General features: G+C 72.7%; 33 protein-coding genes and 1 rRNA gene (1 of these 34 cut by a window edge). 10 read left to right on the forward strand and 24 right to left on the reverse strand.

Features of this window, described 5'->3' with window-relative positions; genetic code table 11:
* The 4 genes from ACWD4A_RS10405 to ACWD4A_RS10420 all read right to left on the reverse strand — a co-directional run.
* Positions 1-233 carry the beginning of a hypothetical protein gene (locus ACWD4A_RS10405; RefSeq protein WP_451191972.1) on the reverse strand. It extends 832 nt beyond the left edge of the window, so the window shows 233 of its 1,065 coding nt (coding positions 1-233); its start codon is at positions 231-233; its stop codon lies off the left edge, out of view.
* Between the two features lie 224 nt (positions 234-457).
* A complete protein-coding gene (gene prfB, locus ACWD4A_RS10410; RefSeq protein ID WP_451191974.1) occupies positions 458-1,564 on the reverse strand; it encodes a peptide chain release factor 2 in 1,107 nt (368 codons plus the stop codon).
* Between the two features lie 91 nt (positions 1,565-1,655).
* The gene (locus ACWD4A_RS10415; RefSeq protein WP_451191977.1) at positions 1,656-3,002 is read right to left on the reverse strand and encodes a serine/threonine-protein kinase; all 1,347 of its coding nucleotides are present in this window, start codon (positions 3,000-3,002) and stop codon (positions 1,656-1,658) included.
* A 195-nt stretch (positions 3,003-3,197) separates the two neighbouring features.
* Complete coding sequence (locus ACWD4A_RS10420) at positions 3,198-4,961, reverse strand: serine/threonine-protein kinase (RefSeq protein WP_451191979.1); 1,764 nt, start codon at positions 4,959-4,961, stop codon at positions 3,198-3,200.
* Between the two features lie 573 nt (positions 4,962-5,534).
* On the opposite strand from ACWD4A_RS10420, the gene ACWD4A_RS10425 reads away from it, so the two are divergent.
* The 4 genes from ACWD4A_RS10425 to ACWD4A_RS10440 all read left to right on the forward strand — a co-directional run bounded on the left by ACWD4A_RS10425 (position 5,535) and on the right by ACWD4A_RS10440 (position 12,635).
* Positions 5,535-8,840 carry an FtsK/SpoIIIE domain-containing protein gene (locus ACWD4A_RS10425; RefSeq protein WP_451191981.1) on the forward strand — a complete coding sequence of 1,102 codons (3,306 nt, stop codon included), beginning with the start codon at positions 5,535-5,537 and terminating at the stop codon, positions 8,838-8,840.
* Between the two features lie 168 nt (positions 8,841-9,008).
* The gene (locus tag ACWD4A_RS10430) at positions 9,009-10,391 is read left to right on the forward strand and encodes an ABC transporter substrate-binding protein (protein WP_451191983.1); all 1,383 of its coding nucleotides are present in this window, start codon (positions 9,009-9,011) and stop codon (positions 10,389-10,391) included.
* Positions 10,392-10,401: 10 nt separating this feature from the next.
* Positions 10,402-11,757: an ABC transporter permease subunit gene (locus tag ACWD4A_RS10435; RefSeq protein WP_451191985.1), complete on the forward strand. Its 1,356-nt coding sequence runs from the start codon at positions 10,402-10,404 to the stop codon at positions 11,755-11,757.
* Positions 11,754-12,635, forward strand: coding sequence for a carbohydrate ABC transporter permease (locus tag ACWD4A_RS10440; protein WP_451191986.1), 882 nt, complete (start codon positions 11,754-11,756; stop codon positions 12,633-12,635). Before ACWD4A_RS10435 ends, ACWD4A_RS10440 begins: the two co-directional genes overlap by 4 nt.
* A gap of 409 nt (positions 12,636-13,044) precedes the next feature.
* Here ACWD4A_RS10440 and ACWD4A_RS10445 read toward each other — a convergent pair whose 3' ends face one another.
* Positions 13,045-14,583 (reverse strand): glycosyltransferase family 39 protein, encoded by a 1,539-nt coding sequence (locus ACWD4A_RS10445; RefSeq protein WP_451191988.1) that lies wholly within the window; start codon positions 14,581-14,583, stop codon positions 13,045-13,047.
* Between the two features lie 131 nt (positions 14,584-14,714).
* On the opposite strand from ACWD4A_RS10445, the gene ACWD4A_RS10450 reads away from it, so the two are divergent.
* Entirely contained in the window at positions 14,715-16,352 is a 1,638-nt protein-coding gene (locus ACWD4A_RS10450) for a glycosyltransferase (RefSeq protein ID WP_451191989.1), read from the forward strand.
* A 13-nt stretch (positions 16,353-16,365) separates the two neighbouring features.
* Here ACWD4A_RS10450 and ACWD4A_RS10455 read toward each other — a convergent pair whose 3' ends face one another.
* The 6 genes from ACWD4A_RS10455 to ACWD4A_RS10480 form a co-directional block, all read right to left on the reverse strand.
* Complete coding sequence (locus tag ACWD4A_RS10455; protein WP_451191991.1) at positions 16,366-17,508, reverse strand: glycosyltransferase; 1,143 nt, start codon at positions 17,506-17,508, stop codon at positions 16,366-16,368.
* The gene (locus ACWD4A_RS10460) at positions 17,505-20,321 is read right to left on the reverse strand and encodes a bifunctional glycosyltransferase/CDP-glycerol:glycerophosphate glycerophosphotransferase (protein ID WP_451191992.1); all 2,817 of its coding nucleotides are present in this window, start codon (positions 20,319-20,321) and stop codon (positions 17,505-17,507) included. The genes ACWD4A_RS10455 and ACWD4A_RS10460 overlap by 4 nt, the downstream gene beginning before the upstream one ends.
* 3 nt (positions 20,322-20,324) lie before the next feature.
* Positions 20,325-21,668: a glycosyltransferase 87 family protein gene (locus tag ACWD4A_RS10465; protein WP_451191993.1), complete on the reverse strand. Its 1,344-nt coding sequence runs from the start codon at positions 21,666-21,668 to the stop codon at positions 20,325-20,327.
* Complete coding sequence (locus ACWD4A_RS10470; RefSeq protein WP_451191994.1) at positions 21,665-23,218, reverse strand: hypothetical protein; 1,554 nt, start codon at positions 23,216-23,218, stop codon at positions 21,665-21,667. The genes ACWD4A_RS10465 and ACWD4A_RS10470 overlap by 4 nt, the downstream gene beginning before the upstream one ends.
* Positions 23,193-24,005: a polyprenol monophosphomannose synthase gene (locus ACWD4A_RS10475; RefSeq protein ID WP_451191995.1), complete on the reverse strand. Its 813-nt coding sequence runs from the start codon at positions 24,003-24,005 to the stop codon at positions 23,193-23,195. The genes ACWD4A_RS10470 and ACWD4A_RS10475 overlap by 26 nt, the downstream gene beginning before the upstream one ends.
* 79 nt (positions 24,006-24,084) lie before the next feature.
* Entirely contained in the window at positions 24,085-25,164 is a 1,080-nt protein-coding gene (locus ACWD4A_RS10480; protein ID WP_451191996.1) for a sugar phosphate nucleotidyltransferase, read from the reverse strand.
* Positions 25,165-25,327: 163 nt separating this feature from the next.
* On the opposite strand from ACWD4A_RS10480, the gene ACWD4A_RS10485 reads away from it, so the two are divergent.
* Entirely contained in the window at positions 25,328-25,849 is a 522-nt protein-coding gene (locus tag ACWD4A_RS10485; RefSeq protein WP_451192032.1) for a GtrA family protein, read from the forward strand.
* Here the strand turns inward: ACWD4A_RS10485 and ACWD4A_RS10490 are convergent.
* The 4 genes from ACWD4A_RS10490 to ACWD4A_RS10505 all read right to left on the reverse strand — a co-directional run bounded on the left by ACWD4A_RS10490 (position 25,777) and on the right by ACWD4A_RS10505 (position 33,758).
* The gene (locus tag ACWD4A_RS10490) at positions 25,777-26,961 is read right to left on the reverse strand and encodes a hypothetical protein (protein ID WP_451191998.1); all 1,185 of its coding nucleotides are present in this window, start codon (positions 26,959-26,961) and stop codon (positions 25,777-25,779) included. The two genes, ACWD4A_RS10485 and ACWD4A_RS10490, sit on opposite strands and share 73 nt — an antisense overlap.
* A gap of 93 nt (positions 26,962-27,054) precedes the next feature.
* Positions 27,055-32,067 (reverse strand): NAD-glutamate dehydrogenase, encoded by a 5,013-nt coding sequence (locus ACWD4A_RS10495; RefSeq protein ID WP_451191999.1) that lies wholly within the window; start codon positions 32,065-32,067, stop codon positions 27,055-27,057.
* 454 nt (positions 32,068-32,521) lie between these two features.
* Positions 32,522-33,184: an HAD family hydrolase gene (locus ACWD4A_RS10500; RefSeq protein WP_451192001.1), complete on the reverse strand. Its 663-nt coding sequence runs from the start codon at positions 33,182-33,184 to the stop codon at positions 32,522-32,524.
* Positions 33,185-33,254: 70 nt separating this feature from the next.
* Complete coding sequence (locus ACWD4A_RS10505) at positions 33,255-33,758, reverse strand: DUF6912 family protein (RefSeq protein ID WP_451192003.1); 504 nt, start codon at positions 33,756-33,758, stop codon at positions 33,255-33,257.
* Between the two features lie 341 nt (positions 33,759-34,099).
* Between ACWD4A_RS10505 and ACWD4A_RS10510 the strand changes: the two genes are divergently transcribed.
* Positions 34,100-34,555: an Rv3235 family protein gene (locus ACWD4A_RS10510; protein WP_451192005.1), complete on the forward strand. Its 456-nt coding sequence runs from the start codon at positions 34,100-34,102 to the stop codon at positions 34,553-34,555.
* An 86-nt stretch (positions 34,556-34,641) separates the two neighbouring features.
* Here the strand turns inward: ACWD4A_RS10510 and secA are convergent, their stop codons facing one another.
* On the reverse strand, positions 34,642-37,458 hold the full coding sequence (gene secA, locus ACWD4A_RS10515) for a preprotein translocase subunit SecA (RefSeq protein ID WP_451192007.1): 2,817 nt from the start codon (positions 37,456-37,458) through the stop codon (positions 34,642-34,644).
* Between the two features lie 281 nt (positions 37,459-37,739).
* On the opposite strand from secA, the gene ACWD4A_RS10520 reads away from it, so the two are divergent.
* Both ACWD4A_RS10520 and ACWD4A_RS10525 read left to right on the forward strand, forming a co-directional pair.
* A complete protein-coding gene (locus tag ACWD4A_RS10520; RefSeq protein WP_451192009.1) occupies positions 37,740-38,333 on the forward strand; it encodes a GNAT family N-acetyltransferase in 594 nt (197 codons plus the stop codon).
* Positions 38,334-38,442: 109 nt separating this feature from the next.
* Positions 38,443-39,645, forward strand: a complete 1,203-nt coding sequence (locus tag ACWD4A_RS10525; RefSeq protein WP_451192012.1) for a winged helix-turn-helix domain-containing protein — start codon at positions 38,443-38,445, stop codon at positions 39,643-39,645.
* A 44-nt stretch (positions 39,646-39,689) separates the two neighbouring features.
* Here the strand turns inward: ACWD4A_RS10525 and ACWD4A_RS10530 are convergent, their stop codons facing one another.
* The 7 genes from ACWD4A_RS10530 to mtnA all read right to left on the reverse strand — a co-directional run bounded on the left by ACWD4A_RS10530 (position 39,690) and on the right by mtnA (position 48,363).
* Positions 39,690-40,433 (reverse strand): response regulator, encoded by a 744-nt coding sequence (locus ACWD4A_RS10530; RefSeq protein ID WP_451192015.1) that lies wholly within the window; start codon positions 40,431-40,433, stop codon positions 39,690-39,692.
* A 235-nt stretch (positions 40,434-40,668) separates the two neighbouring features.
* On the reverse strand, positions 40,669-41,358 hold the full coding sequence (gene hpf / locus ACWD4A_RS10535; protein WP_451192016.1) for a ribosome hibernation-promoting factor, HPF/YfiA family: 690 nt from the start codon (positions 41,356-41,358) through the stop codon (positions 40,669-40,671).
* A gap of 316 nt (positions 41,359-41,674) precedes the next feature.
* Complete coding sequence (locus ACWD4A_RS10540; RefSeq protein ID WP_451192018.1) at positions 41,675-42,406, reverse strand: ComF family protein; 732 nt, start codon at positions 42,404-42,406, stop codon at positions 41,675-41,677.
* Positions 42,407-42,526: 120 nt separating this feature from the next.
* On the reverse strand, positions 42,527-44,371 hold the full coding sequence (locus ACWD4A_RS10545) for an LpqB family beta-propeller domain-containing protein (protein WP_451192021.1): 1,845 nt from the start codon (positions 44,369-44,371) through the stop codon (positions 42,527-42,529).
* A complete protein-coding gene (gene mtrB, locus ACWD4A_RS10550) occupies positions 44,361-46,385 on the reverse strand; it encodes an MtrAB system histidine kinase MtrB (RefSeq protein ID WP_451192023.1) in 2,025 nt (674 codons plus the stop codon). Before mtrB ends, ACWD4A_RS10545 begins: the two co-directional genes overlap by 11 nt.
* 1 nt (position 46,386) lies before the next feature.
* Positions 46,387-47,064, reverse strand: coding sequence for a two-component system response regulator MtrA (gene mtrA / locus ACWD4A_RS10555; RefSeq protein WP_003968748.1), 678 nt, complete (start codon positions 47,062-47,064; stop codon positions 46,387-46,389).
* A 156-nt stretch (positions 47,065-47,220) separates the two neighbouring features.
* Entirely contained in the window at positions 47,221-48,363 is a 1,143-nt protein-coding gene (mtnA, locus tag ACWD4A_RS10560) for an S-methyl-5-thioribose-1-phosphate isomerase (protein ID WP_451192025.1), read from the reverse strand.
* Positions 48,364-48,839: 476 nt separating this feature from the next.
* On the opposite strand from mtnA, the gene ACWD4A_RS10565 reads away from it, so the two are divergent.
* Positions 48,840-49,766, forward strand: a complete 927-nt coding sequence (locus ACWD4A_RS10565) for a DUF7544 domain-containing protein (protein WP_451192027.1) — start codon at positions 48,840-48,842, stop codon at positions 49,764-49,766.
* A 126-nt stretch (positions 49,767-49,892) separates the two neighbouring features.
* Here the strand turns inward: ACWD4A_RS10565 and rrf are convergent.
* Positions 49,893-49,985 (reverse strand): 5S ribosomal RNA (gene rrf / locus ACWD4A_RS10570); the annotation flags it as partial.

The raw sequence follows: 49,985 nt of genomic DNA on the forward strand, positions 1-49,985 counted from the left end.
CCCGTGGAAGTGGAACCGGTGGCGCCCGTGGTGTCACCGCCGGGCTGCGGGATGTGGTCGGGGTCGCCGTCCGGGGCCGTGACGCCGTGCACCGAGGCCGTCTTCGCGACACCGACCCCGGCGACGTGGACGCCCGCGGCGGAGGCCGCGCCGGCGGCCGTCAGCGAAGCACCCGCGGCGACAACCGCGCCGGCGGCTATGCGCGCGACGCGCAGTCGCGTCTTCTTGGTCATATACCTGCTACCCCCAGTAGCTGATCGTCATTGGAGCAGCCATGCACGGGGCGGTGGCGCTTCCGGGGGCTGTGAGCGGCTGCACCGGCCGGATCCGCCGGGCCGCTCGCCCCCTCGCCACACGCGCCCCAGTCATACGCATGCCGCGCGTCAGCCTGTCCAGTTTTTGAGGCAGCGTCAAGGAAGTTACAAGCAGGTATGTCCGGCTATGCAGCCGGTTGAGGCTACTTCTCCCGCTGCTTGCGCCAGCGGATACCGGCCTCCAGGAAGCCGTCGATGTCGCCGTCGAGGACGGCGGTGGGGTTGCCGACCTCGAACTCCGTACGGAGGTCCTTGACCATCTGGTACGGGTGCAGGACGTACGAACGCATCTGGTTGCCCCAGGAGCCGCCGCTGTCGCCCTTGAGCGCGTCCATCTTGGCCTGCTCCTCCTGACGGCGGCGCTCGAGGAGCTTGGCCTGGAGGACGTTCATCGCGGTCGCCTTGTTCTGGATCTGCGAGCGCTCGTTCTGGCAGGAGACGACGATGCCGGTCGGGATGTGCGTCAGGCGCACCGCGGAGTCGGTGGTGTTGACGCCCTGGCCGCCGGGGCCGGAGGAGCGGTAGACGTCGACCCGCAGCTCGGACTCGTCGATCTCGACGTGGTCGGTCGTCTCGACGACCGGCAGCACCTCGACGCCCGCGAAGGAGGTCTGGCGGCGCCCCTGGTTGTCGAAGGGCGAGATGCGGACGAGGCGGTGGGTGCCCTGCTCGACGGAGAGCGTGCCGTAGGCGTACGGCACCTGGACGGCGAAGGTGGTCGACTTGATGCCGGCCTCTTCGGCGTACGAGGTCTCGTAGACCTCCGTCTTGTAGCCGTGGCGCTCCGCCCAGCGGAGGTACATGCGCTGGAGGCGCTCGGCGAAGTCGGAGGCGTCGACGCCGCCGGCCTCGGCGCGGATGTTGACCAGCGCCTCGCGGGAGTCGTACTCACCGGAGAGGAGGGTGCGGACCTCCATCTCGGCGAGCGCCTTGCGGACATCGCCCAGCTCGGTCTCCGCCTCGGCGAGGGCATCGGCGTCGCCCTCCGCCTCGGCGAGCTCGAAGAGCACCCCGAGGTCGTCGATGCGGCCGCGCAGGGTCTCCGTCTTGCGGAGCTCCGCCTGGAGGTGCGACAGCTTGCTGGTGATCTTCTGCGCCGCCTCCGGGTCGTCCCAGAGGGAGGGGGCGGCCGCCTGCTCCTCGAGCACGGCGATGTCAGCCCTCATCTTGTCGAGGTCCAGGACGGCCTCGATCGACCCCATGGTCGAGGAGAGGGACTTCAGCTCTTCGGATACGTCAACGACTGCCACGCACCCAGCCTAACGGCTGCGCCGGGCTGCGGGTGTCCGATGGGTACCCCCACTCCTCCCTGAACCCCTGAGCCCCCTTCCCCCACGGGGGTCAGGGCAGGCGGTCCGGGTCCGGTGGGGGCTGGTCCTGGTGGTGGACGCCCGGGGCCGGGGACTTCTCGTCGTGGGACGCGACCGCGAACCAGCCGCCCACCCCCGCCGCCGCGGCCAGCGCCACCGCCGCCGCCCCCAGCTTGATCCGCCGACGGCGCTTCTCCTCCGGGGAGCGGTGCCGCGCCGACCCCGCCCGCCGCTGCCCGGCCGCCCGCGGCGCCCGCGCCGTACCGTGCGCGCCCCCCGCGAGCTCCGCGGGTGTGGGCACGCGCATGCTGGTGTGGGTCTCCCGGTTGGAGTCCGCGACGGCGCCCGGCACCAGCGGCACCGCGCCGCGCCGCCGGGGCGAGGCGGCCACGCCGGACGGCGCGGACCCGCCCTCGTACGCCCCGTCCCGGTCGCCGCCCGCGGCCGGCGCGGCCGCCGGCTCCGGCCCGTCCTCCGGCTCGTCGATGTCGAGCGGCGGGATCCCGGCGAGGCCGGGCAGCAGCTCGCGCAGCCGGACGCCGAGCTCGGAGGCGCGCAGCCGGGAGGCGGGCCCCTTGGCGAGGCACTGGACGATGAGCTGCCACAGCTCGTCCGGGATGCCCGGCAACGGCGCCACCGTCTCGGTGACGTGCCGGCGCAGCACCGCCCCGGGGTGGCCGCCGCCGAACGGGGTGAAGCCCGCGAGCAGTTCGTAGAGGACCGTCGCGAGGGCGTAGACGTCGACGGACGCGCGCGGCGGCAGGCCCTCGATGATCTCGGGGGCGAGGTAGTCGGGGGTGCCGATGACGCTGCGCGGGCTGGGCCCGCGGCCCGCGGCCCCGGCGGCGCCCGGGGCGGGCTGCCGCTCGCGGGCGGGGCGGGGCGCGTCCACGAGCCGGGCGATGCCGAAGTCGGTCAGCAGCGCGGGGTGCGCGCCGCCGGGCCCGAGCTCGCCCTGCATGTCGAGGAGAACGTTCTCGGGCTTGACGTCGCGGTGCACGATGCCGGCCGCGTGCGCGGCGGCGAGGCCGTCCGCGACGTCGGCGACGATGGCGACGGCCGCCTCGGGCGCGAGGCGGCGCTCGCGGTCGAGGCGGGTGCGCAGGTCGGTGCCCCGGATGAGGTCCATGACCAGGGCGAGGTCCGCGCCGTCGACGACGAGGTCGCGGACGCCGACGACATGGGGGTGGTCGAGTCCGAGGAGGGCCGCGCGTTCCTGCACGAACCGGCCGACGAGTTCCTGGTCCGAGGCGAGGTCCTCGCGCAGGAGCTTGATGGCGACCGGGCCCTCGGGGCCCTCGCCGAGCCACACCGTGCCGGCGCTGCCTCGGCCCAGGACCTGGTGGGCGGTGTACCGGCTGCCGATCTTCCGTGCCAAGGCTGTTCGGGTTCCTTTCCGGGTCCTCCGACGTCCGACAAGGGAGCGCTGGCGAACAAGCTACGCGGCCGCGGGGAGGTTGGGGGCACCGATCCCGCACCAACTGTCACTTCTGCGGCGTAAAACACCCTCTAGGTGTCGACTTATCGACGAGGTCGGATGCTTCTCCTCGCGCCGGGGCGCGTGCGCCGGGGATCAGTTGCCGCTGCCGGACGAGCCCAGGTTCGAGACCCAGTCCTTGACGCTCACGACCCAGCTCCACGCCGCGTCCCAGAAGCTCTTGCCGTCCGCGACCCAGTTCTTCAGCGGCGTGAACTCCCAGACCAGCCAGGAGCCGATGATCAGCACCACGATCATGAAGAGGCAGCCCTTGAGGCAGCCGAGACCGGGGATGCGCATCGGGTTCGCGCTGTGCTGCCGGGGCGGACGGGGCTCCCGGCGCTGGGCGGGCGGGGGCTCGGGGGCGTAGCGCTGCGGCTGGGGCTCCTGATAGCGCTGCTGCGGCTGGGGCTGGTACTGCGGTTGAGGCTGCGGCTGCGGGCGGGACCGCGGCTGCCGCCGGGGCGGCTGCGGCGCGTACTGCTGCGGCTGCTGCTGGTACGGCTGCGGCTGCTGCTGAGGTTGCTGCTGTTGATACGGCTGCTGGTACTGCTGCGGCTGGGGGGCCGCAGGGCGCCGGTGCGGGCGGCGGCGCAGCGGGTCGTCGCTCGGGTCGAGGTACTGGACCTGTGTCTGGTCGTTGCGGTCGCGGGCCGCGCGCATCTGGGTCTGCCACGGGTGCGGGCTGTCGTCGCCCTCGGGCGGCAGCGGCGGCACGGGCGGCATGGCGCGGGTCGGGTCGGCGCCGTTCGGGCCGGAGCCCGCCGGCATCACCCGGGTGGGGTCTCCGCCGGGGCCGGCCGGGCCCGCGGCGGTGTTCGGCAGCACGCTGGTCGCGGCGTTCGGGTCGTAGGAGCCCGCGCGGGAGGGCAGCACCTGGGTGGGGTCGGCGTCGCCCGCCCCGGGGCCGTGCGTGCCGCCGGGGCTGCCCGGGACCGTCGCGGGCGCGGGGTCGGGGGCGAGCAGCGCGCCCACGCCGAGCGCGGCCTCCGCCTGTGCCGGGGAGGCGTGCACGCCGACGCCCGAGGCGACGACGCGCAGGGCGCGGGCGAGGTTCTCGGCGCTCGGCCGCTCTTCGGGCCGCTTGCGCAGGCAGCGCTCGATGACCGTCCAGAGGGGCTCGGGGACGGTCGTGGGGCGGCGCGGTTCGGCGCTGAGGTGCTGGTGGAGGACTTCGAGCGCGGTGGCCCCGGCGAACGGGGGGCGGCCGGTGACCAGCTCGTACAGCAGGATGCCCGCGCCGTAGATGTCGACGGCGGAGGTCTGCGGGCGGCCCTCGGCGGACTCCGGCGCCACATAGGCGGGCGTGCCGACGAACTCGTGGGTACGGGTGAGGCCCGGGGAGTCGGCGAGGCGCGCGATGCCGAAGTCGGTGAGCATCGGGTGCATCGTGGCGCTGTCCGAGCCGGACAGCAGGACGTTCGCGGGCTTGAGGTCGCGGTGGACGACGCCGTCGGCGTGACTGGCGGCGAGCGCGTCCGCGATCTGGGCGGTGAGGAGGGCGGCCGCGACCGGGGTGAAGGGCCCGTTCTCGCGCAGGTAGCGGTGCAGGTCCGGACCGTCGACGAGGTCCATGACGAGGGCGAGCAGATCGCCCTCGACCACGAGGTCGCGGGTGCGGACGATGTTGGGGTGGGTGAGGCGCAGCAGGACGGAGCGCTCGCGCAGGAAGCGCATGACGACGTCCGCGTCGTTGGCCAGCTCCTCCTTGAGCACCTTGATCGCGACGGTCTCGCCGGGCTGTCCGGCCACGGCGGCCTCGGAACCGGCCGCCTCGCGCTGGCGGGCCCGCCAAACGGTGCCCGTCGCCCCGCGTCCGAGCACCTCTTCGAGGAGGTACTTGCTGCCTACCGGCCGCACGTCATGCGCTCCCTGGTCGTGATCTGCCGCGTTCCGCCCGGTGGGCCACGGCTGGTGATGGTTGCCGTCGTCTCGTGTCGTCCCGGCCCTTCGCCCACTGTAGTGCCGTCGTACGGGCCGCCGGACTGCTGAAATCCGGGGGGCTATGGGGTAAAGACGCGCGTTCCGGACAGTTGGTTGCCGTGGTGCTCCGGGGCGACCTGGGGTGACGGAAAAGAGACGCAAGAGAGACTCAACTGCGGGCGTCTGAAAACTTGCCAATGAGCGTCATCGAGCGTCAGGAAATGGACCTTCCCTGAACGGTTCACCCGTCGCGTCGGCCCGTACTTGATCACGGTCCGTTTTTTCCGCACACTCCGATCGTCGTTCAAGATCACGAATTGGCTCTCGCCGGGCGCGTCGTCGGCGGCAGGTGCGAGGATGCTCGCAGCACGGATGCAGTGGGGAGCGTGTGCGGGGCCCCGCGCGACGTGGTGACCTGTACGTGCCGAAGCGCCCGTGCACGGTGGGGGAAGCCGCAGCGGCCCGCTGTCCCACCGCGCCACCAGGGGCAGGAAGGGACCGTTGACGGCGATGCAGATCAGGCTGACCGTCCTCGGGCCGCTCAGCGGCCACACCGCGCACGCCACACGTGCCTGCGACGTCCTGGTGACCGCACCCGCGGGCACCGCCCTCGCCAGTGTGACCAGCGGGCTCGCGGCGGTCGTCGCCGCGGCGGGCTGTGACCTCGGCAGCGGCTCGGCCGTCGTCTACGCGGGCAACGAGCGGCTCGACCCCCAGCGCTGCGCGCTCGGCGAACCACCCCTGATCGACGGCGCCGTCCTGTCGCTGTGCGCCCCGGCCGATCCCGAGCGGCACGCGGGCGTGCTGCTCTCCGGCGCCCAGGAGGCCGCGACCCGGCTGCACGTCGTCTCGGGGCCGGACGCGGGCGGGGTGCACCTGCTGCACGGCGGCGAGGTCAGCGTCGGCCGCTCCACCGCGGCGGACGTACCGCTCGACGACCCCGACGTCTCCCGGCTGCACTGCGCCGTCACCCTGTCCGACGACGGCACGGTCCTCCTCCGCGACCTCGGGTCCACCAACGGCACCACCCTCTCCGGTGAACCGGTGGGGGAACAGCCGGTCCCGTTCCCGTCCGGCGCGCTGCTGCGGGTCGGCGAGTCCGTGCTCGGCCTGTACGGCACGGACGCCGCGTCCCCCAGCGTGCTCCCGGCCGCGCCCGACGGCGAGGGGCATCTGCGGGTCGGCGTCGTGGAGGCGCCCCACGGCCCCCTGGGCGCGCCCGTGCCGGGGCCGTGGCTGGGCGGGCCCGGCGGCCCGCCGCCCGCGCCGCCGGGGACCGGTGCCACCTCGGTCGGCACGGCCGTCCTCGGCACCGAGGGCGCCACGCACCCCCTCCTCGACAGCCCCGACAGCCCCGTCACCCACGGCGGCCGCGGCATCCCCCTGGCCGCCCCCGACGGGCCCGTCCCGGCTCCCGAAGCCGCGGAGGACACCCGCAGGCGCAACCGCGGCATAAGCGCGTGGGCCCGGCGGCTCACCGGCGGACGCGGCGCGGTCACCCGCCCGATCACCACGGACGAGTGGAACGGCGACGACGCGGTCGAGCGCGCCGGCGCCGAATCGGCGGCCCTCAGGGAGCGCTGGCCGGACCCCGCGAGCGTGCTGCTGACGGTCCTCGGGCCCGGCCCGCGCCTGTGGGAACGCGGCCCGGACCACCCCGACCTGCTGACCGTCCGGCTGGGCACCGCCGACCGCCACACCGCCGACGGCAGCGCGCCGCTCACCTCCGTGCCCGTGACGGTCGGGCTGCGGCAGGCCGGTTCGCTCGGGCTGGCCGGGCCCCGGGGGCGGCTGGCCGGGCTGACCCGCTCCGTGCTCGCGCAGCTTGCCGCCCTGCACTCCCCCGCGGCCCTGGAGTTCGTCCTCATCAGCGCCGACCGCTCACGCACGCCGGAGGAGCGGCTCGCGGAGTGGTCCTGGCTGAGCTGGCTGCCGCAGCTGCGCCCGGTGCGCGGGCAGGACTGCCGGCTGCTGGTCGCCTACGACCGCGAGCAGGCCGTGGCCCGTACCGCCGAGCTCGTGCGCCGCCTGGACGAGGGCCCGCTGGGGCCGCACTGGGCGTCCGCTCCCCCGGCGGCCGTCGCCGCGGCGGCGGAGCGCCACACCGGCGCGTACACGGTCCTGATCGTGGACGGCGACCCCGGGTCCGCGGACCTCCGCGAGACGGTCTCCCGGCTGGCCACGAACGGCCGCGCGGCGGGCATCCACCTCATCTGCCTGGCCGACGCCCCGGCCACCACGCCCGCCTCCCCCGTCTCCGCCACGCTGGCCACGGCGCGCACCGCCGCGCCCGCGTTCCCGTACTGCGGCGTGGTGGCACTGCTGAGCGGCGACGTGGCGACGGTGGTGCAAGTCATCCACCGGGCGACGGTCACCGCGGCGGACGAGGGCGGCGCCCCGGGCACCGCGGTGGAGCAGTTCCCCGCGGCAGGCCGCCCCGACCCGTACGGCCTGCACCAGGACGCGCGCGCCGACGCCACCGCGCCGGGCGGCGCCCTGACGGCGTACGAGGGCCACGGCCCGCAGCCCGTCGGCACCGCCGTGGTCGCGGCGGTCGACGCCGTGTCCGGGGCGTGGGCCGAACGGTTCGCGCGGGCCCTCGCGCCCCTGCGCGTGGCGGACACCGGCACGCAGGACGGGCAGGCCGGACGGGTGGTGGCCGCGCTGCCGCGGACCGCCCGGCTGCTGGACGAGCTGGGCCTCGCCCGCGCCACCCCCGCGTCCCTGACGGCCCGTTGGGCGGCGGCCACGGACCGCGGCAACCGGCCGGGAGGCCGTGCCGTGGCCGTGCTCGGCGCCGGTCCGCACGGCCCGCTCGCCGTGGACCTGGCGGCCGACGGGCCGCACCTGCTCGTGGAAGGCGGGCCGGGCAGCGGCAAGACCGAGCTGCTGCGCTCGCTCGCCGCGTCGCTCGCGGCCGCCGACCGGCCCGACCGGCTCTCGCTGGTGCTGGTCGACGGCGCGGGCGCGGAGCGCGGCGAGGGCCTGCGGCTGTGCACGGACCTGCCGCACGTGTCGACGTACCTCGCGGCCGCCGACCCCATGCGGATGCGGGAGTTCGCGCAGGCGCTCAGTTCGGAGCTGAAGCGGCGTGCCGAGCTGCTGGGGCAGCTCGACTTCAACGCGTGGCACGCGCAGCGGTCCGCGCCCGCCCCGCAGGTCGTCGCGCCCCGGCGCCCGGCGGACGCGGCCTCCGGCGACCTCGACCCGGCCCCGAGCGGCACCCTCAAGCTGCGCACCCAGAAGGACGGCGGCGGGCGCACCGCGGAGACGGCCCTGCCGCGCCTCGTCGTCCTCGTGGACGACTTCGACGCGCTGGTCGCGCCCGCGCTGGGCAGCACCGGCCGCCCGGCCGCCGGTTCGGTCGTCCGGGCCCTGGAGGCCGTCGCGCGGGACGGCGAGCGGCTGGGGGTGCACCTGGTGGCCGCGTCCGGCCGCCCGGACCGCACGGCCGACACGGCGGCGGTCGAACGCGCCGGGCTGCGCGCGACGCTGGAGATCGCGCCGCCCTCCGGCGACGGCGCGTCCGGCGACGGCGGTTCGGGCGGGCCCGCGCCGGGCCGCGGCCGGCTGATGCGTCCGGACGACGACGCCACGACGCCGTTCCAGGCGGGCCGGGTCACCGGCCGTATCCCGCGTACGGCGACGCTCCGGCCGACGGTCGTACCGCTGGACTGGCAGCGCATGGGCGACCCGCCGACCCGGCGTCCGCTGCGCGAGCTGGGCAACGGCCCGACGGACCTCGCGCTGCTCGCCAGCGCTCTCCAGCGCGCGGCGCAGTCGGCGGGTGCGGAGGCCGCGCCACCGCTCCTCTGAGTCCCCGGGCTTTCGTATGACGGCCCATCACAGCCCTGTCACGATCGGTCAGTTGTCGCCGGAGACGGTATTGCGGCAGCTCGTGACGGGGCGTAGGACTGTCGCACGGGGAGACGGTGCCGCGTGCGGCGCGGGCCGTCGGCGGGGAGCTGTACGGGAGGGGCGGCAATGCGCACATCGCTTCGTACGGCGCGCGGGGCGCGCGGATTACTGGCACTGGTCGCGGCGGGGGCGCTGGCCTTGACCGCGGCCGCCTGCGGCAGCGGCGGCAAGAGCGACGACAAGCCGTCCCCCGGCAGAAGCGGCGGTTCCGACGCGATCCCGCAGACCGTGCAACTCCCCAAGCTGAACGGGCAGAAGCTCAAGGTCACGGCCGTGTGGACGGGTGCCGAGCAGAAGAACTTCACCAAGGTGCTGGACGAGTTCTCCAAGCGGACGGGCGCCGAGGTCGCGTTCGTGCCGAGCGGTGACGACATGGCGTCCTTCGTCGGCTCGAAGATCGCGGGCGGCGATCCGCCGGATGTGGCGCTGCTCCAACAGCCGGGTGTGCTCAACGAGTTCGCGCAGAAGGGCTGGCTCAAGCCGCTCGGCGGCGAGGTCACCGCGCAGCTGAACAAGAACTTCGCCAAGGGCTGGCAGGACCTCGGCTCGCACGACGGCAAGCAGTACGGCGTCTACTTCAAGGCCAGCAACAAGTCCCTGGTCTGGTACAACACCAAGATCTTCGAAGCGGCGGGGGCCAAGGAGCCGAAGACCTGGCCGGACTTCCTGCACACCGCCCAGGTGATCGCCGACTACGGCATCCCCCCGGTGTCGGTCGCGGGCGCGGACGGCTGGACGCTCACCGACTGGTTCGAGAACATCTACCTCTCCCAGGCGGGCCAGGAGAAGTACGACCAGCTCACCAAGCACGCCATCAAGTGGACCGACCCGTCCGTGAAGGACGCGCTGACGACCCTCGGGCAGCTCTTCGGGAAGAAGGATCTGCTGGCGGGCGGCAACGGCGGGGCGCTCAACACCCAGTTCCCGGACTCGGTGACCCAGACCTTCGTCGGCGGCGACAAGGCGAAGGCCGCCATGGTCTTCGAGGGCGACTTCGCGGCCGCCAACATCACCGGGGCGAACGCCGCGATCGGCAAGGACGCCAAGGTCTTCCCGTTCCCGGCCACGGGCGCCAAGCCGCCGGTGGTGACCGGTGGCGACGTGGGCGTGGCGCTCAAGGACGGCCAGGCGCCGCAGGCCCTGCTGACCTTCCTCGCCTCCACCGACGCGGCGTGGATCTGGGCGCACCAGGGCGGCTTCATCTCCGCCAACAAGAACCTGGACCTCGCCGCCTACCCCGACGACGCGCAGCGCTCCATCGCCAAGTCCCTGGTGGCGGCGGGCGACGACTTCCGCTTCGACATGTCCGACCAGGCCCCGGCCTCCTTCGGCGCCAAGCCGGGCCAGGGCGAGTGGAAGGACCTCCAGGACTTCCTGAAGAACCCGGGCGATGTGACGGGTACCCAGGCGCGGCTGGAGTCCGACGCGGCCAAGGCGTTCAAGAACTGACGGGAGCCCCATGTCGACCGCGACAGCAGGGGGCGCCGCGGCCCCGGCGTCCGTACCGCCTCCGACTCCGAAGAAGCCCAGGGGTGTGCTGGGCACCAGGCCATGGGTGGCGGCCGCGTTCCTGCTGCCCGCGCTGGCCCTGCTCGGCGCGCTCGTCGTCTATCCGATCGGCTATTCCGTCTGGCGCAGCCTCTTCGACGCCTCCGGCCATGGCTTCGTGGGGGCGGACAACTACCACACGGTCTTCACCGACGAGCGGATCCGCACGGCGCTGAAGAACAACGTCATCTGGGTGATCGTCGCCCCGTCCGTCGCCACCGCGCTGGGGCTGATCTTCGCGGTGCTCACCGAACGGGTGCGCTGGGGAACGGCGTTCAAGCTGGTCGTCTTCATGCCGATGGCGATCTCCATGCTCGCCGCGGGCATCATCTTCCGGCTGGTGTACGAGCAGAACCCGGACCGGGGGGTGGCGAACGCCGTGTGGGTGGGCATCCACGACACGTTCACCGAGCCCGCCCCGTTCCCCGGCGCGCACCCCGTGAACGACAAGCTGCTCACGGCGAGCGGCGGGGCGTTCACCACCCGGTCGGTGGTCAAGGCGGGCACCCCGGCGGCGCTGCCGCTGGTGGGGGCGAGGCCGGACGACCTCAAGGGCGCCAAGGACGCCATCCCGGCGCGGGGCGTGGCCGGGAAGGTGACCGGCACCGTGTGGATGGACTTCACCCGGGGCGGCGGCGGTCACCCGGGCCTGATCGACCCCGGTGAGAAGGCGCTCGCCGGGGTGAGGGTCGAGGCGGTCAAGGACGGTACGACCGTGGCGTCGGCCACGACGGAGGCCGACGGCACCTTCACCCTGCCCGCGGTGGCGGACGGCGCGCGGCTGCGGCTGCCCGCCACGAACTTCGCCACGCACTACAACGGCATCGACTGGCTGGGCCCTTCGCTGGTCACGCCGTCGATCATCGGCGCGTACGTCTGGATGTGGGCGGGCTTCGCGATGGTGCTCATCGCGGCGGGGCTCGCGAGCGTGCCGCGGGAACTGCTGGAGGCGGCGCGGGTGGACGGCGCGAACGAGTGGCAGGTCTTCCGCCGGGTGACGGTGCCGCTGCTGGCCCCTGTCCTGGTGGTCGTCCTCATCACCCTGATGATCAACGTGCTGAAGATCTTCGACCTCGTCTACATCATCGCGCCGGGCGCGAGCCTGGACAAGGCGAACGTCCTGGCCCTCCAGCTGTACCAGTCGTCGTTCGGCACGGACGTCAACCAGGGGGTGGGCAGCGCCATCGCGGTCTTCCTGCTGGTGCTCGTGCTGCCGGTGATGCTGGTGAATATCCGCCGGATGCGGAAGGAGCGGCAGCAGCGATGACCACGGTGGACACGGCCGTACGGGCGAAGCAGTCACTGCCGGCCCGGATCGCGGCACGCCTCGGCGGGGGCGCCGTACGGCTCTTCCTGATCGTCGTCGGCCTGTTCTGGCTGACGCCGACGGTGGGGCTGCTGCTCTCCTCGCTGCGGAACAAGACGGACATCGCCTCCTCAGGCTGGTGGAAGGTCTTCGCCCACCCGGCGCAGCTCACCACCGAGAGCTACAGCAACCTCTTCCACAACGACACGGTGATGCGGTCGCTGCTGACCACCGCGCTGATCACGGTGCCCGCGACGGCGCTGGTGATCCTGATCGGCGCGCTGGCCGGCTATGCCTTCGCATGGCTGGACTTCCCGGGCCGCGACTGGTGGTTCATGGCCGTGGTGGGGCTGCTGGTGGTGCCGGTGCAGGTGGCGCTGATCCCGGTCGCCAAGCTCTTCAACACGCTGGGCATCTTCGAGAGCACACCGGGCGTGGTGCTCTTCCACACGGCCTTCGGGCTGCCGTTCGCGGTGTTCCTGCTGCGCAACTTCTTCGCGGAGATCCCCCGCGAACTGCTGGAGGCGGCCCGGCTGGACGGCGCGGGCGAACTACGGCTGTTCACCCGGGTGGTACTGCCCCTGGGCGGCCCGGCCATCGCGTCGCTGGGCATCTTCCAGTTCCTGTGGGTGTGGAACGACATGCTGATCGCACTGATCTTCGCGGACAGCGGCCACCCACCGATCACGGTCGCGCTCCAGCAGCAGGTGCGCCAATTCGGCGACAACATCGACATCCTCGCATCGGGCGCCTTCCTCTCGATGGTCGTACCGCTCGCGGTGTTCTTCGCCTTCCAACGGCAGTTCGTGAGCGGGGTGATGGCGGGGGCGGTGAAGTAAACCGGGCCGGGCCGGGTCGGACCCGACCGGGCCGGAGGCCCGGGGAACCGGGGGTTCGGGCCCGGGTCCGGGGCTCGGGGAGCGGGTCCGGGTCCGGGTCCAGGGCTCGGGGTCCGGGTCCAAGGCTCGGGGAGCGGAGGGCCCAGTGGTCCGGGGAGCCGGGGCCCAGGGGGCTGGGCGAGCGGGGCCGGGGTGCGGGGAACCAGGGCCCGGCATCTGGGGATTGGGCGCTCCCGGGCCGGGGCCCGGTGCGCGGGGCTGGAGCACTGGCCGTGGAGCGCCAGCCGCGGAGGGCAGGGCCGGGGCCCGTGCTCGGGCTATGGCACGGGGGCTTGGGGCCAGGGGCCCGGAGCGCCCGGGGGTACGCGCCTGTGGATGCGGCGCCGCTCTCGCGGCGCGAGCGGCATCCTCACTCGCGGCGTACATATCGCGTGACGGAACCGCCGCGTACGAACACCGAGGACTCCTCCCGGTAGAGCCTGTCGAGCTCGACGGTCTTGGCGAACTCGGCACGCTGCCCCCGGAACCAGCGGGTGCCGACGGTGTTGGTGTCGGCGACCACCCACACCCGCGCGGCCGCCGGGAGCCGGGCCAGTCGGGCGCGCAGCTCCCCGACGGTGACCTCCTCGCCGAAGAGGGTGCCGGAGGCTGCGGGCGACCTCTTGAGAGTGAGGTCATGGAGCCCGGTGAAGTCCCGCGGATAGGCAAGGGCGACACGGCGTTCGTACAGGGGGAGGAAGAGCACCGCGTCGCCCGGCCTGGCCAGCCGCCCGGCCAGGGTGGCCACCGGGGCGAGCGAGTCGCCCCGGCTGGTGGGGAGCCGCTCGCGCTCCTGCTGGGGGAGCTGCCACAGGAAGGCCGCCGCGACGGCGAGGACCCCGGCCAGCGCCACGGCCCGCCGCCACGGGAGCAGTCCGAGGAGCCGGTCGGCCCCGGCGGCGGCGAGCAGGGGCACTCCGGCGAGGCAGAACAGCAGATAGCGGTCGAGGAAGAGCGGCTGGTACTGGGCGGCGGCATAGAGGAGCACGGGCGGGACGACCGCGAGCGGCAGCGCGACGGCGTTCAGATGGAGACGGCCGGAGCGGGGCGCCGGAGCGGCCAGGGCCACGGCGATCAGCAGCAGCGTGCCGGCGAGGGCCAGGTCGCGAGGGCCCGCGAAGGCCCTCAACAGGGCTTCCGCCTCGGCCGGTCCGGGCGTCCTGATCCAGGAGACCTGGGCGCTCTGCCCGTGCGAGACGACGGCCAGCGGGGCGAGCGCCGCGCACGCGGCGGCGGCCGCGGCGCCCCAGGCGCGCCAGGTCCGCGCGGGCGTCCGGGAGACGAGCAGGGTCAGGACGTGTGCCGCCAGCAGCAGGATCGCGAACTCGTGCAGCAGCGCGGTGACCGCCACCGCCGCGCCGTAGCCGGCCCACCGGCCGCGGCCGCCGTCCTCGACGGCCCGGACCAGCAGCCATGTCGCCAGCGCGGCGCCCGCGGCGACCAGGGCGTAGGACCGGCCTTCCTGCGCGTAGTGGCTGACGAAGGGGGTGGTGGCGTAGAGCAGCCCGGCCCACAGGCCGACGCGGGGGCGGGCGAGCCGACTGCCGATCGCGCCGACGAGTCCGGCGGTGGCCGCCGCGGCGGCCACGGAGGGCAGCCGCAGCGCGATCTCGTCGGCGCGCACGGCGAGCACCGCGTGCATCAACAGGTAGTAGAGGCCGTGGACGGCGTCGATCGAGCCGAGCAGCCGCCACATCTCCGGCAGCGACCGGCGCGCCACCTGGAAGGTGGCGCTCTCGTCCCGCCACATCGTGCCGCGGTCGAGCCCCCACAGGCCGATGCCGAGCATGAGGGCGGCGGGGAGGAACACCGCGATGCGACGGACGGCGCGCCATGGGTGGCGGACCGGCGCGGGCGCGACCGGCGCCTCCCGGACCTCCCCGGTCCGCCTTGTCAGCACTGTCCTCATCCCGGCCCCCTCTGGTCCTGTGTGCCGTCCCGGTGCGTGCCCGGCCGCTGGTCACGATGTTTCCGCCATCCGGCCGTGCCCGTGCCGGGAAATCCACAGGTCGACACCGTTTGTGAGTAAAGATGACTTTTATGGAGGTGGATGCCGACGACGCCGTGGAGCCCTCCGTCCAGGCGCCCGTGGTCCCGCAGGTAGGCGTGATCGTCATCGGCTTCGACGACGCCGACCGGATCGGCGACGCCGTGCGGTCGGCCCTTGCCCAGGGCCCGGCCGTGACCGAGGTCATCGCCGTGGACGACGCGTCCACCGACCGCACGGGCCGCGTGCTCGACGAACTGGCCGCCCGCGAGCCGCGCTTGCGGGTCATCCACCGGCCGGTCAACAGCGGCGGCTGCGGCGCCCCGCGCAACGACGGCGTACGGGCCGCCACCACGCCCTATGTGATGTTCCTGGACAGCGACGACACACTTCCCGACGGCGCGGCGGAGGCCCTGCTGCGGGCCGCCCTGCGGCACCACGCGCCGGTGGCGGCGGGCCTGTGCGTGCGCCGCGAACTCCCCCACGGCCGGGAGACCCGCTGGCAGCCCGGCCTCTACCGGCGGGCGGCCGTCCGCCCGCCCGCGGACCGCCCGGCGCTGCTGCACGACACGCTCTGCGTCAACAAGCTCTATTCGCGCGCCTTTCTCACCGAGCACGCCATCGCCTTCCCCGAAGGCCCCTTCATCTACGAGGACTTCGTCTTCACCGCACGGGTGCTGGCGGCCGCGCCCCGCGTCGCGACCGTGCCCGACACGGTCTACATCTGGCATGTGCGGCGCGACGGCGCACCCTCGATCTCCCTGGACCGCGAGCGCATCGCCAACTGGCAGGCGCGGGTCCGCGCCCACCGCCGGAGCGTGGACGTCTTCCTCGACGCGGGCCACGAGACGCTGGCCCGCGCGGCGCGGGTGAAGTTCCTCGACCACGACCTGCGGATGTACGTCCGGGAGCTGCCCTCCCGCAGCGCGGGTTACCGGCACGCGTGGTGGCGGGTCACCCGCGGATATCTCGCCACGTACGAGGAGGCGGAGCTGCGCGCCGCCCGCGCCCCGGCCCGGTGGATCGCCCGGGTCGTGCTGGCCTCGGAGGCGCCGCGCGATCTCACCCGGCTGTCCCAGCTCGCCGCCCGTCCGGCCCGGCTGCTGCCGCCGTACGCGGAGCACGACGGAGTCCCGGTGTGGGCGCGGGACCTCCCGGGCGCGCTCCTGGACGGCATCACGGACCCGGCAGCCCTGCCGGCCAACCGGCTCCCCGTGACAGTGGACGCCGAACTGCGGCCACTGCGTGGCGAATTGCGGCTGCGCGTGCACGACCTCTATGGACGGCTGGCCGCCGACCCCCCGCGCACGGCCGACGTCGAGCTGAGCCACCGGAACGGCACGACGGCCCTCCGCTGCAGCGTCCCCCTGGCCGGGGGCCCGCCCTGGACCGCACGGCTGCCGGTCGCCCTCGCCCGGCTCGCCGGGCTGGGCGTCCGCGACGGCGCGGGCGCCGCGCCCCAGTCCTGGGACATCCGCGTGCGGCTGCACCTCACGACGGGCGGCGCCTTCCGCACCTCCGTGCACGCCGCGGGCCGCGGTCTGCGCCGGATTCCCCTGCCCAGCCTGCGCTTCGGCCTGCTGCTGACACACCCCTACGCCACGGCCACCGGCTCGCTCGCCGTCCGCCTGGCCCCGGGCGTCCGCGCCGCGACGGCCGTGGCCGTGCGCAGGCTGCGCGCTCACCGCTGACACCGCAGCCCCCTCACCGGTCGATCTCCGCGAACAAGGCCTCCCAGCGGTCCAAGACCTCGGGCAGCCGCAGCGGCGCGACGTGCTCCCGCGCGGCCCGCCCGTATCGCGAGCGCAGCTCCCCGTCGCGCATCAGTTCCCCGAGGGCCGCGGCGAACGCCGCCGTCTCCCCCGCGGGCACCAGCGTCCCCGTACGTCCGTGGTCGACCAACTCCCGTACGCCGCCGGAGAGGTCGAAGCTCACGCAGGGCACCCCGGCGGCGGACGCCTCCGCCAGGGCCATGGGCCGCCCCTCCCGCTCGCTGGTGAGGGCGACCAGGGAAAGCTCCCGATAGGCGGCAGCCATGTCCCGCACGGCGCCGCGGAAGCGCACCCGGTCGGTGATTCCCAGTTCCTCGGCCCTGGCCCGCAGCCCGGTCTCCTGCGGGCCGTCGCCGAAGAAGTGCAGCTCCCAGCCCGGCACTTCGGCGCGGGCCGCGGCGAACGCTTCGAGGAGCCGGTCCAACCGCTTGACCTCCTCCAGCCGGCCGACGGCGCCGACCCGCCGGGTGTCCAAGGGGGCGGGCGCCCCGGGCTCGAAGGGCAGCGGGTTGGGCATGACGGCCGTGTTGGGCAGCCGTCTCCGGCGGAACTCCGCGGCGTCCGGCTCGCTGAGGAACAGGGCCTTCTCCAGCGCCGGGTAGTGCCGCAGGATCAGCTGGAGGTTCTCGGTGACGCAGGCCTGGTGGAAGGACTCGTGGTACTGCCCGATGCCCTTGAGGTGCCGCCGGTCCACCGTGTCCAGCCAGTCGGCCGCCCAGGGCGAGCCGATGATCACGAAGCCTTCCCGGGCCCGGCCGAAGCGGGCGGCGAGCCGTGCGCGGGCCCGGTCGCGGTCCCGGCGCGCGGCGTGGGCGGCCCGCAGCCGGGAGGGGCTCAACCGCTCCCCGACGGAGGCGGCCCGCAGGGGCGGTGCGGCCGGTGAACGATGGAGGGTGGTGTGCCGGTAGGCGGGGTCGGCGACGTGGACGTGGGGTTCGGCGCTGGGCCGGATACCGATGAGGTCCACGCGGTGCCCGCGCTCGGCGAATCCCTGGGCGAGGGTGTGCAGGACCCGCTGGGAGCCGCCCATGGAGTCGACGTCGATGCCCACGAGGAAGAGGTCGCGCGGCCTCATGGCCCGTCACCCCCCGGTGTGCCGCCCTCGAAGAACAGCTTGACCACGTTCGCGCCCGCCCGTCCGTCCTCGTAGGGGTTGAAGCGCCGCCGGAACCGCTCGTAGGCCCCGGCCCACTCCTGCCGCACCGCGTCCAGGTCCGCCAGCGCGGCGGCCAGCGCGTCCACCGTGCCGAGCACCGGCCCGGGGGCGATCTCCGCCAGCTCGTAGTACGTGCCGCGCCCCAGGGAGCGGTAGTCGGCGTAGTCGTCGGCATAGAAGAGGATGGGCCGCTCCAGGTTCGCGTAGTCGAACATCACCGAGGAGTAGTCCGTGAGCAGCGCGTCGGAGGCGAGCAGTAGGTCGTTCACGTCCGTGAACTCCCGTCCGTCGCGCACCGCGTGGCCCAGCTCGCGGGGGACGGTGAAGCGCTCGTAGTAGTGCGGGCGGACGACGATCGTCCACGCGTCGCGGGTGCGCCGGACGAGCGCGGCCAGGTCCACCCGGACGGACTCCCCGCTGCCGCGCGCTCCGTCGCGGAAGGTGGGCGCGTACAGCAGCACCTTGCGCCCTTCGGGGATCTGGAGCCGTTCGCGGGTGGCGGCGGCGCGGGCGCGCTGCTCGGGCTCGTGGCGGCGGACGAGCGGGTCGTTGCGGGGCAGGCCGGTGCGGATCAGCTCGCCGGTGTAGCCGTTGGCGCGTACGAAGGTCTTCTCGAACTCCTCGCTCGGGGCGATGAGGGCGTCCCAGCGGGCGACGATCTCGCGGTGCCGGCGGCGCCGTTCGGGGCTCGCGAGCCGCAGCGCGGGCACGTCGAAGCCCATGTGCTTGAAGGCCTGCCCGTGCCAGGTCTGGAGGTAGCGGGTGCCGGGCCGTTTGCCGTAGGCCATGGGGAAGCCGTGCGTGTCGACCCAGTAGCGGGCCCGGGCGACGGTGCGGACGTACTCCCAGCTGCCGCGCCTGACCAGCTGGGCGCCTTCGGGGAAGGAGGCGCGGCTGCCCGCGTACGACCAGACGGCGCGCAGCGGGAGCCCCTTGCGGAGGAGTTCTTCATGGATGTGGCGGGGGCTGTCGGTGTAGCCGCGGCCCTCCAGGGCCTCGAAGACGACGAGTTCACCGTCGATGGGGAGCTTCTGCAGCTCGTGGTACGTGAGCTCCTTGGCGCGGGGCCCGGTGACGCGGCGGGTCAGCTGGTGGAGGCGGCGGTGGACCGGCCCGAGGCGGGGGGCGGCGGCCTCGGCGCGGCCGAGGACTCCCGTGCGTTCCCAGGTGAGTTCGAGCCGTCCGGCGCCCTGCCGCTCGCAGCCGGCCCGCAGCCGGTGCCGAGGGAGGTCGACGGCGGGCGGGCCGAGGTCGACGGGTGCCAGCACGGGGTCGGTGCGGGTGAGACCCAGCCGTTCGAGGACGACCACGGGGTGGCGGCGGCCCCGGAACCCCTTGGCGCCGAGGGGGATCAGCCGCGGGTCGAGCGCGATCAGCGCGGTGCGCGGCCGGTCCGGGTCCGTGGGGGCGGGGTCGTAGCGGAAGGGCAGGGTGAGCGGGTCGGCGGTGGTGGCGACACGGAGCTCGGCGGTGACCGGGCCGGCGTCGTGGAGCAGCCGAGCGGGGTCGTAGGTGTGCAGGCGAATCCTCAGCACGGGGCCGTCGGAGGCGATCCCCGCCACCTCGTGCCGCAGGGGTCCGGTGGTGAACGGCTGCTCGTCCAGGCGCCATTCGGTGATGTCGAGCGCGGCGGCGGCCTCGGGGTCGGCCGGGGGGACGGACCCCCAGTAGGTGCGCCCGGCGTGCCGTACGGCGTGGCGCGGGGCGAGGTGGGGGCGGTCGAGCGTACGGGCGCAGTCGGCGGCCTCCGCGAACCGGCCGACGCTCAGGAGGTACTGGCAGATCCGCTGTTCGCGGGGCAGCGTCGCGTGCGCCTCGGGGGCGAGGGTGCGCAGGTAGGGCGCCATGGTGGCGGCGAACTCGGCGGCCCAGCGCCGGTCGCGGAAGGGGAGGTCGCCGAGGTGGAGGCGGACGTCGTGGCGGAGGAACTTCTCGTCCTTCGCCCTTCTGAGGTCGGTGTTGCCGGTCCGGGCGAGGAAGGTGTCGACGAGGCGGGCGACGGTGACGCGGTCCGCCACGCTCTCGATGCGGTGTCTGCGCGCGGTGATGGACGGGTTGGCGGGGTCGGCGGCCAGCCGCCAGGTGTAGACCGGCCAGGGGACGACGGCGAAGCGGCGGGCGAGGGTGAGGGCGCGGGCGGTGAACAGGGAGTCCTCGTAGTGCACGCCTTCGGGGAAGCGCAGGCCGTGCCGGGCGAGGAAGTCGGCGCGGTAGAGCTTGTTGGTGGACAGGGCGTCCAGGTAGTACTCGGGAGCGGCACGGATGCCGTCGACGACCTTGGTGTCGGTGAAGAGGTCGGGGTACCAGAGGCCGGTGGTGCCGGTCTCCTCGAAGAGCCGGGTGACCTCGCCGGTGACGAGGTCGGCGCCGGTCTCCTCGGCGGCGAGCAGCAGGGATTTGCAGGCGTGGTACGGCAGTTCGTCGTCGCTGTCGAGGAACATCAGGTGGGGTGCGCGGGCGATGTCGATGCCCGCGTTGCGCGGGGCGCCGCAGCCGCCGCTGTTGGCGGGCAGCCGCAGGCAGCGCACCCGTGGGTCGGTTTCGGCGAGCCGCCGGGCGACGGCGAAGGTGTCGTCGGTCGAACAGTCGTCGACGACGATCACTTCGAGGGAGTGCAGGGACTGCCCGAGCACGGACCGCACGGCGCGCGGCAGTCGGGCGGCGTCGTTGTAGGCGATCACCACGACACCGACATCCGGGGCCCCGTGGGCGGGCCTGCGCTCAGTGGTCACACGTCACCCCGTCTCCGAGCGGTCCGCTCGATCCGTCACGTCAAGGTCAATACCGAAAGCGTAGACGTGACCACTGACGGTGACGGGCTTCTCGGGGTCATCTTCAGGGTGTTCTCCGGGCCGGCCCTTAGACCCCTCCCCAGGCCGCTCTCCGGACCGTTCCCCGGACCTGGCGCGGCCGCGCCAGGTCCGTGCGGCGAGGGCCGCCGTCAAGCCGGTGATCATGACGATGTCCCGGAAGGCGTGCCTCCGCGCACTCTCCAGATACGGCCAGCGCACTGCGGCGAGTTCCGGCAGCAGGGGGAGCCAGAACCACACCGAGCGCGCCGCCGCCCCGCGCACCACCACCGACGCCACGAGGGAGGGCAGCACGACCAGCATGTAGTGCTGGAACGACGGCCGGGACACCAGGAACGCGGCGAGCATCAGCAGCGACGCGCACTCCACCAGCCGCGCCCCCTCGTCTCCCCCGGCCCGCCATCGCACCCGGGCCAGGGCGAGCACGGTCAGCGCCGCCGCGCCCGCGAGCGCGAGGGCCAGGGGTGTCGGCACCCCGAGCCGGGGCAGCACCGTCGACCACGAGGCGTCGAACGGCCGGGCGTACGCGTCCTGGCCGTGCAGCAGGAAGGGCAGCGTCCCGGTGAGGAACCGCCCCGGCCGGGGCATGGCCGACGCCGCCGCCAGCGACATCGCGGCCGGGACACCGACGGCCCAGGCGAGCGCCCGCCACCGCCGCGCCAGGACGAACAGGAGCAGGACGGGCACGAGCATCGGCTTCAGCGCGAGGGCCGCACCGGTGACCACGGCCGCCGCGCTCCAGCGCCCGCGCCGCGCCAGCAACAGGGCGACCGGGAACGCGACCGCCGACAGCACCGTCCAGTTGCCCAGATAGACGAGACCGTGGAAGGGCTCGAACAGGCCGAGCCCGGCGACCATGCCCGCCGCGAGCCTGCTGTCCGCCCGTACGCCGAAGATCCGCAGCGCGGCCCACACGCCGGCCAGACCGAGCAGGGCGGTCGCGACGGGCACCGCGTAGAACAGCACCCGGCCACCGGCCAGGGTCTGCGGCACGGCCGCGAAGACCGCTCCCGGCAGATAGAGGAACCGCCTGTCCGCGTACGGCGATCCGCCGTCCAGCAGCGTCCGGGCCGCGCGCACCACGACGGCGTTGTCGATGCCCGTGCGCACCCCGGACAGCACCCGCACCACGTCCAGCGCGAACACCAGCAACGCCGCGGCGAGCAGCGGCCGGGGCGCGCGCCCGCGCAGCCACCTGCCCAGCAGATCGGGGGCGGCGTCTCGCCCATGGTGTCGTCCCGGGGCTTCATGGAGTTCCGGCACACTCATCGGGCGACGACCTCCGACAGGACGAAGCCGCCGGGTCCCTCGGCGGTCCTCCTGAGCGCGGGATCGTCCGGCGGCAGTCCCGGCCCGCCGTTCCGTTGCAGCACCCAGCGCACGCCGTACTCCTCGAGAATGCCGAGCCGTTCGGCCCGGGAAGCGGCAGGGAGGAAGTAGCGGCGGGTCGCGGCCCGCCGCCTGTGTTCGTCACGGAGGAACACGTCGGGGTAGGCGGGCGCGACGGTGTACGGCCCGTAGGCGGGGAGCATCCGCAGCGCGTAGTAGTTGTCGGTCATCACCGTGTCCCCTGTGGACATCGCGCGCGCCGCCCAGTCGAACCGCGGCCAGGGCGCGACCGCGTGCACGGTGCGCAGGACTGGCGGGAGGGCGGTGGGCCGCAGCACGTACGACAGTGCCCCGGCCTGCGTCCAGGCGCCCATCAGCAGGGCGGCCGCCGTCAGCGGGGCGAGGGCGGCGCGCAGCCGCCGGTCCGCGGCCGCGGCGGTCTCGACGGCGAGGGCCAGCTGGGCGGGCAGCAGGACGGCGGGCAGGATCCGCCCCCACGCCTGATGTCCGCTCAAGCCGCCCGCGGCGAAGGCCAGGAGGCCCAGCGCGAAGAAGAGCACCAGCGGGTCGCGGCGGTCGCGCCACCAGCGGGCGCCGAGGGCCACCGCCCCAAGGGCCGCCAGACCGAACTTGGCCGCCAGATGCTCGTACAGCGGCCGGTGGATGTCGTCCAGGCCACCCGCGCCGAGCAGCGAGAAGAAGGAGTAGTACGGCCAGCAGGCGAGCACCGCCACACACAGGACGGCCGCGGCACCCAACCGCAGCCACACCGCGGCGGAGGGCCACGGCCGGGCGCCCAGCAGCACCGCGGCGGCACCGAGTACGGCCACCGCGCCCGTGAACTGATGGCTCAGCAGCACGCACGCCAGCAGCAGCCCGAGCCCGAGGAAGCCCGGCAGCCCCCGGCCGTTCCCGCGCACCGCACCGCGCAGCAGCGCCCACAGGTGGAAGGCGAGCCCGAGGGCGAGGGTGCTCGGGTAGGCGAGGGTCAGCGACAGCGAGACGAGGCCGGGGAAGCCGCTCCACGCGAACAGCCGCACGCCGTGCAGCAGCAGGACGCACAGCAGCGCCAGCGGAACCGCCGCCCACGCGCGCGTGAAGGTGCGGACGAAGGCGCGGACCCCGGTGCCGAGCAGCACGATCCCGGCGAGCCCGGCCAGCCGCAGCACGGTGAACGTGCCCCAGCCGGTCGCGGAGGCGCACAGCGCCAGCAGCACCGTCCACGGCGAGTAGTACGGGCTGGAGGTGTCCGCGCGCACCAGCGGGTTGCCGGGGTGCAACGGGTCGGCGCGCAGCCGTTCCAGGACGGCCGCGTGCATCCCCAGGTCACCGGCCCACGGCAGTCGCACCACCATGAGCAGCAACAGGACGGTCAGCAGCAGGAGGACCGCGGAGGCCGCCGCCCGGTACGGGACGACCGGGCGCGTGCGGGGCGTCCCCGCGCCGGCGCGCGGGGCCGTGCGCTCAGCGGGCGCGGCGGCCGGTGGCACGGGCGGCCCTCGCACGCAGCCGCCATGGCATGGCCACGGATTCGAGCTGTACGGCCAGATTCATCTTCGACTCACCGACGGTACGGTCCTCGAAGTGGATCGGCACCTCCATGACGGTGCGCCCGGCGCGCAGCGCCCGGTACTTCATCTCGACCTGGAAGCTGTATCCGGCGCTGTCGACGGTCGCGAGATCGAGTGCGCGCAGGGCGGCCGCGCTCCAGAGGTTGAAGCCGCCGGTGATGTCGCGGACGCGGGTGCCCAGGATCGTGCTGGCGTAGGCGTTGGCCCAGCGGGACAGCAGTCTGCGGTGGACGCCCCAGGCATCGGAGAGGGTGCCGCCCGGCACGTAACGGGAGCCGACGACGACGTCCGCCCCGGTGGCGAGAGCCACGCCGAGCAACTCGGGCACCTTGGCGGCCGGATGACTCCCGTCCGCGTCCATCTGCACGACGTACGCGGCCCCTTCGTCGACGGCGCGGGCCATCCCGGCGGCGTAGGCACGCCCGAGGCCGTCCTTGGCGGTGCGGTGCAGGACGGACATCCGGGTGCGGTCCGGGGTGTTGTGCCGCTCGGCGAGGTCCTCGGCGATCTTCCCGGTGCCGTCCGGGCTGCTGTCGTCGACGACGAGCAGCCGCAGGCCCTCCAGCGGCAGCGCCATGAGCGCCTCGGCCATCGCGGGGAGGTTGTCGGCCTCGTTGTAGGTGGGCATCACCACGGTCGTCGGGGTGCGTCCCCACTCCGCGGGGAGCGGGGCGGCCACGGCATCGGAGGTTCGGGTAGCGCTCATGTGCCTGTCCTTGTCGGTGAAGGCCGGCGGGGTTCGGTGTGGTCCGGTGTCGTCCGGTGGTGTGGTCCGATGGGTCCGGTCAGACGGCGGAGAAGCGGATGGCGGCGTCGGGGATGGCCGTCCCGCACCAGATACGGGCCCCGTCGCGGAGTTCGTTGTCCGCACCGATCGCGGCACGGTCACCGATCACCACGCCGTCGAGTACGGTACGCGGGCCCACCCGGGCGCCGTGGCCGATCATGCTGGCGCGCACCCGGGCGTCCGCCTCGACGCGGGCGCCGTCCAGCACGACGGACCCCTCGATCTCGGCACCCGCCGCGACGTGGGCCCCGGCGCCGACGACCGTGCCGCCGTGCAGCCTCGCCCCGGCCTCCACCCGCGCACCGGGCAGCAGCAGGAACTCCCCGGGTTCACCGGGGACGGCCGGGGAACGGACGACGCCCCGCACGAGGTCGGCCGACGCCCGGACGAACGCGGCGGGGCGCCCGAGGTCCAGCCAGTACGAGGCGTCGACCACGCCGTGCAGCAGCGCGCCCGCGGCCAGCAGCCCGGGGAAGGTCTCGCGCTCCACGGAGACCGGGCGGCCGGTGGGGATGGTGTCGATGACGTCGCGCCGGAAGACGTAGCAGCCCGCGTTGATCTGGTCGGTGACGATCTCCTCGGGGTGGCGCGGCTTCTCGGTGAAGGCCAGCACCCGGCCGTCGGGATCGGTGGGCACCAGGCCGAAGGCCCGGGGGTCGGCGACCCGGGTCAGGTGGAGGGTGACGTCGGCCCCCGCCCGCTCGTGACGGTGCAGCAGGCCGCGGATGTCGAGACCGGTGAGGATGTCGCCGTTGAAGACGAGGACGGGGTCGCGGGGGCCGCCGGTCAGCGCGCCCGCGGCGCTGCGGATCGCGCCGCCGGTGCCGAGCGGGACGTCCTCGGTGACATAGGTGAGCCGCAGGCCGTGGGCGGAGCCGTCGCCGAAGTAGGGCTCGAAGACCTCGGCGAGGTAGGAGGTGGCCAGGACGACGTGGCGGACGCCCGCCGCTCTGGCGCGGGCGAGCTGGTGGGCGATGAAGGGCACGCCGGCGGCGGGGACCATCGGCTTCGGCGTGTTGAGGGTGAGCGGCCGGAGCCGGGTCCCCTTGCCGCCGACGAGCAGTACCGCCTCTGTCATGCCACCGTCCTCGCCGTCTTCGTCGCACTGCGTCATTTTTTGCGGCAATTTACACTACAATCGGTTCTCTGCGTCAAATGTCTGCTTTGCGTGGCGAGCGTATTGGGAGAGGCCCTTGCGACCCCTGCGACCGAGGCCCCCCACCGGGGCACCCGCCTCCGCCCTGGCGCGACTGTCCGCCCTCGCCCGGGAATTCGCGAAGTTCGGCACGGTCGGCGGCCTGGGGATCTTCGTCAACCTCGCGGTCTTCAACCTCTGCCGCACCACCACGGGCCTGCCCGTCGTCCGGTGCAGCGTGATCGCGACCGTGGTCGCCATCGCCTTCAACTACGTGGGCCTGCGGCATTTCGCCTACCGCGACCGCGACAAGAGCCACCGCGCCCGGGAGGTCGCCCTCTTCGCCGTCTTCAGCGCGGTCGGCCTGGTCATCGAGAACGGCGTGCTCTACGTGGCCACCTACGGGTTCGGCCGGGACACACCGTTCCAGAACAACCTGTTCAAGTTCCTCGGGATCGGCGCGGCCACGCTCTTCCGCTTCTGGTCCTACCGCGTCTGGGTGTTCCGGGCGCTGGCGGGCCGGAGGCGCGACCTCCGCACCTGCGGGCCCTCTCCTCACGGCGACCCCTCGAACAGCACGAGCAACCCCGCCGCGTACCACCCCGAGACCACCGCACCCCCACCGTAGAGACACACCCGCACCCCAAGCGGAGCACGGGCGAGCGGCCGGGCCACCAACAGCAGCAGAACCGGCAGGAACGGAAGCATGAAGCGTGGTTTGGACAGCGGCGAACCCGGCGTCCCCACCATCAGCAGCCACGCCCCGGCGACCAGCACGACCAGCGGCCACGGCACGCTCCGGTCCAGCGCGAGGGCCAGCACCCCGATCGCCGCGAGCACGATGAGACCCAGCACCACGGCCCCGCGCAGATCGCCGATCCGGCCCGCGTGGTGGTAGAGCAGCATCCCCTTGAGGATGTGCGCGGTGCCCCGGCCGAAGTCGAACGACTGGTCCCAGGCGCGCTCCGCCTCGAACCACCCGTCCACCCGGCCCACCTTGCCGCCCAGGAACAGCCAACTGCCCAGCAGCCCCAGCGGCGCCGTCGTCAGCGCCACCCACGGCCGCCAGCCGTCCCGCCGCCGGATCACCGCCCACCCGGCGGCCAGCACGACCGTACCGATCAGCACCGAGGCCGTGGGCCGCACCGTACCCGCCAGGACGCACAGCGCGGCGGCCGTCAGCCAGCGGCCCGCCAGCAGGGCCACCAGGCACCAGACGAGGGCGGCGCTGAAGACCGCCTCCGAGTACGGCACCCACAGCGCGAACGCGTACGGCGAGCAGGCCCACAGCGCCACGCACGCGTACCCGGCGCCCGGCCGCCCGCCGACGGCGCGCACCAGCCGGTACACGCCGGCGGCCGCCACCGCGGCCGCGACCCAGGAGACCAGCACGCCGGCGTACGGGAAGGGAATCCCGGTCAGCACGTGCACGGCCCGGATCAGCCCGGGGACCATCGGGAAGAAGGCGATCATGCTGAACTTGGGCTCCCCGTCGGAGCCGTACGGGATCGCGCCCGGATAGCCGCGCTTGGCGATGTGCAGGTAGTTTCCGCTGTCCCAGCGGCGCAGCAGCTGTCCGGTGCCGCGGCCGAGGTGATGGTTGATCAGCAGCAGGACGGCGAAGCCGATCGCCGCCACCACGAGGTAGAGGGCGGCCGCGCGGGCCGCCTCCCCGCGCGCCGGAGCGGGGACGGCCCTCGCCCGCGGCGGCGCCGTCGGTGCGGGGGCAAGTCGTGTCACGACCTTCATGGTCTCTCTTAACACGGCTCAAGACGACAAAAGGGGGCAGCTCCGGGGATTTCTCCCCGGGGCCGCCCCCCGTTCACCCGGGCGTCAGCTGTGCGTCCGCAGCAGCGTCCGCATCGTCCGCATGGCGACCGACAGGTTGGCCAGGTCGAAGGCGTCCGAGCCGCGGATCTCGTCGAGCGTGGTGCGCGCCCGGCCGAGGATCGCCGCGTTCTTCTCCTCCCAGGTGCGGAAACGCTCCTCCGGGGTGGAGGTGCCGTTGCCGACGGACAGGATGTCGGCGGTGAGCGCCGCGTGCGCCGCGTAGAGGTCCTCGCGGATGGAGGCGCGGGCCATCGACTGCCAGCGGTCGGAGCGCGGCAGCTCGATGATCCGGTCCATCAGCTGGGTGATGTGCAGCCGGTCCCCGAGGTCGTAGTAGACCTCGGCGACGTCCAGCGGCTCCTTGCCGGAGCGGTCCGAGACGGCGACGATGTCGAGCGCCGGGAAGACGGACGAGAAGCCCGCCACCCGCACGGCCAGGTCGTCCGGCACCCCGGCCGCCACCAGCTCGTCGTGGATGTTCTGCCACCACTCGGCGTCGGCGCCCTTGAGCAGCTTCGGCAGCTGGAACCAGACCGCCGCCACGCCGTCCCGGAAGAACTCGATGGTCTCGGCGAGCTGGAGCGGCTGCGGCCGGTTGTTGAGCAGCCAGCGGGTGCCGCGCTCGACCAGGCGCCGCGAGTGCAGCCGGATGCGGGTCAGCACGTCGGCCGGGACGCGGTTGTCGAGCGCCTCGACGGCGTCCCACACCTTGCCGAGGCCGAAGATCTCCCGGGCCGCGGTCTGCGCCCGGACGATCTCCTCCAGCGAGGCCCCGGTCTCCTCCCGCAGACGGTGCAGGAAGGTGGAACCACCGCTGTTGACCGTGTCGTTGACCAGCACGGTCGTCACGATCTCGCGACGCAGCGCGTGCCCGTCGATCTGCTCGCCGAAGGACGTCCGCAGCGCCTTGGGGAAGTACGCGTACAGCAGCCGCTCGAGGTACGGATCGTCCGGCAGGCCGGTGGAGAGCAGCTCCTCGGCAGTGGTGATCTTGATGTAGGCGAGCAGGACCGCCAGCTCCGGCTGGGTCATCCCGCGGCCCGCGTTGAGCCGCTCGCGGATCTGCCGGTCGGTGGGCAGGAACTCCAGGGCCCGGTCCAGGTGGCCGTCGCGGGACAGCCTGCGCATGATGCGCTGGTGGGCGTGGAGCAGGCTGGGCGCCTGGGAGACGGCGTTGGCCAGGGCCACGTTCTGCGCGTAGTTGTTGCGCAGGACGAGCTCGCCGACCTCGTCGGTCATCTCCGCGAGGAGCTTGTTGCGCTGCTTGACGGTCATGTCGCCGTCCGCGACGAGCGCGTTCAGCAGGATCTTGATGTTGACCTCGTGGTCCGAGGTGTCCACGCCGGCGCTGTTGTCGATGGCGTCGGTGTTGATCCGGCCGCCGGTGGCGTCCGGGCCCCCGAGGCGCGCGAACTCGATGCGGCCGAGCTGCGTCAGACCGAGGTTGCCGCCCTCGCCCACGACCTTGACCCGCAGGTCCTGGCCGTCCACGCGGATCGCGTCGTTGGCCTTGTCGCCCACGTCGGCGTGGGACTCGGTCGACGCCTTCACGTACGTGCCGATGCCGCCGTTCCACAGCAGGTCGACCGGCGCCCGCAGGATGGCCTTCATCAGCTCGGCGGGGGTCATCTTGGTGACGCCCGCCTCGATGCCGAGGGCGGCCCGGACCTGGGCGTTGACCGGGATCGACTTGGCCGTACGGGGGTGGATGCCGCCGCCCGCGGAGAGCAGGCCCGTGTCGTAGTCCGCCCAGGAGGAGCGGGGCAGCTCGAACAGGCGGCGGCGCTCGGCGTACGAGACGGCCGCGTCCGGGTTCGGGTCGAGGAAGATGTGGCGGTGGTCGAAGGCGGCCACCAGCCGGATGTGCTCCGACAGCAGCATGCCGTTGCCGAACACGTCGCCGGACATGTCGCCGACGCCGACGACCGTGAAGTCCTCGGTCTGGGTGTTGTGGCCCAGCTCCCGGAAGTGCCGCTTAACGGACTCCCAGGCACCGCGGGCGGTGATGCCCATGCCCTTGTGGTCATAGCCCGCGGAACCGCCGGAGGCGAAGGCGTCGCCCAGCCAGAAGCCGTACGACTCGGCGACCTCGTTGGCGATGTCGGAGAAGGTCGCGGTGCCCTTGTCGGCGGCGACCACCAGGTAGGTGTCGTCCCCGTCGTGGCGCACGACGTCCTTCGGGGGCACGACCTCGCCGCCGACCATGTTGTCGGTGATGTCGAGCAGACCCGAGATGAAGGTCTTGTACGAGGCGATGCCCTCCGCCAGCCATGCGTCGCGGTCCACGGACGGGTCCGGCAGCCGCTTGCCGACGAAGCCGCCCTTGGCGCCCACCGGCACGATGACGGTGTTCTTCACCATCTGCGCCTTGACCAGGCCGAGGACCTCGGTGCGGAAGTCCTCGCGCCGGTCGGACCAGCGCAGACCGCCGCGCGCGACCTTGCCGAAGCGCAGGTGCACGCCCTCGACGCGCGGCGAGTAGACCCAGATCTCGAACGCCGGGCGGGGCGCCGGGAGCTCGGGGATGGCCTGCGGGTCGAGCTTGATGGACAGGTAGGCGTGCGGCAGGCCCGCCTGCGTGCGCTGGAAGTGGTTGGTGCGCAGGGTGGCCTTGATGACCGTGAGGAAGGCCCGCAGGATGCGGTCCTCGTCCAGGCTCGCGACCTGGTCGAGGGCGCCGTCCAGCTCCTCCAGCAGCCCGTCGATCAGCTCGCGCCCGGCGCGCTGGAGCGCGGGCGACATCCGGGCCTCGAACAGGTTGACCAGGAGGCGCGTGGTGTGGACGTTGTTGCTGAGGGTGTCCTCCATGTAGGACTGGCTGAACGGCCAGCCCGCCTGGCGCAGGTACTTCGCGTATGCGCGCAGCACCATCGCCTGGCGCCAGTCGAGACCGGCCTGGAGCACCAGCTTGTTGAAGTTGTCGTTCTCCGCGGCGCCCGTCCAGACGGCCGCGAAGGCCTCCTGGAAGCGGACGCGGGCGTCGTCGCCGTCGACCCGCTCGGGCATCCGCAGCCCGAAGTCGTAGATCCAGGCGGTCGTCCGGTCCGAGCAGCGCAGCTCGTACGGCCGCTCGTCGACGACCTCGACGCCGAGCCGGTGCAGCACCGGCAGCACCGCGGAGAGGGAGACGGGCTCACCGGTGCGGTAGATCTTGAAGCGGCGCTCGTCGGGGCCCGCGCCGACCGGCTCGTAGAGGCTGAGCTCGAAGTCGCGGTCGCCGCCCGCCGCGGTCAGCTTCTCCAGGTGACCGAGGTCGGAGACGGCGCCGCGCGGGCTGTGGTCGGCCTTGTAGCCCTCGGGGAAGGCCTGGCCGTAGCGGCGCAACAGCTCGGCGGCGCGCTCCTCGCCCACCTCGGCGGTGAGCGTCTCGGCGAAGCCGTCGGCCCAGGAGCGGGCGGCCTCGACCAGACGGGCCTCGATGCGCTCGACGTCGGCGTCGGTGAGGTCGGTCAGGGTGGAGCCCGGCTCGACGCGGACGACGAAGTGCAGCCGGGAGAGGACCGACTCGGTGTTCCACGCGGTGAAGTCGACGCTGGTGCCGCCGAGCTCCTCCTTGAGGATCTCGATCAGCCGCAGCCGGACGCCCGTGGTGTAGCGGTCACGCGGCAGGTAGACGAGGGCGGAGTAGTAGCGCCCGTAGGTCTCCTGGCGGAGATAGAGCCGCAGCCGGCGGCGTTCCTGGAGGTACAGGACGCTGGTGGCGACGGTGCGCAGCTGGTCGGCGGGCGTCTGGAACAGCTCGTCGCGCGGGTAGGTCTCCAGGATCTGGAGCAGGTCGCGGCCGTCGTGGCTGTCGGGCGAGAACCCGGCGTCTGCGAGGACCTGGGCGACCTTGCGGCGGACGACGGGGACGCGGCGCACGGACTCGGTGTACGCGGCGGAGGAGAACAGGCCCAGGAAGCGGCGCTCGCCGATGACATTGCCCTCGGCGTCGAACTTCTTCACCCCGACGTAGTCGAGGTAGGAGGGACGGTGCACGGTGGCGCGGCTGTTGGCCTTGGTGAGGACGAGCAGCTTGTGCTCGCGGGCCTTGGCGCGGGCGTCCGCGGGCAGCCGGTTGAAGGACGGCGACGCCGGGCGGGTGAGGTGGGAGCGGCCGGGACCTGCGTGGTGGCCCTCGTCGTGGTGCGTGGGGTCCGAGCGCAGGATGCCGAGGCCGGTGCCGGGGACGGCGCTGAGGACGTCCTCCTCGTCGCCGTCGGCGGAGATCCGCTGCAGCTCGTACTCGCGGTAGCCGAGGAAGGTGAAGTGGTCGGAGGCCAGCCACCGGAGCAGCTCGCGGGCCTCCTCGACCTCGGACGCGGGCACGTCAGTGGCGGTCGGCTCGGCGGGCAGGTCCTCGGCGATGCGCAGCGCGGCGTCGCGCATCTTCTCCCAGTCCTCGACGGCCTCGCGGACGTCGGAGAGCACGCGCAGCAGATCGGCGGTGATCTGCTTGAGGTCGCCGCGGTCGGTCTCGCGGTCGATCTCGACGTGGATCCACGACTCGGTGAGCGCGTCGTGCGGCAGGACGGCGCCCTTGCCGTCGCCGTGCGCGTCGCAGTTCGAGCCGAGGACCTCCAGCAGGCGGCCGGTGACGTCACGGCGGACGACGACCTGCGGGTGGATCACGACGTGGATGCCGCGGCCCTGGCGGGAGAGCTCGTTGGTGACGGAGTCGACCAGGAAGGGCATGTCGTCGGTGACGACCTCGACGACGGAGTGGCTGCACGTCCAGCCGTTCTCCTCGACGGTCGGCGTGTGCACCCGCACGTTGGCGGTGCCCTGCGGCCGGTTCTCGGCGAGCCGGTAGTGCGAGAGCGCGGCGCCGAAGACGTCGACCGGGTCGCGACCGGTGAGGTCCTCGGGCGCGGTGTGCAGGTAGTAGCGCTGGAGATAGGCGGTCAGGGTCTCGGGGTCGAGCGCGCCCTCGCCCTTCGGACCGGTCGGTTGCGGCCCCCCGGCCGGGCTGTTCTCAGCGACGCGCGCCGCCCGTTCGAGCAACTCGGCCTTGGCTTCGTCCAGCTTGGTCTGCATGTCCTCTGGCTCCTGTCGCGCGCCGTTGCGTGACATAGGTGGTGAAGGCATCACGTCGCGACGCGGGGTATCCGGTCGTCCTCGACGTTATGCCGGAATGAGAGGTGATCGGGGCTGTTGTGACGGCTTTGACAGTCATCTTGACGAGATCTGTCCTGCCGGGATTCGTCGTGTCCGCCCCGTGACGGGAATCAGCGACCGCCCGGGTGCGGTGGCACTCCGGGCGAAGGGCAGGGGTGGTGTCACCCTCCGTGCCGGATATCGCGCTGATCACCCGACAAGGCTATCGCTCTTCCCCCAGGAACCGTCACGAGCCAGTTGTGTACAAATCCCAGGCCTGAACTTTGACGCTCCGGACAGCGACGCAGCGACCGGAAGCACTCCCTCCGCACCATTCCCCCCTCCAGCGCCCTCTCCAGCGCCGCTCACCAGCGGCTCCGCCGCCCCGCCGGCCTCAGCCGACGAGCCGCCGCGCCTCGGCGACGGCGGCCGCGAGACTGTCCACGACCGGAACGCCCGCCTCGGCGAGACTCGCCCGGCTGTGCGACCCGCCGCTGTAGAGCACGGCGTGGGCGCCCACGTGCGCCGCCGCCATCGCGTCGTCGACGGCGTCACCGATGATCACGGTGCGGTGCGCCGGTATGCCCTCCAGACCGGCGACGTGCCGGGCCATGTGCGCCGCCTTGCTGCCGCCCGAGGGGCCCGTACGCCCCTCGACCCGGACGAATCTCTCCTCGATCCCGAAGCCGCGGACGAGCGGGACGAGCTCCTCGTGGCCGTGCATCGACAGGATCGACTGGGTGCCGCCCGCGCCCTGCCAGTCCGCCAGCAGGCGCTCGGCGCCCTCCGCGAGGCCGCAGTGCGGGGCGTGGTCCCGGTAGTGCCGGTGGAAGACCTCGTCCATGTGCTCCCACTCGGCGGACGTGGGCAGGCGGCCCAGCAGCCGCTCGTAGAACCTCGGGACCGGGACGCAGTACAGCTCGCGGTACCGCTCCAGGGTGATCGGCTCCAGGCCGATCTCGGCGAAGGCGGCATTGGTCGCCGCGATCACTGCCTCGGTGTCGGAGAGGAGTGTCCCGTTCCAGTCCCAGACGATGTGCGTCACGTGCTTCCCCATGACACGACGGTACCGATCAGGTGTGACGGCCGGGACCGGAGGAGACCCTGAGATATCCAGGAGATCCCGCTCAGAGAAGACCCGGGATCTCCTGGACGCCGAACCACATGAGGTCGTGGTCCTCCGCGCCGTCGACGACGAACTGCGCGTCGTCGTCGCCCTTGTCCGCCGCCTCCAGCGCGGCGGCCGCGGCCGCGACGTCCGCCTCCGCGTCGCCGGAGTCCACGTGCACGGCCGCCGCCTTCGCCAGCGGCACGGCCGCCGCGAGCCGCACCTGGCCCAGCGTGGCCTGCTCCAGGCCCCGGTCCGGATCGCCGGCCGCGGCCCCGTCCGGCACGTCGACCGCGACGACGACGCGGCGGCGCGCGGCGTCCGGGTCGTCGGCGAGCTTGCGCAGCGACGCCTCGGCGGCGCGCCCGAGGGCCGCGTACTCCAGCTCCTCGACGTCCTCGGAGAGGTACCACTCGCGCAGCGCGGGGGTGACGGCATAGGCGTACAGCGGGGCGGGCCCGAGCTGGCCGGTCCGGTGCGCCTCGGCGAGACCGGAGAGGGTCAGGGGGACGTAGACGCGCATGACCGCCGCTTTCCTGGAGTTCCTGAGCACTGGACGAACCGCGCTGCCAGCATACGGGCGGGAGTCCCCCTTCGAAGTGCGGGAGCCCCTGTGGGGCGGGTCCGGGGGCGCCGTCCCCTTTTGCCCACCCGGCGCGGGAGAGCCGCTCCACACCCCCTCAGCGCCCCTCCGGCACCCCTTCACCCGTACGGCTCGCCCCTGATAGGTGAACCCGGCCGGGCCGTACGGCGGCGGCCACCCGCCCTTGCCGCCCGCCACGGGCCGCCGATAGAAGATCCCCGACCAGGGGGTACCGCCCGGTATCGGCACCGGGCCCGGCATGCATCACGGGGGCGATCGCCATGCACCGCACGACCACCGGCTCCACCGGCCCGGCCAGGGCCACCAGGGCGGCCAGGACCGGGCCGCCCCGGCGCACCGACGGCAGGAGACCCCACCCGGACCCGGCGGCACGGCGCCGGGAGCGCGAGGGGCTGCCGCGCTACTGGTTCGCCAACCGGCTGCTGCTCACCCTCAGCGGCCAGCGCCCGGTGCACTGGATGCTCGGGCACACGCTGGGGACCGCCTACGACCAGCTGGCCACGCTCGCCCCGCACACGCCGCTGCGGCCACCGCCACCGGGCCGCGCCCCGTTCGTACGGCGCTGCGACGAGTTCCGGCCGCGGCCCGGTGTCATCGAGGCGTTCGCCCGGATCGTCTCCGGGGACCGGCTCCAGGCGCTCGCCTTCCGGCTGGAGCGCGGCGCGGACCAGCGGTGGCGGTGCTCCGCGATCGAGCTCGGCGGAGCCCGGACATGAACGCGCGAGGCGGGGCCGGCACATCCTGTGTGCCGGCCCCGCCTCGCGATGCGCCGCTGCTTTCCACGGCGCTGTCTCCTGCTGAGTTACTTCTTGCGGCGGCGGCCGCCGCTGTTCTTCTGCGCCTTGCGCCGCTCGGCGCGGGTCATGCCGTCCGCCGGGGAACGGGTCGGGCCCTCGTCACCGACGAAGTCGCCCTCGACGACACCGCCCTCGCCGTCGACCGTGGGCGCCGAGAAGTGCAGCCGGTCCGGACGCTGCGGGGCGTCCAGGCCCTTGGCGCGGATCTCCGGGCGGGCGGCGGCGGGCACCGCGTCCTGGATCTTCTCCAGGGCGGGGGCCTCCTCCTGGACGGGGACCTCCTCCAGCTGCTGGTCGACCTGGACCTCCAGGTTGAACAGGTAGCCGACGGACTCCTCCTTGATGCCCTCCATCATGGCGGTGAACATGTCGAAGCCCTCGCGCTGGTACTCCACCAGGGGGTCCTTCTGGGCCATCGCGCGCAGGCCGATGCCCTCCTGGAGGTAGTCCATCTCGTAGAGGTGCTCACGCCACTTACGGTCGAGCACCGACAGCACCACGCGCCGCTCCAGCTCGCGCATGATGTCGGAGCCCAGCTGCGCCTCGCGGGCCGCGTACTGCTCGTGGATGTCGTCCTTGATGGACTCGGCGATGAACTCGGCGGTGATGCCCGCGCGGTCGCCCGCCGCGTCCTCCAGCTCCTCGATGGTGACCTTCACCGGGTAGAGCTGCTTGAACGCGCCCCACAGCCGCTCCAGGTCCCACTCCTCGGCGAAGCCCTCGACGGTCTCCTGGCGGATGTAGTCGTCGATGGTGTCGTCCATGAAGTGCTTGATCTGCTCCTGCAGGTCCTCGCCCTCCAGGACGCGGCGGCGCTCGCCGTAGATGACCTCGCGCTGGCGGTTGAGGACCTCGTCGTACTTCAGGACGTTCTTGCGGGTCTCGAAGTTCTGCTGCTCGACCTGGGACTGCGCGGAGGCGATGGCCCGGGTGACCATCTTGTTCTCGATCGGCACATCGTCGGGGACGTTGGCCATGGCCATCACGCGCTCGACCATCTGGGCCTTGAACAGGCGCATCAGGTCGTCGCCGAGCGACAGGTAGAAGCGGGACTCGCCCGGGTCGCCCTGACGGCCGGAACGGCCGCGGAGCTGGTTGTCGATGCGGCGCGACTCGTGGCGCTCGGTGCCCAGGACGTAGAGCCCGCCGAGGGACTTGACCTCCTCGAACTCCGCCTTGACCGCGGCCTCGGCGCGCTCCAGGGCGTCGGGCAGCGCGGCCGCCCACTCCTCGACGTGCTCGACCGGGTCCAGGCCGCGCTGGCGCAGCTCCGCCTCGGCGAGGTCGTCGGGGTTGCCGCCGAGCTTGATGTCCGTACCGCGGCCGGCCATGTTGGTCGCGACGGTGACGGCGCCCTTGCGGCCCGCCTGCGCGACGATCGAGGCCTCGCGCTCGTGGTGCTTGGCGTTGAGCACCTCGTGCTGGATGCCGCGCTTGGCGAGCTGCTGCGAGAGGTACTCGGACTTCTCGACGGAGGTGGTGCCGACCAGGATCGGCTGGCCCTTGTCGTGCTTGTCCGCGATGTCCTCGACGACGGCGTCGAACTTGGCGACCTCGGTGCGGTAGATGAGGTCGGACTGGTCCTTGCGGACCATCGGCCGGTTCGTCGGGATGGGCACGACGCCGAGCTTGTAGATCTGGTGGAACTCGGCGGCCTCGGTCATCGCCGTACCGGTCATGCCGGAGAGCTTGCTGTAGAGGCGGAAGAAGTTCTGCAGGGTGATGGTGGCGAGGGTCTGGTTCTCGTCCTTGATGTCCACCCCTTCCTTCGCCTCGATCGCCTGGTGCATGCCCTCGTTGTAGCGGCGGCCGGCGAGGATACGGCCGGTGTGCTCGTCGACGATCATGACTTCGCCGTCCATGACGACGTAGTCCTTGTCCTTCTTGAAGAGCTCCTTCGCCTTGATGGCGTTGTTCAGGTAGCCCACGAGCGGGGTGTTGACCGACTCGTAGAGGTTGTCGATGCCCAGCCAGTCCTCGACCTTGCTGACACCGGCCTCGTGGATGGCGACCGTGCGCTTCTTCTCGTCGACCTCGTAGTCGCCGGTCTCCTCGACGCCCTTCTGCGGGTTGGCGGGCTCGCCCTTCTTCAGCCGGGTGACCAGCTTGGCGAAGTCGCCGTACCACTTGGTGGCCTGGTCGGCCGGGCCGGAGATGATCAGCGGCGTACGGGCCTCGTCGACGAGGATGGAGTCGACCTCGTCGACCACCGCGAAGTTGTGCCCGCGCTGCACCAGCTCGTCCTGCGACCAGGCCATGTTGTCGCGCAGGTAGTCGAAGCCGAACTCGTTGTTCGTGCCGTAGGTGATGTCGCAGCCGTACTGCTCGCGGCGCTGCGCCGGGGTCATGTTGGCGAGGATGCAGCCGACCGAGAGGCCGAGGAACTTGTGCACCCGGCCCATCAGCTCGGAGTCGCGCTCCGCCAGGTAGTCGTTGACCGTGATCAGGTGGACGCCCTTGCCCGAAAGGGCGTTCAGATAGGTCGGGAGCGTGCCGACGAGGGTCTTGCCCTCACCGGTCTTCATCTCCGCGACGTAGCCCAGGTGCAGGGCGGCGCCGCCCATCAGCTGGACGTCGTAGTGGCGCTGGCCGAGCACACGCTTGGCGGCCTCGCGGACCGTCGCGAACGCCTCGGGGAGCAGGTCGTCCAGGCTCTCGCCGTCGGCATAGCGCTGCTTGTACTCCTCGGTCAGCGCGCGCAGCTCGGCGTCGGAGAGGGTGAGGAAGTCCTCTTCGATGGAATTGACCTGGTCCGCGATGCGGTGCAGCTTGCGCAGGATCTTGCCTTCTCCTGCACGCATGATCTTGCCGAAGACGGACACGTAGGCTGACTCCTTGCCGGTCGGGCCTGGCACTGGGGCTGCCCCCGCCGCGGGCAGGGGGAGGGTGCGCGGGCACGACGGGACAGTCCCCGCCGCAACGGCCATCGTAAGCGAGGACCCCGCCGCGCCGGGAGGTCCGTCAGAGCCTGAGCCTGACGTCACCCGCACGGTGAACGAATGGGGCCGGGCAAAGGTGCCGGGGCCCATGACATTTCTCCACGATCATCGTCAACGGGGAAAATCACTCGCCCGGGACCGGGACCGGCGATCAGACTCCCCGCATGGAGCCCGTACCCCTCACCACCGAACGCCTGGCGCTGCGCCCCTTCGCCCCGTCCGACGTGGACGACGTGCACGCCGCCTGCCAGGACCCCGACATCCCGCGCTACACGAGCGTTCCCTCCCCCTACACCCGTGAGGACGCCCGGACGTTCATCGAGGAGACCTGCCCGGCGGGCTGGCGCGACGACTCGATGTACACCTGGGGCCTGTTCACCCGGGACGACGGCCTACTGGTGGGGTCGATGTGCCTGGTGCGGCTCGCGCAGCTGCGCTCCGCCGAGCGGCAGGCGGAGCTCGGCTACTGGACCGCCAAGGAGCGGCGCGGCCGGGGCTACACCGCGGAAGCGGCCCGCGAGGTGGCCCGCTGGGCATTCGAGGAACTGGGCACGGAGCGGCTGGAGTGGTACGCGGAGGCCGGGAACACGGGCTCCCGGGCAGTCGCCCTGAAGGTGGGCTTCCGGATGGAGGGCACCCAGCGCGCGAAGATCCCGCGCGCCGGTACGCGCCGCGACGCGTGGACCGGCTCGCTGCTCCCCTCGGACCTGGGGCTGCCGTCCGCCACCCCCTACCTGCCGTTTCCCGAACGGGCTTGACCGACCGCGCTCGACCGGCCGGACCCGACCGATCGGACCCGACCGATCGGAAGGCGTTGCCGAGGGCATTGTCAGTGCCGGGACCTAGGCTGGCGGCATGGTCTCCAGCATGACAACTGCCGCCGCTGCCAAGGGTCCACGCGCCGAGCACCGGCTGTCCGCCGACGAGGCGCGGCGCATCGCGCTGCGGTCCCAGGGGCTGCTCGGCGCCCCGGACCGGCGGGCGGGGGTGCGCGGGGTGCTGCGGCGGCTGGGCGCGGTGCAGCTGGACACCATCTCGGTGCTGGCCCGCTCGCACGAGCTGGTGCCGTACGCACGGCTGGGCGGGGTCGGCCGGGGCGCGGTCGAGTCCGCCTACTGGACGCCGCGCACGGCCTCCGAGCCGCCGCACAGTTTCGAGTACTGGTCGCACGCCGCGTGCATCCTGCCCATCGAGGAGTGGCCGCTCTTCGCGTTCCGGCGGCGGGCCTTCCAGGCGCGGGGCCACCGCTGGCACGTGATGAAGGAGCCGGAGCGCTCCTGCGCCGCCGTCCGCGACCGGCTCAAGGCGGACGGCCCGCTGACGGCCACGGAGTTGGGCGGCGCCAAGAACGGCGGCCCCTGGTGGGACTGGTCCGAGACGAAGATCGCCGTGGAGTGGCTGCTCGACACCGGCGAGGTCGTCTGCACGGAACGGCGCGGCTGGAAGCGGGTGTACGACCTGGCGGAGCGCGCCGTGCCGGAGGCCCTCTTCCACGACGACCTCGACGACCTCGAGTGCATGCGCCGCCTGGTCGCGCAGGCGGGCGCGGCGATGGGGGTGGCCACCCGGGCCGACCTCGCGGACTACCACCGCCTCAAGGGCGAGCAGGTGGATGCGGTCATCGAGGCCACGGGGCTGGTGCCGGTCGAGGTCGCCGGGTGGGCCAGGCCCGCCTGGGCGGACCCGGAGGCGCTGGCGGGCGAGGCGCGGGGCCGCCACCGCACGACGCTGCTCTCGCCGTTCGACTCGCTGATCTGGGACCGGCCGCGCACGGAGCGGATCTTCGGCTTCACCCACCGGCTGGAGGCGTATGTGCCCAAGCCGAAGCGGGTGCACGGCTACTTCGCGATGCCGCTGCTGACGGGCGGGCGGCTGGCCGGGCGGGTGGACCCCGCCCGCGAAGGCCGCACGCTGGTGGCCCGCCAGGTGTCGCTCGACGGCCCCAGGGCCGTGGCGCCCATGGCGCGGGCGCTGTGGGAGGCCGCCGAGTGGGTCGGCTGCGACACGGTGCGCGTCGAACGCTGCGACGACACCAGGCTGGCCGCGGCCCTGACCACCGCCCTCACCTGACCACGCCGGTGACCGCGCGCCGGCCCGGCCGGGGCGGCCCGCGGTCACCGGATCTCGAGGATCTTCTCCCTCATCGCGTACACCACCGCCTCCATCCGGGAGTGCAACTGCAGCTTCTCCAGGATGTTGCGGACATGGTTCTTGACCGTGTTCTCGCTGATGAACAACTCCTTCGCGATGTCACGGTTGTTCATCCCGGTGGCCACGAGCTTCAGCACCTCCAGCTCACGGTCGGTGAGCCGGGGGGCGGGCACCAGACGGCGCTCGTCCGTGCGCTGGATCATCGACTTGAACTCGGTGAGCAGCTTGGAGGCCATCGACGGGCTGATCTGCGACTGCCCGTCGGCGACCGCGCGGATCGCGGTGGCCACCTCGTCGGTGGAGATCTCCTTGAGGAGATAGCCGGTCGCCCCCGCCTTGATGGCGTCGTAGAGGTCGGCCTCCTCATCGCTGATCGTCAGCATGATGATCTTCGCGCTGGGGGCCACCTCCTTGATGGAGGTGCACGCCTCGATGCCACCGCGCTTGGGCATCCGCACATCCATCAGCACGATGTCCGGCAGCAGGTCGGCGGCCTTGTCCACGGCCTCCGCGCCGTCCCCGGCCTCGCCGACGACCTCGATGTCCTCCTCCTGCTTCAGGACGATCTCCAGCCCCCGGCGGAAGAGCGCGTGGTCGTCCACCACCAGGACCCGGATGGGCTCCTCGCGCTTGCCGCCCCGGTCCGCGCAGGCGGCCTCGTCGTCATCCTCGCCGGGCACGAGCACTGGCCCGAACCTGTCCGCCATTGTTCCTCCCCCTGAAGGCCCAGAGCCCCTCGCGGTTGCACAGTGCTGCGCCGCCCCAACCTGTTTCGGCGGGCCGATGGTTGGCCGTCCGTCATGATTTCATGCCGTGTGGTCCGGCGGTGCTCCCACCGTCGCACAGGGTGCCCTCGGAGCGCATGGGCGCTCCGAGGGCACCTTTCGTGGTGGCTACGGCGCGGGTCGCGAGAGGCCCCGGCTGCCCGCCGGGATCCCCGGGTCAGCCGCCGAGCGCTCCGCCCGCCCCGCCGGGCTCCGCCTCGAACAGCGGATCGGCGTCGAGACGGATGACGCCGTAGTCGTAGGCGTGCCGCCGGTAGACGACACTGGGCAGCTTGGTCTCGGAGTCGACGAACAGATAGAAGTCGTGGCCGACCAACTCCATTTCGTAGAGCGCCTGGTCGAGTGCCATGGGTGCCGCGGTGTGCGTCTTCTCGCGGACCACCAGGGGGCCTTCGCCCCGAACCTCGAGCGGTCCCATACGGGTGACCGGAACTCCGTCCATCGCCTGCTCCGCGGTGAGTTCCCCGCTGTCGTTGAGCTCCGCGGCGCCGATGACGGTGCTCGCCACGTCGCTCGCGGGAATGCGTCCGTTGCCCCTTCGGGTATGACGCTTGTCGTGTTGCTTGCGCAGCCGCGCTTCCAACTTGGCGGTGGCGAGGTCCAGCGCGGCGTACGGATCGGTCGCCGCGGCCTCTGCCCGGATCACCGGTCCGCGGGAGCGCACGGTGATCTCCACTCGGTCGGAGCGGTCGGCCTGCCTGGGGTTGGGCTCCTTGGACACCTCGACGTCGAGGCTGATCACCTTGCCGTCGAGCTTCTGGATCTTGTCCAGCTTCAGCTTCTCGGCCACGTGCTTGCGAAAGCGCTCGGGCACCTCGGTCTTGCGGCCTTTGACGACGATGTCCACGCAGAACTCCGTTCCCGGATCGCCCCGCAGAAGGTGCGGAGCGCATCCCTCTTGCAACAAGCCCCGGGGATGCCCCGGAGCCACCGACTTGGCGGTTTCACCTCCTCCTCCCCCGTCGGCAAGATCTACACCCCATCGACTTCAAGCTTCTTCGAAGCCGCGCAAAGCGCGCCATTCGGAGATATGAGGCATAGCGCTTGCCGTTCCTCACAACCGAACATATCTCGCCCGGACGCCTGTCGGTAGCCCCTACCGGGGCGTACCCCCATTCAGGTGTTTCCCGCCCGTTTCCATCAGCAACGAACGGCGTTCCCTGTCAGTTCCGCTTTTTCCCTCGTACGCGCTCGGCGGGCCAGCGCTCGACGGTTGCCACCACGGCGGCCCCGAGCGGCCGTCCACCCGCCCGGGAGACGGCCCGCGCGGCCTCGGTGAGCGACGCCCCGGTGGTCATCAGGTCATCCACCAACACCACTGGTTTCTCCTTCCCCAACAGCACCTCTCCCCCCTTGACCACCCCCAGGGCCTCGGACACGTTTGCTCTCCGCTGCCGGGCGTCGAGCCCCGCCTGATCGGCGACGAATCTGCGCTGCCGCAGCACCGCCGCCGTCCGGACGGGCAGCCCGGACCGCCGTAGCACTCCGGCGGCCGCCAGGGCGATCCGCCGCCCCGGATCGTGCCCGCGCGCAGCGACCGCCTGGCGGGCGGAGGGCACCGGCACCAGCAGCCAGGGGCCTTCCCCGGCATTCCGCGCGACGGACGCCACCACCGACCGCACCGCCCCCGCCAGCGCGGTCCCCAGTGGCCCCGCCAGCGCCAGCGCGCCCCGTTCCTTGTGCGCGAGCAGCACCGATCGCACCGGGTCGTCGTACGGTGCCGCCGCGTACACGGGCGGCAGCCCCGCGGGCACCGGGTCCGGCCACGCGCGGCGTACCGGGCGCCCGCTCAGCGCCGTACGGCATTCCTCGCACAGCACGGTGCGCCACCGGCCGCACCCCGCGCAGTCGACCGGCAGCACCAGGCCGGTGATCTCCTGCCACCACCCGCGCATAGGACTACTCTCCCGCCATGCGGCGACCTCTGCCACCCCTGTGGATAACTCCTGGTCACCGCACCAGCAGCCGCACCGGCCCCACCCGTGCCGGCCCCACCCGTACCGGAAAGCGCCTGGTCAGCCCGGGTAGACCGGCGCCGACCCCTCCTTGGTCACCAGCTTCCAGCCGGCGTCCGGCAGCAGGCGCACGATCCCGCCGTCCCGCTCGGCGACCAGGGTCGGTGTCTTGGCCGTGCTCTCCGCGGCGGCGACCCCGCGCACCCCGGTGATGCCCGGCAGCGTCGAGGCGTTCGACAGCGAACCGTCGGTCTCGATGTACTCCAGCTGCTGCAGACCGCCCTGTTCGCTCCCCGCCACCAGCAACCGGCTGCCGCCCGCCCAGGAAACGGCATCGACCTGTTCCAACTTCGGTGCCACGGAGCGCAGTTCCTGCACCGACAGCGTCATGTGCCCCAAGCTGCCGCGCCGTTCCACACGCCCCAGCTGCAGCGTCGTCCGGTCGCCCTTCGTCACCAGCAGCGCGATCCGCACACCGTCCGCGGCCACCCGGAGCCCGGTGATCCGCGCGCCGTCGAGCCGGGGCACCTGGACCTCCTCCGGCGCGCCCATGCCACCGGGCAGGTGCGGCAGGCGCAGCAGCCGCGGCCGGTCCGGGTCCTGGTCGGCGACCCACAGGTCGCCCAGCCCGTCCCAACTCGGTGCCGTCAGGCCGGTCTTGGCCCCGCCGCCCCGCACCGTCAGCCGGGCGTCGCCCAGCGGCCCGCCGACCAGCCCGGCCACGTACAGCGACTGCCCGTTGGCCGTCACACCCGCGGCCCATTTCTGGGACCGGTCCACCGCCGCCGACCGCAGCTGCACGGAGCCCTCGCCGAACGGGCCGCCGACCCGCCGCGGTTCCTCGTCACCGTCGGCGAGACTGACCAGCCGGTGCTGCGCGTCCACGAAGTACTGCCGGTCGGGACGGCCCGCCGTCAGATCCGGCGCGTAGTAGCGGGCCTGCTCCCGTGGCAGCACACACATCTGGGAGCCGTTCTCACGCTGCAGCGTCACCTGGCTGACCTTGGCCGACTGGTCCTGCACCGTGTAGAGGATCTGCGCCGCCATCCGCAGGCACTGCTCCTGACTGGTGCCCGCCGCCCGGTCGTTGAGCCGTACCTTCAGGGCGTTGGAGTCGTCGAGGGACAGCCGCTGGTCGACCACCTTCGTGCCCTCGCGGAAGGCCGTCGTGGCGACCGGGTCGAGCCAGGTCGTCGGCCCGTCCAGCAACGCGTTCACCGTGGACGTCACGGGGTCTATGCGCTTGCGCAGATAGACGGGGTCGGCGACGAGCACGTTGCGGCCCTCGCCCACGCCGCTCGCCCCCAGCTCGGCGAAGTAGTACTTGTTGACCGAGCGGTAGATGCGCTGGAAGTCGGCGATCCCGAGCACCAGTCCGGACGGCAGTGCGTCGATGCGCCACTCCCCGTCCTCCTGGACGACGCGGATGTCCTTCTGGTACTTGCCCTCGTCCGGCTTGTACGCGTGCTTGGCGTCGACCGTCGCGACCTGCTTGCCGTCCAGCGTGACCGCGAAGTCCTGCTTGCGCTCGCCAGTGCGCGAGACGTCCACCTTCGGCGGCGCGGACAGCACCGTCGTCGACGCGGACGGGTCCCACTTCCGCTTCACGTTCTTGGACAGGTACATCCGGGCCGTGGCGTAGTCCGGGTCGTCGCTGGTCGTGGCCTCCAGGAAGCCCGTGACCAGGTCCTGCGGCTGCTCGCCCTTGTGCGGCGCCACCCCGTACACCCGCACCTGCGAGTCCGCGTCGGCGCGCTGCGAGGAGTCGACCGACGTCACCTCGCCGCTGTCCGGCATCGAAGCGCACCCGGCCAGCAGCGCGCCGCTGAGCGCGAGCGCGCCAATCCCCGCCGGCCGCCGCGCACCCGCACCGCGCGCCCGTCGGCGTCCGCGTTCAGCGCCCACGCGCCTGCCCCTCACGTTCCGAACCGGCCTCGTCGGCGGCCGTGCCCGCCGCCCCCTTGTCGTACGGCGCGGCACCGCCCTGCCGCGCCACCACGCGCGCACCACTGCCCGGCAACGCGGTCAGGTCTACGGCCGGTGGCGTGCTGCGCAGTTGCGCCGGCACCGGCGCGGGCCCCTGCGCCCCCGCCTGCGGCGAGGTTCCGCCGCGGCCGGACACGCCCAGCGGCACCCCGGCCTCGTTCAGACCGCGGTTGCGCCGCGAATCCTCCGGCTCCAGCGGGATGGGCGAACCGCGCAACGTGTCACCCGCCGTACGCGGCAGCGTCAGCCGGAACTGCGAACCGCCGCCCGGCTCGCCCCACGCCTGCAGCCAGCCGCCGTGCAGCCGCGCGTCCTCCACGGCGATCGACAGCCCGAGACCGGTGCCCCCTGTCGTCCGGGCGCGCGCCGGATCGGCCCGCCAGAAGCGGTTGAAGACGCGCGTCGCCTCGCCGGGCTTCAGGCCCACACCGTAGTCGCGCACCGCGACGGCGACCGCGCCGCCCGCCGCGGCGAGCCGTATGACCACATCCCGGCCCTCGCCGTGCTCCACGGCGTTGACCACCAGGTTCCGCAGCACGCGCTCCACGCGCCGCGCGTCGGACTCCGCTATCACCGGCTTCTCGTCGCCCCGGACGAGCAGCTTGCTGCCCTTGCGCTCGGCGAGCGGCAGGGCGCCGTCCACGACCCGGTTCACCACGTCCCGCAGGTCGATCGGCTCCGCCTCCAGCGCCGCCGCGCCCGCGTCGAACCGGCTGATCTCCAGCAGGTCGGACAGCAGCGACTCGAAGCGGTCGACCTGCCCGAACAGCAGCTCGGCCGAGCGCGCGGTCACCGGGTCGAAGTCCTCGCGCGCCTCGTGGATGACCTCCGCGGCCATCCGCACGGTCGTCAACGGGGTGCGCAGTTCGTGGGAGACGTCGGAGACGAAGCGGCGCTGCATCCGGGACAGCTGCTCCAGCTGCTGGATCTTCACCTGGAGGTTCTGCGCCATCTTGTTGAAGGCTTCACCCAGACGGGCGATGTCATCCTCGCCGGTGACCTTCATCCGCTCCTGGAGGACACCCGCCGCGAGCCGCTCGGAGATCCCGGCGGCCATCCGTACGGGGGTGACGATCTGCCGTACCACCAGCCAGGCGATGGCGCCCAGCAGCACCACCACGAACACCCCGGCGGTCGCCAGCGTGGTCTTGACCAGGGTCAGCGACTTCTCCTCCTGCGTGTACGGGAAGAGGTAGTAGAGCTGGTACGCCCGGTTGTTGTTGTCGTACATCCGCTTGCCGACGACCAGCGCGGGCTCCCCCTCGTCGGAGGGGCTGTGTTTGATCGACGCGGACCGCTCCAGCGCACCCGTCTGGGTGTTCAGCTGTTTCCGCAGGTCGGCCGGGATGCTGTGCTCGGGGTCGATGTCCCCGGAGGCGCGCGGGCCGCGGGCGCCGACGGCCGACGCCTCACCGTTGTCCGCACTGAGGGCCACCACGTGGTAGACGCCCTGACCACCGCTGGACAGCTGCTGCACCAGGGCCGTCAGCCACGTCCCGGAGTCCATGTTGCGGACGGCGGACTGCGCGGGGTCCTGCCCACGGGTGTCGGCAGCCCCGTCCGCATAGTCGCGGGCGGCGGTGAAACCGCCCTCCGCCTGGCTCTGCGAGGCGTGCCGCTTGGCCTCCAGCAGACCGTTGCGGACCTGCCCGATGACGACGACACCGAGCAGCAGCACCACGCCGACGGACATCAGCAGCGTGGTGGCGACCACCCGCAGCTGGATGTTGCGCCGCCAGAGCCGCATCGCGGGCAGCAGCGGACGCCGCACCCACCGCACGTACAGCCGCAGCACCGGATGGACCGGCCCGGAGGCCGCGCCGTCGGGCAGCAGCCGTCCGGCGCGCCACAGCCGCCGGAAGAAAGATATGCCGCCCGCCGTCTCGACGGGCCGCCCCGCGCCCCACTCCGGAGCGGCACCGTTGCCCGACATGTCAGCTCGGTCCGGCCTTGTAGCCGACGCCGCGCACGGTCACCACGATCTCCGGGCGCTCCGGGTCCTTCTCGACCTTGGAGCGCAGCCGCTGCACGTGCACGTTCACCAGGCGGGTGTCCGCCGCGTGGCGATAGCCCCACACCTGCTCCAGGAGCACCTCGCGGGTGAACACCTGCCAGGGCTTGCGCGCCAGCGCGACCAGCAGGTCGAACTCCAGCGGGGTCAGCGCGATGGACTGGCCCTCGCGCTTCACCGAGTGCCCGGCCACGTCGATGACCAGGTCACCGATGGTCAGCTGCTCCGGCGCCGGCTCCTCCGACCTGCGGAGCCGCGCCCTGATCCGGGCCACCAGCTCCTTCGGCTTGAACGGCTTGACGATGTAGTCGTCGGCGCCGGATTCCAGGCCCACCACCACATCGACCGTGTCGCTCTTCGCCGTCAGCATCACGATCGGCACACCGGACTCCGCCCGGATGAGCCTGCACACCTCGATGCCGTCCCTTCCGGGCAGCATCAGGTCGAGCAGTACGAGATCCGGCTTGGCCTCACGAAAAGCAGCAAGTGCCTTGTCGCCGTCCGCTACAAACGACGGCTCGAAACCCTCACCACGCAGCACAATGCCGAGCATCTCGGCCAGTGCGGTGTCGTCGTCGACGACAAGGACGCGTCCCTTCATATCGACATCATCCCATTTTCGCATCCGGTCCATAGAGCCGGGTGACCGAGCTCACCTGTGGCGAGAAGCATTCTTCGGTGTGTCCCGTTGACCTCGAAGATCATCCGGACTCTTTCCCGGCCGTGGACATCCTGCGGGAATTCCGCTCCGGCGCACTCACTGTCCCTTCTCCGGCCGGCCGCACAGTTCGGCCAGTCCCGCCCGGGTGACCGGCGAGACCACTCCGTTCTCCGTGACGATCGCAGTCACCAATTCCGGTGGTGTGACGTCGAATGCGGGGTTGTACGCCTGGGTGCCGAGCGGCGCCGCGGGTACGCCCGTACCCGCTTCGGCGACCACTCCCGCCACCGGTGGCGCGGCGAATTCCGTCACCTCGTGCCCCGGCCGCTGCTCCACCTCGATCGCGGCCCCCTCCGGGGTTTCCAGGTCCACCGTGGTGGTCGGCGCCACGACGACGAACGGCACATGGTGATAGCGGGCGAGCACCGCCAGCGGATAGCTGCCCACCTTGTTCGCGACCGAACCGTCGGCGGCGATCCGGTCCGCGCCGATGAGCACGGCGTCGACCTCGCCCGCCGCGAAGAGGGAACCGGCCGCGTTGTCCGTGAGCAGCGTGTACGCCATGCCCGCGCGCGCCGCCTCGTACGCGGTCAGGCGCGCGCCCTGGAGCAGGGGACGCGTCTCGTCCACCCACAGGCGCCTCAGCCGCCCCGTCTGGTGCAGGGCGGAGGCCACGGCGAGTGCGGTGCCCTCGCCCCCGGAGACCAGGGCGCCGGTGTTGCAGTGGGTCAGCACGCGGTAGCCGCCTCCGGGCAGCAGCTCCTTGAGCAGGCCCAGGCCGTGCGCCGCCATCCGGGCGCTGGCCTCGGCGTCCTCCCGGTGGACCGCACGGGCCTCGGCGAGTACGGCCGCGGCGGCTCGTTCGGCGTTCGCGCCGTTCCCGACGGCCGCCTCGTACGCCTGGAGCGCGCGCCGTACGCCGTAGGCCAGGTTGACGGCCGTGGGGCGGGCGTGGGCGAGCTGTCCGGCGGCCTCGTGGACGTCGAAGCCGCGTGCTGCGGCCAGGGCCACACCGTAGGCTCCCGCGATGCCGAGCAGGGGGGCGCCGCGCACCGCGAGCGTGCGTATCGCGTCCACCAGTGCCGGTACGTCGGTGCAGAGCAGTTCGACTTCCTCGGTCGGGAGCCGTCGCTGGTCGAGGAGCGCGATCACGGGGCCCTCCGGCGGCTCGTCCCAGCGGAGGGCGGGAGAGACGGGGTATGCGGCGGGATCCACGGGTGCCACGGAGTGATCAGCCATCTGTCCAGTCTGCCCGGCACACCGCGACTATTGAAGGTCTCCCGGCCGTTCCTCCCTCGTACGAGCCCCTGTCCCGCAGCTCGGCCGCGGGCCGGTCCGGCTGTCGGAGCACCGTGACACGATTGCTGGCAATGGCCCGGAGCCGCACCGGCGGACGGGTACCGAGAAGGAGCGACAGCGACATGAACGACACTCCGGGCCGGACCTCGCCCGGGTCTTCCCCCTCCGACGAGCAGCATCCGTCCGTGCCGGAGGAGCCCACCCCTGCGGACGGGAACGGCGGCACGGACGAGGGCGCACGTCCCTCGCAGTGGGCCCGGGAGCAGCCGCCCCGGGGCCAGTGGTCCGCGCCGTCGGCGGTGCCTCCGCAGCAGCGCCGTGCCACGCGGGAGCGCGCTCACAGCAACCGGGGGCAGCAGCAGCCGGGCGCGGCCTGGGGCGGTTGGACGCCTCCGCCGCGTGCGCCGCAGCCGGGTGTGATCCCGCTGCGGCCGCTGGCCGTGGGCGAGATCATCGATGGCGCGGTGCAGGTGGTGCGGCGCCAGTGGCGTACGACTCTGGGCATCTCGCTGGCTCTGGCGGTGGGTACGCAGGCGGTGTCGACCGTGGTCTCGGGCCTGTGGTTCCGCGATGTCCCGGATCTTCAGAAGCTCTCGGAGTCCGATGCCGTGACGCCTCGGGAGCTGTGGAACGCCATGCGTGATTCCCTGGCCGGCGCGGGTGTGGCCTGGGCGCTCAGCCTGATCGGTTCGATCGTCGCGACGGCGATGCTGACGATGGTGGTCAGCCATTCGATCCTGGGGCGTACGAGTTCGGTCGCGGAGGCGTGGCGGAGCGCGCGCCCGCAGTTGGCGCGGATGTGCGGGCTGCTGGTGCTGCTGCCGTTGTTGATCTGTGCGGTCTTCGGCGTGGGTCTGGGCATGGGGCTTCTCGTCGACGCTGCGGGTGCGGAGGCGGCGGGTGCCGCGTTGTCCGTGCTGGGCCTGCTGGCGGGGGTGGTGGTCGGCGCGTGGCTGTGGATTCGTTTCAGCCTGGCGGTGCCCGCGCTGATGCTGGAGAAGCAGGGTGTCATAGCGAGCATGCGGCGTTCCGCGAAGCTGGTGCGGGGTGCCTGGTGGCGGGTGTTCGGTGTGCAGTCGCTCGCCGTGCTGCTGACTCTTGTGCTGTCGATGGTGGTGCAGTTCCCGGTGACGATGATCGGCTCGTTCGTCACGGGTACGGATATGGCGGGCGATCCGATGACGTGGTCTTCGCTCATTTTCGCCGGCATCGGTGGCGCCATCACTTCCACGTTGGCTTTCCCGGTGACGGCGGGTGTGACCGCTTTGCTGTACACGGATCAGCGCATTCGTCGTGAGTCCCTGGACCTGGAGCTTGCACGGGCTGCGGGAGTGGCCGAGTAATTCGGGTTTCCGGTCCCGGGGCTCCGGCCTCGGGACCGGATTTTTCGGTCCCGAGGTTTCTGCCCGGAAATGCAGAAAAGCCCTGGCAGGAACCGGAGTTCCCACCAGGGCTTTTCACTAAAATTTGTTCGGCGGCGTCCTACTCTCCCACACGGTCCCCCATGCAGTACCATCGGCGCTGAAAGGCTTAGCTTCCGGGTTCGGAATGTAACCGGGCGT

This window comes from Streptomyces sp. NPDC002537, from assembly GCF_053594975.1.

Bases quoted from the DNA above. Each gene is read 5' to 3' on its own strand.
- ACWD4A_RS10450 (WP_451191989.1), top strand. From the start codon at position 14,715: ATGGAGGTGGATGCCGACGACGCCGTGGAGCCCTCCGTCCAGGCGCCC.
- ACWD4A_RS10495 (WP_451191999.1), bottom strand. From the start codon at position 32,067: ATGCAGACCAAGCTGGACGAAGCCAAGGCCGAGTTGCTCGAACGGGCG.
- ACWD4A_RS10505 (WP_451192003.1), bottom strand. From the start codon at position 33,758: ATGCGCGTCTACGTCCCCCTGACCCTCTCCGGTCTCGCCGAGGCGCAC.
- ACWD4A_RS10445 (WP_451191988.1), bottom strand. From the start codon at position 14,583: ATGAGGACAGTGCTGACAAGGCGGACCGGGGAGGTCCGGGAGGCGCCG.
- ACWD4A_RS10510 (WP_451192005.1), top strand. From the start codon at position 34,100: ATGCACCGCACGACCACCGGCTCCACCGGCCCGGCCAGGGCCACCAGG.
- ACWD4A_RS10440 (WP_451191986.1), top strand. From the start codon at position 11,754: ATGACCACGGTGGACACGGCCGTACGGGCGAAGCAGTCACTGCCGGCC.
- mtrB (WP_451192023.1), bottom strand. From the start codon at position 46,385: ATGTCGGGCAACGGTGCCGCTCCGGAGTGGGGCGCGGGGCGGCCCGTC.
- ACWD4A_RS10425 (WP_451191981.1), top strand. From the start codon at position 5,535: ATGCAGATCAGGCTGACCGTCCTCGGGCCGCTCAGCGGCCACACCGCG.
- ACWD4A_RS10465 (WP_451191993.1), bottom strand. From the start codon at position 21,668: ATGAGTGTGCCGGAACTCCATGAAGCCCCGGGACGACACCATGGGCGA.
- ACWD4A_RS10540 (WP_451192018.1), bottom strand. From the start codon at position 42,406: ATGCGCGGGTGGTGGCAGGAGATCACCGGCCTGGTGCTGCCGGTCGAC.
- ACWD4A_RS10480 (WP_451191996.1), bottom strand. From the start codon at position 25,164: ATGACAGAGGCGGTACTGCTCGTCGGCGGCAAGGGGACCCGGCTCCGG.
- mtrA (WP_003968748.1), bottom strand. From the start codon at position 47,064: ATGAAGGGACGCGTCCTTGTCGTCGACGACGACACCGCACTGGCCGAG.
- ACWD4A_RS10525 (WP_451192012.1), top strand. From the start codon at position 38,443: ATGACAACTGCCGCCGCTGCCAAGGGTCCACGCGCCGAGCACCGGCTG.
- ACWD4A_RS10530 (WP_451192015.1), bottom strand. From the start codon at position 40,433: ATGGCGGACAGGTTCGGGCCAGTGCTCGTGCCCGGCGAGGATGACGAC.
- ACWD4A_RS10455 (WP_451191991.1), bottom strand. From the start codon at position 17,508: ATGAGGCCGCGCGACCTCTTCCTCGTGGGCATCGACGTCGACTCCATG.
- mtnA (WP_451192025.1), bottom strand. From the start codon at position 48,363: ATGGCTGATCACTCCGTGGCACCCGTGGATCCCGCCGCATACCCCGTC.
- ACWD4A_RS10520 (WP_451192009.1), top strand. From the start codon at position 37,740: ATGGAGCCCGTACCCCTCACCACCGAACGCCTGGCGCTGCGCCCCTTC.
- ACWD4A_RS10500 (WP_451192001.1), bottom strand. From the start codon at position 33,184: ATGGGGAAGCACGTGACGCACATCGTCTGGGACTGGAACGGGACACTC.
- ACWD4A_RS10435 (WP_451191985.1), top strand. From the start codon at position 10,402: ATGTCGACCGCGACAGCAGGGGGCGCCGCGGCCCCGGCGTCCGTACCG.
- ACWD4A_RS10475 (WP_451191995.1), bottom strand. From the start codon at position 24,005: ATGAGCGCTACCCGAACCTCCGATGCCGTGGCCGCCCCGCTCCCCGCG.
- ACWD4A_RS10430 (WP_451191983.1), top strand. From the start codon at position 9,009: ATGCGCACATCGCTTCGTACGGCGCGCGGGGCGCGCGGATTACTGGCA.